Below are 44,257 nucleotides of genomic sequence, written 5' to 3' on the forward strand. Positions count from 1 at the left end.
GTGAATTCGAATGCAAACACGGCGATACCGTCTTCATCACACCAGATGATGCCAAAATCCACAGGTTCGATGACAAGGGCATCGCGATATGACGCCTTAAGTTCAGGCCTCGTCGATCCTGACACCGTTTCGATCAAAAACATGAAGCCGTTCCTGCGGGAAACCGACCCGCAGGGACTTGCCCGGCTGCAACAGCGCCCGATCAGACGAGAACAGCTTGAAGGGCAATCCATGCACGGTCAGGTGCAGGATGATGCCGAGACCCGTCGGCTCGACGAGATCGACGGTCGCCTCGACAGCACCATCCGCAGGCGAGACGGTGACATGTTCCGGCCGGATACCGAGTGTGACCGGCTCACCATCGGCAAGCTTCACGTCGCGGCCGAGTTCGAGGCGTGTGCCATCGCCGAGCACGACGAAACTACCGCCATTCTCCCGCCCGAGCCGTCCTTCCAGAAAATTCATGCCCGGCGAACCGATAAAACCAGCGACGAACAGATTGGCTGGGCGATCGTAGAGATCGAGCGGTGCGCCGATCTGCTGCACATGGCCGGCATTCATCGCGACGATACGGGATGCTAGCGTCATCGCCTCAATCTGGTCATGGGTGACATAAACCGAGGTAGCGCCGAGATCAGCATGCATGCGCTTGATTTCGGCCCGCATCTGCTCGCGAAGCCGTGCATCGAGGTTGGAGAGTGGCTCATCGAACAGAAATGCCTTAGGCTGGCGCACGATGGCCCGGCCCATGGCGACGCGCTGGCGCTGGCCGCCGGAAAGCGCCTTCGGACGGCGTGCCAGATAGGGATCGAGACCGAGTTTCGCCGAAGCACCGGCCACGGCCGCCGCGATTGTTTCCTTGGTGCTGCGGCGCAGGCGCAGGCTGTAGCTCATATTGTCGGCGACGCTCATATGCGGATAAAGCGCATAGGACTGGAACACCATGGCGATATCCCGGTCCTTGGGCTTGCGATCATTGACGCGCTCACCGTCGATGGTCAATTCGCCTGCTGAAATCTCCTCCAGACCGGCAATCATTCGCAGCAGTGTCGATTTCCCGCAGCCGGATGGGCCGACGAGGACGATGAATTCACCGTCCTCGATCTTCAGATCGACCCCGTGCAGGACCGCAAGGTCGCCATAGGTCTTGCCGACATTCTTCAGCTCGATGGAAGCCATGGGATTATCCTTTCACCGCGCCGGCCGTCAGGCCCTGCACGAGATAACGTTGAATGAGCAGGAAGAAGAGACAGGCCGGAATGAGCGCCAGCACACCCGCCGCCATCATCTGCCCGAAATCGACGGAAAATTTTGAAACGAAGGTCAACAGCCCGACCGGGAATGTGGCGCTCTGGTTGCCCGAAATCAGCATCAGCGCAAACAGCAACTCGCTCCACGCGGCGGTGAAGACGAAGCCCAGCGTCGCAGCGATGCCCGGCAATGTCAGCGGCAGGATGATCTGGCGGAATGCCGTGAAGCGGCTTGCCCCGTCGATCATCGCCGCCTCTTCCAGATCCTTCGGAATACCGTCGAAGAATGACTGCATGAGGAAAGTGGCAAACGGCACGTTGAAGGCGGTGTAGACGATGACGAGACCCGTCAGGCTGTTGGTGAGGCCGAGCGGCGACAGCATCTTGAAGATCGGCGCGACCAGCATGACCAGCGGAAACATCTGGGTAATCAGCATCAGCGCCACGATCCAGTATTTGCCCTTGAAGCGGAACCGCGACAGCGCATAACCGGACAGTGACGAGAGTACCGTAACGGCAAGTGCCGTGGAGCCGGCAACGATGACGCTGTTCTTAAAAAATGTCGGGAAGGCGCTGTTTTCTATGACATATCGATAATGATCGAGCGTCGCGTGCGACGGCCACATTCGCACGCCTTCGCTATAAAGCAGGTCATTCGGCGTGACCGAGACCTTGAGCAGCCAGAACAGCGGAAACAGCGCAAAGACGATATAGGCGAGGATCGCCAGGCGATGGGCAAGGGTGAGGAATATCCTTGATGTCATCGGTCAGTCCTTCTCGATAAGGCGTTGGCGCAGGAGCACGATGAGCATGGAATAGGCCAGAAGCAGCACCAGAAGTACCAGCGCGATGGCCGAGGCATAACCGAAATCGAGCCGCCGGAAGGCCTGCGTAAAGATGTAGCTCGCAACGATCTGGGTGCGGTCTGCCGGTCCGCCATTGGTCATGACGATGATGAGATCGGCAAAATTGGCGATCCAGACGGTGCGCAGCAAAACGGTGATGGCGATGGTGGGTGCGAGAAATGGGAGGGTGATGGAGGTGAAGCGCTGCAACGGGTTTGCCCCATCGATGGAAGCGGCCTCGTAAAGATCACGCGGGATCGCCTGAAGTGCGGCAAGCAATGTGATGGCGAAGAAAGGAATGCCCCACCAGACATTGGCGATGATCGGCCCCCACATGGCAAGCTGCGGATCGGCAAGAATATTGTTGGGCGCGGAGAGAAGCCCGAGCGAGACCATCCAGTGCGGCAGCGGTCCTATGACCGGATTGAACAGCCACGCCCAGTTGAGACCGGCAAGAAAGGTTGGCACGGCCCATGGAAGAAACACCAGCGCCTGGGCCAGCCCCCTGCCCGCGAACGGCTTGTCCAGCAGCAGCGCCAGAATGAGACCAAAGAAAAACTGCAGGAATACCGAAGCCCCCGTCCACCACAGCGTATTTTTCAGCGCCCGGTAAAAGGCCGCATCCTGCGACAGTGCCTCCAGATGTTTCAAGCCAACGAAACCGCCGGAAAAAGGATTGAGCAGCTGCACGTCGCGAAACGCATAGGACAGGCCGAGCACCAGCGGCACCAGCATGACGGCAACAATGAGCACGAGAACCGGCGCACTATAGAGCCAGGGTTCGGCCCAGTCGGCAAAACGCTGCATTGCCGGCTTGCCGGCGCGGTTGCGCGCGGCCACGGGTCCGGCGCCATGGGCATAGGACATGATTGATCGCTCCTGATCGGACGGCGGGGCGGACAGGTTTTTCTAACGCTTCTGGCCAGCCGGTCCGCACGTTTTGAAATGGGGCCTGCCGTTTGGGACAGCCCGCAAGAAAGGCCGCGCGGGTTCAAACCTCGCGCGGCCAACCGTGTGGTTTATTTGGAGGCGAGGAACTTCTGCTGCGCCTTCGTCATGTAGTCAGCCCATTGCTTGGCGAGGTCTTCCGGTGAGATATCACCAAGAAGCGCTTCCTGCGATGTCTTGATAACCAGTGAATCCTTGAAGAATGCGAATTCCTCAAGATAGGTCGGCATCTTCGTCGGCACGGCGTTCTTGTCCGCCAGTTCGTCGAACCAGCCCTTGAACTGCTCGCTGGCGTAGAAGGGGTCCTTCTCCGCCGACTTGTGCACCGGCAGCGCACCCGTCTTCTTGTTCCACTCGATATTGCCTTCCGGCCCTTCCAGCGTCTCGACCAGTTTCCAGGAGAGGTCCTTGTTGGCGGATGCCGACATGATCGACCAGCCGGCGAAACCGATGGTCGGGAAGGTCTTGCCGTCAGGTCCCTTCGGCATGGTCATGACGCCGAAATCTTCCGGCTTCATGCGCTGGGCAATGGCGATAAGGGCGTCCGGATCCTGATCGAGGAAGGCGCAGGTGCCGGAATAAAAGCCCGCGACGATCTCGTTGAAGCCCCAGTTGACGCTGTCTTTCGGTGCCAACCCGTTCTTGTAGAGATCGATCACATAGGTCAGGCCTTTCACCCAGCCAGGGCTGTCGAAGGTGGAGGTGCCGTCCTTGGTGAAGAACTCGTTCGATCCCGCCATGGACGCGCCGAACATGACCCAGCCGTTAAGTCCGCCCGGCCCGCCACGCAGGCAATAACCGTATTTGCCGGGAAGTGCTGCAACCTTCTTGGAGGCATCGGCGAATTCGTCGAGCGTCTTCGGCGGCTCCTTCACGCCAGCCTGTTCCAGCAGTTTCTTGTTGTAGAACATGGCCCGGAGATAAAAGCCGTAGGGAAGCATATAGGCCGTGTTCTTCACATCACGGCCGAGTTCCAGCGTGCGTTCACTCAGACCCTTGGTGTATTCCCATTTGGCGAGGTAGGGTTCGAGACTTTCGAGCATGCCGTTATTGGCATAAAGCGAAAGCCAGGTGTCAGGCATTTCCATGACATCAGGCACATCGCCGGCGGAGACCATCGTGGCGAATTTCTGGAAGGCCTCGCTCCAGGGCAGCGAGATGATCTCCACCTTGGTGCCGGGATTGGCGCTTTCGAACTTCGAGACGATGCCCTTCAGCGTTTCCGTCCGTTCGGGACTTGTAATGACCTCGACCAGTTTCAAGGTCGTATCCGCCAGCGCCGTTCCGGTCATCAGGGCGGTAAAGATTGCTGCTGCTACCAGTTTTTTCATGTCGTTCTCCCCTTTTTGTCGTCAGTTTTGAGACGCGTCAGACGGCCGAGGCCGCCTTGATCGCGGGTTCGAGATCGTTCCAGAGCGCTTCTGTGCCCTCCAGTCCGACATGCAGGCGCACGGAACGCGCGCTGATGCCGAACGTGTGGGCGGAGTTTGGCTGCGCCTTCTGTTCAAGCACCACTTCACCCGGGACGATCAGGCTTTCATGCCCACCCCAGGAAACACCCAGTTTGAAAAGTTTGAGGCGGTCGGCAAAAGCGCGCACATCCACCCCTTCCTTGAAAATGAAGGAAAACAGGCCAGACGTACCGTTGAGGCCGGGCGGCAGGCGGTTCGCCAATCCCGGATGGCAAACCTTTTCCACCACATCGAGCGCCTGCAGGCGGCTGGCAATATCCAACGCCGATGCCTGATGCGCCCTCATGCGCAGCGGCAGGGTGCGCAAGCCGCGGATGAGCAGCCACGCATCGAAGGGCGACATCTTGCCACCGAGATAGGGATAGGTCTCTGCACGAATGCGGTCGATCATTGCCTTTGAACCGGCAACCACGCCGGAGACCACATCGCTGTGCCCGCCGAGATATTTCGACGCCGAATGCACGACGAGATCGACACCGAGCGAGATCGGCTGCTGGAAGACAGGGCTTGCCCAGGAATTATCGATGACGGTGACGGCGCCATGGCGCTTGCCGATCGCGGCGAGCGCACCGACATCATGGGCCTCCATCACCCAGCTGGTCGGGCTTTCCATGTAGAAGAGCTTCGCGCCGGGCATAGCCTTTTCAACCGCCGCCTCGTCGCGGCCGTCGACATAGACCACCTCGACATTCATGCGCTTCATGAAGGTGCCAAACAGGCGAAACGCATCGGGATAGACATGGCGCACCGCGACGATGCGGTCACCCGGCGAAACGAAGGAGAGAACGGTGGAGGAAATGGCCGACATGCCGCTGGCGAAGCCAAGCGCATCTTCCGCGCCCTCAAGCTTTGCCAGCATTTCCTCAAACATCCTGACGGTCGGGTTGAGCCCTCGCGTATAGACCGGCCGCACCTTTTCGCCGCGATAGGTTGAAACCATTTCGTCGTAGCTGGAAAAGGTGAAAAGCGAAGTCTGCACAAGCGGCGGGACCACAGCTTCGAAAGCGTGGGTCTCGTCATGGGCGACGATCAGAGAGGCGGGATCGAAGAGATCGTTGCCTTGGTTCATTTCGACATGTCCTTGATATCCTCCTCGACGACAGCGAGGATTTTCAGTGTTTCTTCACGGGCGGTCTCCGCATCGCCGGCGGCGATGGCGTTGAACAGCGTGCGGTGAAAGGGGAAGGAGCGGCTTGCAAAGTCCGGCCGGTCGAAAGGCTTCAGCCAGAAACGTTCGAAACCTTCGCGCATCTGCTCGAGCAGCTGCTTGAACAGCGAATTATGCGTGGCGTCATAGATGGAGAGGTGGAAGGCAAGGTCGGCCTTGCCGGACGTGCCTTCAGCCAGATGCACCCGCTCCATCTCATCGAGCCGCGCTTCCATCGTGGCGATATCCTCCACCGTGCGCCGGCGCGCCGCAGCCATCGAGGCCTCAACCTCGATGCCACGCCGGACTTCCAACGTCATCAACAACGCATCGCGCAGGCTTTCGGCATCGATGGAGATAGGCATATGCACGGTTGCGGCGGAAATCGGCTTAAGCAGATAATTGCCGCTGCCCTTGCGGCTGTCGATAACGCCCAGCGCCTGAAACTTACGGATGACCTCGCGAATGGTGGAACGGCCGACACCCAGTGCCACCATCAGCTCTCGCTCGGCCGGCAACCGATCTCCAGCCTTCAGTCCCGCCCTCTCGACGTAATCGGAGAGTGCCGCCTCGACCTGGCGCACACGGTCGCTGGGTGGAATAGGCTGCATCAGTTCGCGGCTGGATCTATCCAAGACTTACCCTTTGAATTGGTCTGACATCTTACCATTTCAAACGGTCGATCGATTGTCAACGGGGAACGCAAGCAGCCTAAAACAGGGAGATCACATCCCTGTTGAAACGCGTATTCGGGAAAAAATAGAAGGAAATTAGAGATTTGGGCGTTGGTAACGCTGGAGAACGCTTACCGGCTGGGCAAAATTTAAGAGACGGCACAATCGACCGTGGGGCCTAGGACAGAAGGAAAAAACTTCTCCTCCGTCGTGCTCGGGCCTATCGCGAGCATCTGCCAGCTATTGATTTTACGATACGTGACTGGATCCCCGGAACGGGCCCGAGGATGACATCGAGTGTGGGGATACGTTAGTCAGGTGTCTGAGGGTGGCTGGTGCCACCCTCGCCCGTTTTGTTTTCTTACTGGCTAAGCACGGCCGCCTTGATGGTATCGATGTTGTGGTTGACCATATCGATATAGGTTGCGGCCGGGCCGTCGGCTGTCGAGAGCGCGTCGGAATAAAGCGTTCCGCCAACTTTCAGGCCGGTTTCCTTGGCAATCTGGTCCATCAACCGCTTGTCGGTGATGTTTTCGACGAAGATCGCCGAGGCCTTGTCGTGCTTGATCTGATCCACCAGCTTGGCGACGTCGGCGGCAGACGCTTCGGAATCTGTCGAGATACCTTCCGGCGCCAGGAATTCGAGACCATAGGCATGCTCGAAATAACCGAAGGCATCATGTGAGGTGATGATGTTGCGTTTTTCCGGCGGAATGGCGGCGATCTCGGTCTTCACCTTCTCGTTCAAAGCCGCGAGCTTGGCGATATAGGCCTGTGAATTGGCGGTGTAAGTTGCGCAACCGGCCTTGTCGACCTCGCAAAATGCGCCAGCGATGTTCTTCACGTATATTTCCGCATTCTTGATTGACTGCCAGGCATGCGGATCGAATTCACCGTGATTGTGTCCCTCATGGTCATGCGCTTCCTCTGCCTCGTGGTCGTGACCCGCCTCTTCCTCGGCTTCCGGATGTGCGTGACCGGCTGGCTCGTCGGAAATCCTGAGGGGTTTCACGCCCTTGGTCAGCTCCACGACCGGCGCCTTTGTGCCGCTGGTATCGATCAGCCGCTTCAGGAAGCCTTCAAATGCAAGGCCGTTCACCAGCACAACATCCGCCTTGCTGACGGCAACGGCATCGGCCGGGCGCGGCTCGTAGACATGCGCGTCGCCGTCAGGTCCGACGATCGTGGTGATTTCGACGCGGTTGCCGCCGACATTCTTCGCGAAGTCGGCAATGATCGAGAAGCTGGCCACGACCTTGAGTTCAGCCGCAGAAGCCTGCGCCATCAGGACCGGGGAAAGGGAGAGAAGGCTTACGCAGGTAGCAAGACGTAGGGTTTGGAACATGAAGGGTTCTCCTTTTTTCAAACGCTGTTTCAGGCCGTTCTGTGACGACCGGAACCGAGAAGATCGCGAAGCACACCGCGTGTGCCGACGACGATGGACAGGACATAGATGACGCCTGCGGACAGGATGATCGCCGGACCTGATGGCAGCGACGCGTGATAGGACAGAAGCAGGCCTGCAAAACACGAGACCATGCCGATGCCGATCGAGATGAAGCACATTGGCGCGACGCGATTGGACCAGAAGCGGCTGGCGGCAGCGGGCAGCATCATCAGGCCAACCGAAAGCAGGGTTCCGAGCGCCTGAAACCCGCCGACCAGATTGAGGACGACGATGGCGAGGAAGAGGAAGTGCACGGGGCTCCCCCAGTTGCTGACCGAGCGCAGAAACAGGGGATCGAGGCATTCCGCCAGCAGCGCGCGCCAGAAAACCATCATCACCGTCAGCGTTACGACGCAGATACCGCCGATCAGGCCGAGCGCTTCATTGTTCAGTGCCAGCACCGTGCCGAAAAGCACATGCATGAGATCGACACTGGAGCCGCGCCAGGAGACGAGCAGCACGCCGAGCGCCAGAGAAATGAGGTAAAAGGCTGCAAGCGAGGCATCCTCCTTCTGGATCGTGAAGCGCGAAACCGCACCGGCACCCAGTGCCACCAGAAGACCGACGACCAGCCCGCCGATGGTCATCGGCAAAATCTCCAACCCGTAAAACAGAAAGCCCACCGCCGCCCCCGGCAAAATGGCGTGCGACATGGCATCACCCGTCAGACTCATGCGGCGCAGCATCAGAAACACCCCGACCGGCCCGCAACTGACAGCAAGGATCAAGGCACCGGCAAGCGCACGCTGCATGAAGACATACTGGATGAATGGCTCGATGAAGAAATCAGACATGGATATGCGAATGCGCCTGCGAGTGTTTGGGGAAATCCTGCGGCTTTTCCGCCAGGTCGGCGTTCACCGTCGCTGCTGCGGGTTCGCACCATGGGGCGTCGCCGTCCCATGCCTCGTGAAACCGTCGTGCCTGCTGCATCATTTCGGGCCTTAAAACCTCCCGTGTCGGGCCAAAGCCCACCAACCGTCTGGCAAGCAGAAGCGTTTGCGGAAAATGCTGACGCACCAGCTCGTAGTCATGAAGAACGGCCAGAACCGTGCGCCCCTCGGCAACCCATGCTTTGATCAGCACCATGAGGTCGGCGACGGTGCGCTCATCGACAGCGTTGAAGGGCTCATCCAGCAAAATCAGCTGCGCATCCTGCAACATGGCGCGGGCAAAAAGGGCGCGCTGCATCTGGCCGCCGGAGAGTGAATCGATATTGCGTTTTTCAAAGCCAGAAAGTCCGACCGCTTCCAGCACATGGGCCATGGCCGCCCGGTCCGACTGGCGATGGCGAGCGAGCAGGCCGCGTTTGGGCCAGAGACCAAGCGCGACCAGATCGCGCACCTGTGCCGGAAAGGAACGGTCGAGTTCAGACTGCTGCGGTAGATAGGCGACGGAAACGCCTGGAGTAACCCGGCATTCACCGCCAAGTGGCTTCAAAATGCCGGCGATGCCCTTCATCAGCGTCGATTTTCCCGACCCATTGGCGCCGATCACCGCCGTGAGCGACCCTTTGGCAATATCGCCATCCAGATGATGCACCGCCGCGCGGCCGGCATATCCGAGTGTCAGATTTTTAAAGGCAAGGCACGGATCGTTCATCGATCCCTCCGGGGCATGATGTCATTTGATGACCCTCTCATATGTAATGTTATTACATTCGTCAAACGAATATGTAATGAAATAACGTTAACTATCGGAAAGGTAGGTTCCATCTCACATTGGACAAAACCTCCAGGATCACCTCGGGGGTATGGTCGTGCCAGGTTCTGGATTCCCGGGACAAGCCGAAGGAAGCATCCGGCAAGCAATTTTTCTAAAGCCAGTTGACACGCTGCGCTTATGTAATGTTATTACGTTACAAGCAACAAGCGATGTGACCACTAGCCCCGTCGTTCTCTACCGCAAGTCGTGACGACGATGACTCCCACGCTACCACCGCTAATAAAACGAGGCCCGCATGTCGAAAAAACTTCCCGTCACTGTCCTCTCCGGCTTTCTTGGTGCCGGAAAAACAACGCTTCTCAACCATATTCTCGCCAACCGCGACGGTCTGCGGGTCGCGTTGATCGTTAACGACATGAGCGAGATCAATATCGATGCGGCACTTGTGCGAGATGGCGGCGCCAATCTTTCGCGCACCGAGGAACAGCTTGTGGAAATGACCAATGGCTGCATCTGTTGCACGCTGCGCGACGACCTTCTGAATGAGGTACGCGCGCTCGCCGAGCAGGGCCGGTTCGATTATCTGCTGATCGAATCCACCGGCATTGCCGAGCCGCTGCCGGTGGCCGCCACTTTCGATTTTCGCGATGAAAACGGTCGCAGCCTTTCCGATGTCGCGCATCTGGACACGATGGTGACGGTGGTGGATGCCGCCAATCTTCTCAACGACTACGGTTCCTCTGACTTTCTTGCCGACCGTGGTGAGACGGCGGGCGAAGGTGACAACCGAACCATCGTAGACCTCTTGGTCGAGCAGATCGAATTTGCCGATGTCGTCGTCCTCAACAAGATCGGCACTGCCACGCCGGATGAGCGGGACGCCGCCCGCAAGATCATCGTCGGGCTGAACCCGGATGCGAAACTCATCGAGGCCGATTTCGGCAAGGTGGAACTGAAGGAGGTGCTGGGCACCGGCCGCTTCGATTTCGCCAAGGCCGAAGAACACCCGCTGTGGTTCAAGGAGTTGCACGGTTTCAAGGACCACATTCCCGAGACCGAGGAATATGGCATCCGCTCCTTCGTTTACCGCGCCAGGAAGCCGTTCGATCCCGTGCTGTTCCAACGTTTTATCGACCGCGCCTGGCCCGGTGTGGTGCGCGCCAAAGGCTTCTTCTGGCTGGCCACGCGGCCAGCTTATGTCGGCGAGATAAGCCAGGCCGGCGCACTGGTGCGCACCGGCAAGATGGGCCTTTGGTGGTCCGCCGTGCCGAGCGAGCAATGGCCGCGCGAGCAGCAGTTCCTCGACATGATGAAGCCCTATCTCGACCCGGTCTTTGGCGACCGCCGGCAGGAAATCGTCTTCATCGGTTCCGATCCCATGAGCGAAGCGCGCATCCGCGCGCAGCTCGATACGTGCCTGATCGACACAGATGCCTTCACCCCGGACGCATGGCGACACCTGCCCGACCCCTTCGCCAGCTGGGACAGGCAGGCGGCTTGATTGGTTCTCAACTCAAACCTTTTTGACGAGCGGATGCCTCTTTCGCCTTCTCCCCACTGGGGAGAAGGTATCGGCAACGCAATTCAAAGAAAATTCAGCGTCACCAGCGTCAGCACAAGATAACGCCCAACCTTCGCAATGGTAACAAGCAAAAGAAAGACCGGCAGCGGCTCCTTCATGATGCCGGCCGCAACCGTCAGCGGATCGCCGATCAGCGGCGCCCAGCTGAGCAGCAGCGACCACTTGCCGTAACGCCTGTACCAGTTCTGGGCACGTTGCAGCGCGGCTTCCCCCACAGGAAACCACCGCCGATGCCGGAAGCGTTCGATGCCACGGCCGAGCAGCCAGTTGGCGAGGGATCCGGCGACATTGCCGGCGCTGGCAACAGTAACCAACAGCCAGACCGGCTGGGACTTCAAAAGGATCAGGCCGGCAAGTGCGGCCTCCGACTGCATGGGCAGGATGGTTGCCGCGACAAAAGCCGTCAGAAACAAACCCGCATATACCGCCAGATCGGCCATTCCGTACCCTTCACATTTAGCGAATCCCGCTGCTCCTGAAGTGCCGGATGACGACACCTGCCGTCAAGCGCCATGGCGTTCGATACAGATGGCCTTACGGCGGATTGGCGGCGACGGATCTGACGATATCATCACGCTCTATATCCAGCAGCGCCTGGTGAATTGAGAATTGCCGGGTTTCGCCGGATGCGGACAAAACGAGGATTACGGTTTCCTTCGGTGGGCAATCCGGCTGTACGCAGGCAATCTCGTTGACGGAAACGATCTCGTCTTCGCGGAGGGCAAGCAGCTCCCGCGTCCAGTGTTTCACAAGACGGGCCTTAGAGACTATAGCAGAGCCGCTGCGTGCAAGCGGATTTGCTCTTGCCGTCATCGGGAAACCTTTCTTGCTGCCTGCGAGGCCAATGCCTCGAAAAGATCGCGGATCGGCTGCTGCGGCATATCCATGCCGATGAGGACAACACGGGTTGCACGGTTGCCATCCGGCCAGCTTTCCAGACGGCTCAGCGGATAAAGCCGGTGCTGCACGGCATGGGCGACCACTGGACGGTCCGGATCATCCGTCGCACCGAAAACTCCCTTGAGCCGCAGAAGACCGGAATGCACATTGCTGGTGACGAGTTCGAGAAAGGTAACGATCGCCTGCGGATCGAAAGCCCCATCGAACGTCAAATCGAACGCCTCGACCCCCGCACCATGACGATTGATATCGTGCCCGTGCGCCGCATGCAGGCTCAGCCTGTCGGCGGCAAGCCAGCCCGTCACGTCTTCCGGCTTGTTACGCAAGGAATAATCCGCCGGCGAAAACAGCGACATCAGATTGAAGTCGCGCGCATTGCGGTCATGCAGACGCGCGGCAGGATTGAGATCGGAGAGGCTCTCACAGCCCATCTCCGCGCCGTCAGTGAGATCGGTTTTGGTCAAAACAATGTGATCGGCAAAGGCAAGCTGTTTCCAGCCCTCGATGAAACTGTCGAGCATCGCCTGGCCGGAGGTAATGTCGAAAACAGTAACGACACCGGAGAGATGAAAGTGGCGGGCGACGATATGGTCGCGCAGGCCGGCGGCAGGCGTACTGCCGGGAATCAGGCTGTTGATGATCGGCGCAGGATCGGCAAGGCCAGTGGTTTCGATGACGACACGCAATATTTCCGGCACCACCCCTTCCAGAAAGGCCTGATGCAACTCGTAAAGCGAGGTGCGGATATCGCTGGTGGCGGTGCAGCAGATGCAGCCGGTCGTGGTCCTGAAATAACGCTCCGAACCGGTGCGGACCAAGCCGTGATCGATGGGCACCGAACCGAATTCGTTGACGATGACGGCGGCACCACGCATTTCCGGTTCGCTCAAAAGCTCGTTCAGAAGCGTGGTCTTGCCCGCCCCCAGAAAGCCGGTAAGCAGTGTGACAGGCACCGTTCCGGTGGATGGGGTGACGGACGAGACGTCTTCTGGTGCAACCGCCTTCTTCCGCTTCATTCCGAACACATCCGCACTTTCAAGCAGCAAATCTTGGAGAGACTTAATACGTAATGTAATAACATATCAATACCCCTTGTTAGAAGTTCCTCTTGAACATGGCCTCCGCAGACCGCTTCCGGTATCCCGTCCCGAGCCTTGCCCGCAAGCACACGAAAAAACCAAAGCGGACCCAAAATGGAATAATAAAACCGTTTCGTTCACTTTCGTTTTTTTCGTTCCACCGTCTATTGCATTTTCATTAGAGTTCGCTTTAAATCAGGCCGCTAATACAGAAAAGCTCGCCCGCAGCTATATCGAGGAGGATAGGCTGCAATAAGGGGCTGTATCTTTTACTGTTTTTAAAATGGGAGGAATCGCCTTGAAAAAACTCAGCTACCGTCTTGCTGCGGCATCTGCGCTTTCGTTTTTTGTCACATCGAACGCGTTCGCCGCGACGGAAATTCAGTGGTGGCATGCCATGACCGGCGCCAATAACGAGGTCGTGGACGCGCTCGCGAAAGAGTTCAACGATAGCCAGACAAACTACAAGATCATGCCCGTCTTCAAGGGCACGTATCCGGAAACCCTGAATGCAGGCATTGCGGCCTTCCGCGCCAAGCAGCCGCCGGCGATCATTCAGGTCTTCGACGCCGGTTCCGGCGTGATGATGGGTGCTGCCGGTGCAATCAAACCGGTGGCGGAAGTACTGAAGGAAGGTGGCTACACCTTCAACAAGGACGAATATCTGGCCGGCATCGTCGCCTATTATTCCAAGCCTGACGGCACCATGCTGTCCTTCCCCTATAATTCGTCCTCACCGATCCTGTATTACAACAAGGACACCTTCCAGAAGGCAGGCCTTGACCCGGCAAATCCGCCGAAGACCTGGCCGGAAGTTTTCGAATCTGCCAAGAAGATCAAGACAAGCGGCGCTGCCCAATGCGGCTTCACCTCAACATGGTTGACCTGGATCCAGACCGAAAACTTTGCCGCATGGAACAACGTCTCCTATGGCAGCAATGAAAACGGGCTGGGCGGCACCGATGTGAAGCTTGCCGTCAACGCGCCGCTCTTCGTCGAACACTTCCAGGCCATTGCCGACCTCGCGAAAGACGGCACCTTCCGTTACGGCGGGCGCACTTCGGAAGCCAAGCAGCTGTTCATGTCCGGCGAATGCGGCATCCTTACCGAATCCTCCGGCGGCCTTGGCGATATCATCAAGACCGGCATGAATTACGGTATCGGCCAGCTTCCCTATTACGAGGGTCATGGTCCGCAGAACACCATTCCCGGCGGCGCGAGCCTCTGGGTCTTCGGCGGCAAGAGCGATGCCGAATATAAAGGTGTGGCCGAGTTCTTCCATTTCCTTTCCCAGACCAAGATCCAGTCTCGTCTGCATCAGGTCTCCGGATACATGCCGGTAACGATCGCGGCCTATGAGGAAACCAAGAAATCCGGCTTCTATGACAAGAATCCCGGCCGCGAAACGCCACTTCTGCAGATGATGGGCAAGCCACCGACAGAAAACTCCAAGGGCGTGCGCCTCGTGAACCTGCCGCAGGTCCGCGACATCATGAACGAAGAGTTCGAGGCGATGCTGGCCGGCAAGCAGGACGCGAAATCCGCACTCGACAAGATTGTCACGCGCGGTGATGCGGCCATCAAGCAGGCAACCGGCAACTAAACGATCCCTGCCCCCGCCCGCATCCTTACCCGGTGCGGGCGGTATTCCCATTTCATCAGGAGATCGCCGTGCAAAGCGTCGTATTCCCCAACAAGATCCTGCCCTATCTGCTGGTCGCGCCACAGATCATCCTGACGGTGATCTTTTTCTTCTGGCCCGCAAGTCAGGCGCTCTACCAGTCGACCATGCGCGAGGATGCCTTCGGGCTGAACAGCAATTTCGTCGGGCTGGCCAATTTTTCCGCCGTACTTTCGGATGAAAGCTATCTGAACGCGTTGCACGTCACGGTTATTTTCAGCGTCCTGACCGCACTCGTCTCGATGGGGCTGGCATTGCTTCTGGCAACGGCGGCAGACCGCGTGGTGCGCGGCAAGGGTTTTTACCGCACCATGATGATCATGCCCTATGCTGTGGCACCCGCCGTCGCTGGCATGCTGTGGCTGTTCATGTTCAATCCGGCCATGGGAACCTTCTCCTATATCCTGCGCCGCAACGGCATCATGTGGGACCCGCTGCTCAACGGCAATCAGGCCATGCTGCTGGTGGTCGCAGCCGCCGCATGGAAGCAGATCAGCTACAATTTCCTGTTTTTTGTCGCAGGCTTGCAGGCAATTCCGAAATCATTGCTGGAGGCGGCCTCCATTGACGGCGCACGTGGTTCGCGGCGCTTCTGGACCATCGTTTTCCCGCTGCTGGCGCCGACAACATTCTTCCTGCTGGTCGTCAACACCGTCTATGCCTTCTTCGATACGTTCGGCATCATCCACGCAGTTACTGGCGGCGGCCCTGCCAAGGCGACGGAAACACTGGTCTACAAGGTTTACAATGATGGCTTCGTTAACCTGAACCTCGGCTCTTCCGCCGCGCAATCCGTCATCCTGATGGTGATCGTCATTGCGTTGACCGCCTTCCAGTTCCGCTTCGTCGAGAAGCGCGTGCACTACGGCTGAGGATTTCCTGATGATTGAAAATCGCCCGGTCGCCCGCGTGATCGCCCATCTGATGCTGGTTCTCGGCATCATCATCGTGGCCTTCCCGATCTACTACACCTTCATCGCGTCATCCATGACGTCGAATGACATCATTCGCCCACCGATGTCGCTGCTGCCCGGCGACCATCTTGGTGAAAACTATACAGACGCCATGGTCGGCGGCGTCGAAAGAGTGGTCGGCGTCAGCCTTGAACGGCTGCTGTTCAACAGCTTCGTGGTGGCGCTCGCCATTGCCATCGGCAAGATCGTCATTTCTTTCCTGTCGGCTTTCGCAATCGTGTTTTTCCGTTTTCCCTTCCGCATGGGCTTCTTCTGGATGATCTTCATCACGCTCATGCTGCCGGTCGAGGTGCGTATCCTGCCCACATACAAGGTCATCGTCGACCTCGGGCTTATCGATACCTATGCGGGACTGACGCTTCCGCTGATGGCGTCCGCGACGGCGACGTTCCTGTTCCGGCAGTTTTTCCTGACCATTCCCGGCGAAATGGTCGAGGCGGCTCGTATCGACAATGCAGGGCCGTTCCGCTTCATGCGCGATATTCTGCTGCCGCTGTCGAAAACCAATATCGCCGCTCTCTTCGTGATCCTGTTCATCTATGGCTGGACCCAGTATCTCTGGCCGCTGCTCGTGACCAACGATGCCAAGATGAACACGATCATCATCGGCCTCAAGCGCATGGTGGATTTCACCGACGCTTCGACGCCCTGGAATTATGTGATGGTGACGGCGATCCTCGCCATCATCCCCCCGATTATCGTTGTGGTGCTGATGCAGCGCTGGTTCGTCAAAGGTTTGGTGGAGACCGAGAAGTAATGGCAAAAATTGCGCTGAAAGACGTCCGCAAGGTTTACGGCGGCAATGTCGACGCCATCAAGGGCGTATCGATGGATATAGCCGATGGCGAGATGATCGTATTGGTCGGCCCCTCTGGCTGCGGAAAATCGACATTGCTGCGCATGATCGCCGGGCTGGAAAGCATATCGGGCGGTGAGATCGTCATCGGCGACCGCGTCGTCAACGATCTCGAACCGTCAGACCGTGATATTGCCATGGTGTTCCAGAACTACGCGCTATACCCGCATATGACAGTGCGGCAGAACCTCGCCTATGGCCTCAAGAACCGCAACACGCCGAAGGACGAGATCGACCGGCGTATCACCGAGGCAGCCAAGGCGCTGGAAATCGAACAATATCTGGAGCGCAGGCCGCGCCAGCTCTCGGGTGGCCAGCGCCAGCGCGTGGCAATGGGCCGTGCCATCGTGCGCAAGCCCGCCGCATTCCTGTTCGATGAGCCGCTGTCCAACCTCGATGCCAAGCTGCGCGTGCAGATGCGCGTCGAAATCCGCCGCCTGCAACGCTCTCTCGCCACCACCAGCGTCTACGTAACCCATGATCAGATGGAAGCCATGACGCTGGCCGACCGCCTCGTGGTGCTGAATGCCGGCCGCATCGAGCAGATCGGCACTCCGATCGAGCTTTACGAAAAACCGGCCACCACCTTCGTCGCCACCTTCATCGGTTCGCCCTCCATGAACCTCCTGCCCTACGGCACCCCATCGGCTAACGGCGCATCCGGGTGGTCGGTGAATGGATCAGGCGCGCTGCCGCAAACCACCGCAACACTGGGCATCCGGCCGGAAGACATCACGCTCGCGGAAACAGAAGCTGCCGATGCCGCTTTCACTGGCACCGTGCGGGTGGACGCTGTGGAACTGGTGGGCGCGGAAAGCTACGTGCACGGCTCCTTCACCGACGGCACCACCATCGTCTTCCGCGTTCCCGGCCGCTCGCAGCTTGGCATCGGCGAGAACCTGCGGATTGCCGCCCAGACGAAGGACTTCCATCTGTTCGATGCGGCGGGGAAGCGGATTTAGGGTCTGTGTGTCGGCATTGCCGTTACCTGCGGCAATGCCCGGCCTATTTTACGCCGATGAGACCACCTCATGAGCAGACTGGCGGGACGCCAACTTCTTTCCGAACTTCTGGGACGGCAATTCAATGAAGTTATAGCTCAAATAAGCCATGACCACCGTTAGAACCCAAGCCAATACGATCATGACATGAACCGGATAGGGAGCCAGTTGTCTGTACGGAAGAATGTATTCCACGACAGGCTGGGCTACGGGCCCAAGTAGATAGACAGAATAGCTTATCGCGCCAAGCCAGACAAATATCGGATGCGTGATACGAAGTTTTGTCGTGAACAGAGCAAAAAGTGCCATTCCTGAATAATAGGCGATGGTATAGCGATACCAAGTCTCACCAAAGCCCATATCAACATTATAGCTCAGAAAACTGACGAGTGGCACCGTAAAGACCACAAGAAGGGAAGTGAATATGATAAGCCGCCGCATATACACATCAGCCTGATCAACGGCTCCGTGACGCCACAACAAACCCCAAAACATCACAGTAAGCCCAAGCGGAATAGCGACCGGTAACTTGATGCCCGAAGCATAACGCGCAGCACCCATGGCAACCGCGCACAGCAGGAAGAACACCACCGCGCCGACCGCACCCTCTGGCTTATGGAGGAGTCTAACATAAAACAGCATTGCGCTGACGACATAAAAAACGATTTCTATCTGTAGCGTCCAGTAAACACCGAGAATATTTTGCTGTCCCAGAAATTGCTGCAGCATCGTTACATTGGCGAGGATTTGGGTTATCGTAAAAAGATCTCCTCGCACGAGTGGAATGATTGCCACGGCAAGGGCTATCGACACCCAATATGCGGGATAAAGCCTGAAAAATCGGGAAAATGCGAAGCTGCGCAAGGGCGCTTTACTCGCCTTCAGAAGAGAAAATGGGATAACAAAACCGGAAACAGCGAAGAACATGACAACGGCAATTTTTCCGATATCAAAGTATTCACTAAAAATATTAAACAAAAAATACTCAACCGCATTATTTGTGTAGTTATTTTTGTAAGCTACTTCTGCAATGTGAAAATACACCACTGCCAAAGCCGCTATACCGCGAATAGAATCGACATATAGCCAACGACCAGGAACACGATCTTCGCTCATAAATACCTCATTTAGAAAATATATAAAATATAATAAATGTATATTTACAACATACTACAATGCGCTCGAAACGCAAATAGCGGGCAGTCGTTTCTTTCATCTACTTCAGCGAATGACGACGTGCAGGCACTATCAAAGTCCACTCTCCACGGGCACAATGACATCAGCGACGCGAGTGTAGCACCTGTTAAATGCATCCCGGCCCACGACCGGAATGCAGTGCTATCCATGTTGGCCCAGCCTGTGAGGCATCACAACAGCCTATGCCCGTTTCCCTACCAGACCAGCTCAACCTGTGGCCTACCGTTGGAGGTTTTCTCCACCGTGCGTCCGGACGTATCGATATTGCAGTGGATACGCTGCCGGAAAGCCGAGAAGCTTTCGAAGGTCACCACATCCACGGGATCGTCGAGATGCAGGGTCAGCCGGTAGCGTTCCGGGTCGCCGCCTAGCGTTTGCACGCCCAGAACGGAGGCTACGAAGGGCTGGCCTAGATAGAGGCCTTCCACCCGCGAACCAAGAAGATAGGGATTGAATGCGGGACGGTTTCCCGCCGTGGCATGCAGGGTGTTCCAGTCGCGGAAGCCATATTGCGCGGCAATGAGTTCCAGCGCCTTTGAATGGGTGATTGCCTGCCCCTGCCCTTCCAGGGCGGCGCGCAGCCGTTTTGCCTGCTCTTTCAGTCCCTCAAGCGCGGGAAGCGGTTTGGACACGTTCATAACGGTTCTCCAAGATGCGCATGCCGTATTTTTCCGAAGGGGTCCGCGTTGCCATCGACGACATGCAAAGCATGGGGATGACCGTTATTCCAAAAAGAGCTTCACCAAGGGCGTAAACGCCTGCGGACGGCCGGGGCTCTTCTGCCCGTGGCCGTCCATATAGCTCAGAAAGCGCCGCCCGTCAAAGGCAGCGACGGCGCGAGGCCAAGGGGTCAGAAGCGATAGGTGATACCCGCACCGATCAACCAGGGATCGAGTTTCGCTTTGCCGCTGATTGGCGTGCCGCCAAGTTCTGCGGTCCAGTCGGTCTTCAGGAAAATCTTCTTCACGTCGAAGTTCACGCCCCAATGTTCGTTCAGCATATAGTCGAAACCCACCTGCACGGCCGCGCCGAACTTGTTCTTGACATCAAGATTGCTGAAGCCGGGTTTTTCGGACTGGTTGTAGAACATCGAGTAGTTCACGCCCGCGCCGATATAGGGCTTGAAGGCGCCGAAATCAGTAAAGTGATATTGCAGGGTCAGCGTCGGCGGCAGCAACCATGTCTTGCCCACCGGCGTGCCGGCCAGCACACCCTCGCCGTTGATCTTGGCGTATGTGGTGCCAAGGATGAGTTCGGCAGCGATATTCGGGGTGAAGAAATAGCTGATGTCGAGTTCAGGAATAACCGTATCCGAATATGAGAGACCCGCACCCGACACACCGTCAACGCTGCCGCTGTCATGGGTAATGACCCCGAGACCACGCACGCGCAGCATCCATGGGCTCGCCGCCGCAATCGCCTCTTCAGCGGTGGGGGCTGGTGCCGGCGGGGCCAGATCTGCCGCCATCGCGTTGGCCGACATCAGCATCGCCGCGACGCTCACCGTCACACTGGCAAGCAAGGCGGTTTTTTTGTTCCTGTTCCTCATTCCATCTCTCCTATCGCGCGCCGCAGCCGGGCAAGCCCGGGAAACCGGCTGATGGCGGCGGGCCTTCGCGAATCTTCGCTTGCCGCAGCCGCTACGGCCACTATCGCCAAGGGAGAGGTGAGCGGATTGAGATGGATCAAACCGAAAAGGCGAACGATAAGCCAGGGCAGCTAGCCGGTGCTTGGTGTGACAAATACGCAACGGATAGCCATGACAACGGTCAAAATTGCGGGCCCGGCAGTCGGAAGTTGGCCTGTTTCACAAGCTCTCTTTTGCAATCTCAGGCGGCCTGCGGTGCCAAAGTCGCGGAACCCGGCTTTTTGAGAAGCAGCACCGAGACAGCAGCGATCATGCACATCACGCCGGCAATCTGCAGTGCGGGCATGTATGTGTCGAAGTCGCTCTTGAAGAAACCTGCGCCAAAGGCAGCGGTGGCGGCCCCCAACTGATGCCCCGCAAACACCCAGCCGAAAACCAGGCCCGCTTTTTCGCGGCCGAAACTCTCAGCGGCAAGCTTCACCGTTGGCGGCACGGTTGCCACCCAGTCCAGCCCGTAAAATACTGCGAAGACCGAAAGCTCCACGAAGCTGAAGCCCGAGAAGGAGAGATAGATCAGGGACAACCCGCGCAGACCGTAAAACCAGAAGAGCAGGAAGCGGTTGTCGAAACGGTCGGAAAGCCAGCCGGCGAAGATGGTGCCGAAGAAATCGAAAATGCCGATCACCGCCAGCGTGCCGGCCGCCGTGACCGCCGCCATGCCGAAATCACCGCAGATGGAAATCCAGTGTGTCTGAATAAGGCCGTTGGTGGAAAGTCCACAGACGAAGAACGTGCCGAAAAGCACCCAGAAAACCGGGTTTCCGGACACGCTCTTCAACGTCAGTATCGGGGATGCCAGTGTTGCAAGAAACTTGTGGTCCTGCTTCGGCGGTTTTACCACCACCGTCTCGCCATAGGCTGGCAGGCCGACATCGGCGGGATGGTCACGCATCAAGAGCAGCACGAGAATCATGGCGATAGCAATCACCGCAACGGACAGCGTCAGCGCGGTGCGCCAGCCATAGGCGTCCGTCAGTGCCGCTAGCAAAGGCAGAAAAACCAGCTGGCCGGTGGCGTTACTGGCCGTCATCAGGCCGATCACCAGTCCCCGGCGCTTTGAAAACCAGCGAGATGCCACGGTCGCGCCCAGCACCAGTGCCGTCATGCCGGTGCCAACACCGATCACCACGCCCCATAACAGTAACAGCTGCCACACCTCAGTCATGAAGAACGAGGCGACGATGCCGCCCATGATCAGCGCAAGGGCCGTCGACACGACTTGGCGAATACCGAAATGGTTCATGAAGGCAGCGGCAAAGGGCCCTAGGAGGCCGAAGAGCACCAGCCTGACCGCCATGGCAGATGAAATATCGGCAATATCCCAGCCGAACTCCTGATGCAGCGGCTGGATCATCACCCCGGCCGATCCCATCGCGCCGGCGGTTGCCAGCATCGTCAAAAAGGTGGTTGCGGCAACAAGCCAGCCATAATGTATGTTTCTGTCGGCCATCCAGCTGGCAAGGCGTGTGGAGAGCATGTTCAAAATCCCTTTCCAGCGGCCAGCGGCCGAAATTTTACGGGTATATACCCTATATTGCGGGCAGATACCCGTTTTATCATCAAAAAAATTACAGGGCTGCGAGTAGTTCCTGCAATTGAGCGGTCTTTTCCGGGCCAAGCCGGGCCTCGATTTCGTCCTGTACTCCGTCCCAGAGGGGCGCACCTGTTTTCAGTACCTCCTGCCCCTGCTCCGTCACAGTCAGCATCGCTTCGCGCTGATCCTCGCCATGGCCGATGGCCACCAGCCCCATGCGGGCTAGCACCTTGGTATTACGGCCAACGGTCGAGCGGTCCAGTTCCACCCGCGCGGCGAGATCGGTGAGCGACACCGGCGCCATGCGGTTAATGTTCCGCAACAGGCTGAACTGGCCGATATTGACGCCAAGCGGCGCCAGCGCCTCATCGTAATAGGACGAGACCTTACGAGATGCTTTGCGCAGCAGGATGCAGTGACAACTATCGTTTGGCATTTGTCTCGGGTATATACCCGCAAATTTTACTGCGCAAGAGATGTTCGGAAATTATTGTACGGAGTCACGGATTCTAACCCGGAGTCACCAAATGACCTCAGCAAGTTTTATTTATCTAAAAATGGTCTTTACAATTTGCAGAAAAGAAATGGATGTCGCGAATAAATAACGAATATTTTTTTCTTTAATATATTAAATTAAGGAATCAAAATTATAACGTCCATTTAAAAAATGGTGCATGCTCGGAATTTTAATTAATACCATTTATCACGATGATATTTTTATCTTATGCTTTTGTGATTTTTCAATTATTAGCACTTGCCGCTATTTTCGGCGTAATGCGTCACTGTTGCATCATATTTCGCGTTCGACTTGTTTGTTCGTAAGCCTCTCCTTGGTCGACGAAACCCTCCGTCATCTGCTCCGCCAGAGCGCTCGAGTGAATCCGGGTAACTTCCACTACTACATCCAGTGGCGGGAGGCGGGTGCAGCAAGAAATCGCGAGAGTGAGCGCGCGATTAGTGAAGCGAATTTCGAGGTCTATAATCTCATCACGCTCTTCCTTGATGACCCCGAGATTAGCGCGCTCGGCCGACTGAGAGCTGGCTCGGGAAATCTGTACAGGGGGGATAAGTGGAATTTCTGCCTGACTTCGGCTTAGATGCCGGGAACAGGAGATACCATGACGAGACGACCGCGCCGGAACCACAGCCCGGCTTTCAAGGCAAAGGTGGCACTCGCCGCCATCCGAGGCGGACAGACGCTGGTGGAACTTTCCCAGCAGTTCGATGTGCATGCCAACCAGATCAAACAATGGAAAGACCAGCTCCTTGAGGGGGCGACAGGTGTTTTTGGCGATGAAGCGAAGACGGAACCGGCGGGTCCAACCGTCGATGTCAAAACGCTGCACGCCAAGATCGGCGAACTGACACTGGAGAACGATTTTTTATCCGGTGCGCTCGGCAAGGCGGGATTGCTGGGCGGAAAGAAATGATCAACCGCCAGCATAAGCTATCCGTCGTGCGCCAGGCCAAGCTTCTCGGCTTCAGCCGTGGTAGTGTCTATTATCTGCCTCGCCCAGTGTCTGACGGCGATCTTGCCCTAATGCGCCGGATCGACCAACTGCATGTCGACTACCCGTTTGCCGGAAGTCGAATGTTGCAAGGGCTCTTGAGGGGAGAAGGGCTGGAAGCTGGGCGGTTGCACATTGCCACGCTGATGAAGAAGATGGGCATCGAAGCGATCTACCGCCGCCCGAACACATCCAAACCGGCCCCAGGTCACAAAATCTATCCCTACCTCCTGCGAAAGCTGGCGGTCACCAGGCCCAACCAAGTCTGGGCGATGGACCTGACCTATGTTCCGATGGCTCGCGGATTTGTCTATCTCTGCGCCGTTGTGGACTGGTTCAGCCGAAGGGTTCTGTCGTGGCGGCTGTCGATCACGATGGAAGCAGCCTTCTGCATCGAAGCAGTCGAGGAAGCGCTGGCACGTTACGGCAAACCCGACATATTCAATACCGACCAAGGCTCGCAATTTACCTCGGTGGACTTCACGGCGGTGCTGAAGAGGGCGGAAATCGCCATCTCGATGGATGGCAAGGGTGCGTGGCGGGACAACGTGTTCGTCGAACGGCTCTGGCGTTCAATCAAATACGAGGAAGTCTACCTCCATGTTTACAAGACCGTGTCCGAAGCCCGCGTCGGCATTGGCCGATATCTGACCTTCTATAATAGCCGACGCCCACATTCATCCCTTGACCGGCAGACGCCGGATCAGGCCTACTTCAACGCGCTGACACCAATGATGGTGGCGGCATAGTCGAGGCGGAAATCCACTTAACGAAACGCCCGAAACTGTTCAGACAAACCGAACCACCTCTGACGACGAGATTGTCGCAACCTGGGTGGAGAGCATCAAGGCACTCACGCTGCCAGACGAGGACGGAATTGCGGCCGACAAGATGTTCAAAGACAAAGCCAAAAGGAGCTCGACGCGAAAGCACGTCGCTCTTTCTCCCTCCATGCTGCTGCGGCTGCCTTAAACGGCTTTGAGTACCAAATCCATTTGATTAAGAATAAGGAAAGCAAACGGATTGGCGATCAGCTCGCGACTATCGAGAGCAGGCTTAATGCGCTGAGATGCGAGATCGCCGACGAAGCTCGTTTTCGGCGGATCACCGCCAAGTTCGTCTGGCGGGACGAAGCCCGGCGAGTAGGCATGTTGGATCAGTATGACTACTTATATCGTCTGACCAGTCGGCTACTCCATTCCAGCCCGATGAATATCATCACGGAGAAGGAACTCAGCCAAGCCGAGCAAACTCTCCTTCTCGAGTATATGTTCGTGGCCGCCAGCGACGTGCTTGATATTATGGATCGCTTCGATTTTCCGAACCGGACGTCGATCGCGATGTTGGAGATGCAAGATGCGGAAGGCGACATTACTTCCGCACTTGGGCTAGATGAGCCCACGGAGCCTCAAGGAGACCTGCAGGATGTGAGACATGACTGCCATCGGCCCCACCTACCCTGAAGATATGTGCTAAAGTCTCGGAATGAAAGCCGCTAGAAAATACGATTTTCGCAAAGTGACGATGGGCGATCTGCCCATGCTATTAGAGTGGCAGGCGCAGCCACATGTCCGCAAGTGGTGGGATTCAGACGAACCGTATGATCAGGACGAAGTAAGCGATCCTCGTGTGTCGCGTTGCATCGTCTCGGTTGATGGACGTCCATTTGCCTTCATGCAGGATTACTCCGTCCACGGGTGGGAGGAGCATCACTTTGCATATCTTCCAAAGGGCGCGCGAGGGATCGATCAATATATCGGCGATCCCAAGATGATCGAAGTTGGGCATGGGACGGCTTTCATCGGCGCGAGAATGGAGATTCTGTTTGACGGCGGTGCGCCGGTCATCGCGACCGACCCTCACCCGGACAATGAACGGGCGATTGCAGTTTACAAGAAGCTAGGATTTGAACCGTCAGGGCATCCTCAAGAGACGCAATGGGGCCGCATACTGCCGATGCTGGCCAGGCCTTAAACGCGAAGCTACGAATGGCAGCAATTGGCGCTTCTGGCGCGAAGCGGTCGCTGCGACCTTTAATCAGAAGCAATCGCTCGCACTGTTATTGTGCAGGGGTTGATATGGCGCTTAGCGGCATATTGCGGGCTAGTTGCATTTCACCGTTCTCGATCCATAGAGGCTGCCCAATGCACTCTAATTCGCCATTGGTCACCACCAGCCCATCACCGTCATTACATGCGATGATGGGCCGTTCCGTATATCGGCTGTAACGAACCAAATCAGGAAGAAACGCGGGACGTGAACCAAGGTGAGGGAAAAACTCGAATGGTACAAGATCGAGCGCAGCTTCCTCCATGAAGTCTTCCGGGGCGTTTCCCACAAACAGCGCGTCTGTGGCTATTGTCGGGGTCAGAATAATGGCTCCCGCACTTGTTCCAATCAGCAATCCGCCATCGGTTGCCCAATTCTTGAGGTGTGAACTCAATCCACTTCGTTTCAGACGAGCAAGAAATCCGCCGGTGTGGCCTCCAGATAGATGGATTGCGTCACACTGGAACAACTTGGCTTCGTCGCCTCGGGTGTGCGCCTCATCCAAATCGTAGAAGATGCAAAGCTCAAGTCCATAACGCGCATAGTAGGCTATTCGCTCGCGGAAAAACCGTCTATCCGGCTCCGGCCCTGAAGGGATGTACCCGATCCTCCGCCCAAGGCCATTTGATGCCATGGTCGCCAGAAGCCTTTCGTCAACCGCCTCGTTCTTTGGAACGATCTGATCACTATAGAACGCAAGGTTGATCATAACACTCTTCAAGCCAGTAGCACGGCAAGAGATTTGCACTCAAAGCTGTCACTGGCAATGATAGATATTGGCCCTTAATGTCATGACCGAAATCGGCCCGATCTTTGCGCTGACCATCGCTCGCGTATCGTCGTCGATTACCTACGGTTCGGTAGCTGGCGCTCAGGCCTTTCAGCTCGCAAAAACGGTAAGCGGAGACAGCAACACCCGCTCGTGCTGCAACCTGCACAACATTAACTCACATGGCACTGGGTCCTCTTGACCTCAACTTCAGTTGAGGTTGTACGAATTCAAGGCGGTCGTCGCCTATGAAGGCCACCACCACCAGACAGGGTTTCAAATCGAGACGACCGCAAGTTTTCATTTACCACAGGGTGGATTGCCGAGTTCCATGCCGCGTATTTGTCATCTTTACCGCTATACCCGCCGATAACAACAACCGATGAGGTGACATGATGTCAATCAACTCGGGTCATGCTCGATATTTCCCGCGACCCACACCAGCTAATGTCAGCCCATTGGAACGGGCTATCCAGCAGCTAGAGAAAATGATCCATGCGCAACGGTTGAGTGCGCTGCCGGCACCGTTTGCACTTCACAAAGCCAAACGCATTCTCGAACGCTGCCACCAGGGGAAGCCGTCGATTGACGTTGACGACAGCATTGGCAGCTTCGGTTTCGACGGCGGTCGCAAATGCAGTTGATGGTCAGGGTGGAGGTTTAAACCAGTTCAACTCGTCCTGAGCCGCGCCAATGGATGCATAACTGCTTAGGATAGCGCGTTCGGGGTCGAGCCGATCTCCAGGCTTTTGCCGATTGCCCCATCAACCTACTACGAGAACATCGCCAAGCGCTTGGATGTGGACCGCCTGTCGGTTCGCGCCCGCAGCGATATCGACCTGAAGATCGAGATACGCCGGATGCTCGAGCAGAATTTCCGCGTCTATGGCGTTCGCAAGGCCTAGCGGCGATTGAAGCGTGAAGGCTTCGATGTCGCCCGCTGCACTGTCACTCGGCTTATGAGGTCGATGAGCCTGCAGGGGATCATTCGGGGAAAGCCGGTCCGCACGACGTTCTCGGACAAGGCGGCCCCGAACCCGCTTGACCGGGTGAATCGCCAGTTCAAAGCCCCTGCACCAAACAGGCTGTGGGTTTCGAATTCCACCTATGTCGCCACTTGGCAGAGTTTCGTCTACGTGGCCTTTGTCATCGACGTTTTCGATCGGCGCATCGATGGTTGGCGAGCGAGCGGGACGGCACATGCAAGCTTTGTCTGTAACAGTTCGGGATTGGAGTCACGCCGCCAATCGACACGCGAGACCCCCGTCGCCTACGAGTAGATCGCGACCGCGAAGACATGGCGTCCCACAACGGTGACACGTATGTCGGCGTCTTTGATTATCTCGCGTTGATAGATGGCGGGACATAGGGAAATCGCCGACGCGTCTTCGGACAGAACTCCCGCCGGCGGCACTCAACACCGGCGACCTGGTCGCACTTAGGGACACTTGCAGGTGAATGCCTTTAAAATTCACGGGCTAGCGCGGCACTTGGATTTCTGAATCACAATTACTTACGGTTGACCAAACGACACCAGCAATCAACACTTACCAAATCACTTCCACATTGTCCCGACGGAGACCCGGGCATGTTTCTGTTAGACACAAGTGTTTTGAGTCAAGCCCAGTATAAAAAAGCACATCCCTCCGTCGCTGGTTGGCTCGCCGAACAGCAAGATTTGGCGATACCGTTTCCAGTGCTTTTAGAAATCCAACAGGGAATCGTCGAAATTGGCGCAAGCCAGCCGGCTCTCGCTGCGGAGATCATGGCTTGGTTCGATGATCTGCTCGAATGGGATTTTTTATATCCCGGAATCAACCACGAAGTCGCCAAAACTCTCGCTAAACTCCATTGCTGCGAGCCACTAAGGCATCTTTGGTATACAAATCCGGAAAACACGAAGAGGCGAAAACCTGGACAGGACCTGTTTATCGCCGCCGTTTCGATCGCACACGATCTGCCGACAGCGACGCTGAATGCCAAAGACTTCTCCTTGATAGATCAGTATTATGCGCTACCGGGGGTTTACAATCCTGGCTTCTCGATGTGGGTCGTTCAACGGGCCGGATGCCGAGAGACAATGCGCCACGACGACAGGCAGATTGCTTAACGCTCTTTTGGGCCACCAGCAGAAAGAAACGTCCCGGCCGCCCCTTTTCTCTTGGTCTTGAACGTAACCTCAAACAAACCTTCACCATCACGTACAAACTGGGGAACGCCATCTTTCGCTAATTGGAAGACTTCCGAAATCCGAGCCTCGGCCTCGGCGCGTTCCCAGATGTGTACCGATCCCTGCAAGTGCTACCCACTCCGTTATTCGTGAATGATAACCGATTCACGATTGGCGGGAAACTTCATTGACTTGAAAAAGCAAGACCCGACGCCGCATAGATGCGAGAGAGAACCGTCGATACCGCCTAGCGGACATTGCTCCGGTCGAGAATTATCACATATACTGAGTTTAGTCTGAACTCACTTTCCCGTCGGCAACGTATTTCAAGACTTCACCTACTTTACGGGCTGCTCTGATCGGAAGCGGGAATTTCTGATTCATCTGGGTGGAATTCCAGTTAATTTTCGTCATCGACAAGACCTCCTTGGCGATCTGCGCTACGGCGCTGTCGCTCGTCTTGTGCGGACACAGCAGCAAGGACCGAGGATCGTGCATCCCGGGATAGGGAAAAGGACGTTCGCCTCGACGAAATGGTCCTGCGAATGGCTGGGGAAAGAACCGCATCGATCGGTCACAGCGCGCTCGACGCCTGGCTAACAAAGCGCGGCTGGACCTTCAAAAAAAGACCGCACATGCACTGGAGCAGGAACGCCACGCCCTCCTGAAACGTCACCAAGACTGGTTCGACGAACAGCTCGATCTCGATCCGGCGTGCCTCGTCTTCATTGATGAAACCGGCTTGAGCACGAAAATGTCTCGGCTTCGCGGACAAGTCCCATGCGAGATCGCTGCCGCTCATCGATCCCGCACGGCTATTGGAAGACAACGACGTTTACCGGTGCTCTAAGACTATCCGGCATGACCGCACACAAGGCGGAGGGAGTGCGTCACGCAATCGGGGGTGCGGGATTCCGATGTCCGCAATCTGTAGCAACGAAGCTAGATTCAGCTTCACCGACAGATTTCGGATATCGGCGTTAAAACCGCGGCAAATTGAGAGGGTAGAAATACCCCTCTCCCAGAGATTTCGACAATCAGTCAGATGAACCGTCGGCGACGGGAAGCGAACGTGTTTCCCACTCGCTCTTAGGGATTTCACCGCCCAGCGAGAATTCAAAGGCGACTACCTTTTCCAAATCCTGGGTTACCACACATCGAAACTTCATGTCGTACCAATGCCGTTTGCTTCGGACCGCTGCGCCGTCTGCTTGAAGTGTAAGACCGGAAAGCTTTGTGTCGGCCGTGGCATACGCGACAACGAAATCCGGCTGGAGCTCGGATTTCCATATATGGACCTGCTCCATGGCCTCGACGTTGCAGAGCTGGGTGATGCGATCATCCGTGCCGAGTTGCCTCAGTGCAGCCAAAGCTTGCTTGCTTCGCGGGTGTGCCAGCACTTTCGCCGAATATAACTCTTTCGCTCGAACCATCCCGTCCCCTTGAGGGGAGGACTCGCTGGTCAGCGCGGATTCCGCATTTTGCTCAGGTGCGTGGTCAATCGCTGGGGGTAAGGCGCTGGGTTCACTTTCTCTTTGAACACCCGCGGGCTGTGCGATTACCGCCTGGGGTTCATATAAAATTTCGACCACGATGCTTTGCTCGGTGGGCGGAGGCAGCGATTTCCTTGTAGCCAAGAGGCCAACGGCCAAGGCGGCGATCATGTGCAGCATCACTGAAATTGCGAGGCTGGGCACTCTAACGTTAGGAGCATGCCGACCATTTTCTCCCTTCATCGGCAAGACTACAGCTCCAACGCTTGTTGGCTTGGGCCGGACTGCAGACGCAGCAGCAACTCGCCATCAGTGTTTTGTAGATCGCGGATGCAGGGCGATATTGACGTTGTTTCGTCAATAAGAAGTGATGGCTCGAAAGGATGATCGAATGGCCACCGCCACGCCAATCGTGGTCACTTGCCTTTTCTAGGATTCGTAGGGAGAAGGCCTTCACGCTGCATCTGCTTACGGGCGAGCTTCCTTTGACGCCCGATTGCTTCTGCTTTTTCCCGCGCTTTCTTGATGGATGGCTTCTCAAAGGCTTCACGCAGCCGCATTTCGCGGAAAACGCCCTCGCGCTGAAGCTTTTTCTTGAGAATGCGCAGTGCCTGATCGACGTTGTTATCGCGTACTAAAACCTGCATATGGGCCTCTTGAGGTCGTAAAAAATGGTGCGCCACCATACGCAATTTGACGTCGAATCCAAGATTGCCCATCTCTTTGTGGCGGGATTTTTTTCAGAAGGCCAAGTGACCGTGCGACGTCATAGCCAACCCCACATCGTGCAATTGTCACGGCGTTCCTCTGGATAACACGGAAGTTTCGGCCATCTCATGGAACGACGTCTTATTTACAAATAGACGCTTGCGTCTCGCCTCTTCTCGGCCGGATGCACGTCACGCCTTTCGGCGAGTAGCCGTCGCAGCTTCAATGCCTGGAACTAAGCGGCTGTCGAACCAGGCGATCATTTCCTGAAGTTTTCCTTGGGCAGGCGTGACCTCACCCGCATTCACCAGTTCAGCCGCAGCTTGAGACATCGCCAGCAGAATGCGCGCGGTTTCTGGCACGTATGGTAGATCGGGGCCCGTTTCGTGGCGTTCGCGGATAATCTGATAACGAAGGTTCTCCGGATAAGTCCACGCGCTCACGAGCATGTCTTGGACGCTAACCTGTTGGCCTCCGATATTGATCGTGGCATCGCGATCGGTCTCAACATACCCTGATGCCTCGATACGCTCGCAGGCATCGATTGCTGCATTCATCATGCCTCTGATCACATTCCAGTCTGTTTTCATGGCATCCTCCTTACCGACTGCGCAGGATGGTCGACCGTATGTCGGTAGCTCATCGGATGCAATGTCCACAGTTGGCTCGAAGCGGACTATCTTCATCTACCCTGATATTGCAATTCTCTGGAAAGTATCCCCATCATCAAGTCGTCATGCCAGACGCCGTCTACGAATGCAGTTTCTCGCTCCCGTCCCTCAACGGTGAAGCCGCACTTTTGGTAGGCCCTGATAGCTCGCTCATTATAGGCTAGGACCCGTATGCCAATCCGGTGGAGTTTCAGTTCCGTGAAGGCGTGGTGCAAAAGCAGTCGGATTGCTTCGCTTCCAAATCCCTTTCCTAGCTGCTGGGGATCGTAGATCGCAATTGCCATCGACGCTCTTCGGTCCTGAGCGTTAACGCTGTGAAGTTTGATTTCACCAATCAGCCGCCCAGCAACTTCAATGATCCAGACGTATGGGTTGGCCGCGTGGGCACGAGCCCACGCTTCTGCTGCATCCATTGTCATAGGTTTGGTATCAGCATCGCTGACACCGAACATCCGCACAATTTCGTGGTTGTGTCCCAACGAAAAGCGGGCTGCGGCATCATCCGCTGTCGCGGGCCGTAGGCGCAAGCTTGGCCCTTCTATGCAGGTCATTATCGCCTCGATCGGAGTGTCTGGTGAAGGTAGTCTATGCGAAACCAGGGTTCGCACAATGACTACAGTTGGCGCAAAAAGGGAAGACACCTCTTGGCCCAAAAGGGACATTCGCCGACGCCGAAATCGGTCGTGAACTCTGATTTTTGCGGCAGAGTTTCGCAACGAAAATTCTCAATCCCTGTGGAAAGCCGAGTGCGTCGCAGCACGCATGCGACGACCGACCGTTAAACCTGCCCGATAGCGGTCTCGTGTTCAACCGGCAGAGCACGTAGTCCCGGCACTGGCGAAAGCAGGATAATCAGAAACTGGATCAAGAATCCTCCTGTTGCCAAGAATAGACATGCTGCAACGCCGAAGTAGCCAGCGACTAGAGCGCCGAGCGCAGCCCCGAGCGGCCTTGCCCCATAGGTGGCGGTCATTATTAGCGCCGAAACTCGACCAAGCATGACGTTTGGCGTAACCGCCTGACGCAGTGTCATCGTCGTGATGCTCCAAAGGATTGGCCCGACGCCGAACACGAAGAAACTGATACATACCAGCCAGAACGAAGGAAACCACAGCGTCAACAACATGAGGAAAGCTCCAAAAAATCCTCCGAGCGGCCCCAGAACAATCATGGTTCCAACCGAAAAGCGCCGCGCGAGGACTGGCACGATCATGGCTCCTACAATCATGCCGACACCATCAACTCCCAACGCAATGCCGACCTGGGTTGCACTCATGCCGAGGTTCTGGACGGCGTAGGCAACAAAGACCGCCATCAAAATCACCCACGCCGTATTGAAGAAAATCGCAGTAAACAGGATTGGAAGCAGGAGTTCATGATGTGCAACGAATGTCGCTCCTGCCTTCAGGTCTCGTAGCGGGTTGCTAGAGGGGCGTGATGTCACATAATCTTTCGGAATGCTTGCTAGGTACAGCGCGGCCAGAATGGAAAGCACGGTTGCAAGTACATAGGCCGTAGAAGCGCCGGTCCAACCGACCAACGCACCGCCAAGAGCGGGGCCAGCGGCAAAAGCAGCGCTACGCACCAATTCAAGCCAGCGGTTCGCATCGCCAAGTCGTGCACGGGGTACAATTGAGGGAATAATCGCAGGAGCCGCCACGCTGTAACAAACCGTCCCAACAGCCCCGATGAAGCCGAGGACCGCGAGTAGCGGCACATTCAGCAGCCCAAATGCCAAAAGCAGCACAATAACGATAAGGGAAAAGCTGCGCAGGACCTCCGATCCCACCATCAATGTTTTGCGCGAGGCCCGATCAACGGCAAGTCCGGCCGGAATGGACAGGAGCAAAAACGGAAGGGTTTGAGCCATTTGCAGCCAGCCCGTTTCAACCGGCCCCGCACCAAGCAACAAAACCGCCGCCAATGGAGCCGCTGCCAATGCAATCTGCTCGGAAAATTGCGCGAAGAGGTTCGACCAGCCTATGCGTTTAAACGCCGAGGGTAGTGGAGCAGATTGGATGGAATTCAACATCGTTTGTCCTCATGTTCAATACATGAGGACAGATGGCCTGATCTACAGAGCCACGGGCCACCCGTTTCTTGCGGCTAAAATTTCATTGTCGCGAAAGATGGGGTAATCGGCCGGCCGTGCCCCGCTCTCAGGTTTTTGGGTGCTGCGCCTCAGGCTGATGGTAAAACGGGGTCTACGTAACATAGCCCCAAACATCAGATGGAGAAGCGCAGCATGGAATATTTTGCTGGATTGGACGTCTCGGTCAAGGAAACAAGTGTTTGCATCATTGATGGAACTGGCAAGGTCGTTCGGGAGACCAAGGTTGCGAGCGAGCCCGAGGACTTGGTTGCGGTTCTCTGTAACCCTGCGTACCCACTAAAGCGGGTGGGCCTGGAAGCTGGTCCTCTTTGCACTTGGCTCTGGAATGGGTTGACCGAGGCAGGCTTGCCTACGATCTGCGTAGAAACCCGTCAGATGCGCGCTATGATCAGGGCACAATCGCCTGTGAACAAGACCGATCGCAACGATGCACGTGGCATCGCAGCAATGATGCGCGTCGGATTATACCGCCCTGTGCATGTCAAAACGGTCCGGAGCCAAAAGATCAGGATGCTTCTGACCCATCGGAAGATCTTGCAGGCAAAAGCTATCGATATCGAAAACGATCTGCGCGGAACACTACGCAACTTCGGCCTGAAAATTGGGATCGCGCGCGGAGCTAGTTTTGAGCCTCGGGTGAAGGAATTGGTCGAGCGGATGCCGGACCTCGCCGCCTCTATCGAGCCACTGCTTACTGTCCGGAGGGTTTTGCGGGAGCAACTAACCGTTTTGCATCGGCAGGTCCTGGCTCTTGCACGTGATAACGAGCTTGTCCGGCGCCTCATGACTGTTCCCGGCGTAGGTCCAATCGTTGCTCTCGCATTTATCGCCTGCATTGATACGCCCGCCCGCTTTGCCAAATCAAAATCTGTCGGCGCCGCACTCGGATTGACCCCCTCGCAATATCAGTCGGGCGAGGTTCAGCGGCAGGGAAAGATATCGTGTTGCGGAGACGATATGATGCGAACACTGCTCTATGAGGCTGCGCAGTCCATGCTGTTCCGGTCGCAGAAATGGTCGTGGTTGAAAGCTTGGGCGATGAAGATCGCGAAGCATCGCGGCGTGAGAAAAGCCATAGTGGCCCTGGCGAGGCGCCTAGCTGTCGTCCTGCACCGGATGTGGGTAAGCGGTACCAACTTCCAGTTCTCACGGAGAGATGTGGCCACCTCGGTATAAAGGCTTAATAGTCATAAAATTTGAAAGGTTCTAGATTCGCCGATGGCGAATGATGTCCCTCGCGGGACGACGGGTGGGGTAAGCACGAAATTGGGATTGCCTTAGAATGGCGAGCAAAAGATTGTGCTACCCCATCCTCCTGACCCCAACATGAGAGTGCCAACGTGCCGATCTCGGAGAGAAGCAAGGGTCCGCGAGCGACATCCAAACAGCTTAAAAACAGGTTGAAGGGCTTGACTCGTGGAGGCCGATTAGAGAAACCCCAATTAAATCGACATTTGTTTTCCTGACTTTTGCGACGTCGCGGAATAGGGAGTTTTGCGGCAGGCACAATGTCCGGTGTTGGCGTTATCCTGCCAAGGCGACTGTTGGCGTGATACGGTCGAATCGGCCTAGCCCAAATCAGACAAACAACTATGTCCTGGTAGAGAAGCGGAACGCCAGTTCGCTTCCCAAATCGACCCTCTCGATCTCCGAAATGTCCGAGGCAGCCAACATTCGCTCCCAAAATGCCTTTCCGGATTCGTTGCTCGACATGACGCTAAGCTCCCAGATACCGGAGCGGTCATGAAGGAGGCAGGAGAATGCCTGTTTTCCGACCCCGGCGCTACGAAACACGGGCAGCACATAAAACTCGGCGATTGCAAAGTCGGTGCCTTTTCCAGACGGCGACCAGGTGTTCACCAGAGCGAACCCGACGGTCCCTCCGTCTTTGACAATCAGGTAGGGCCAACGGTCGTCGTCAGTCCAGTAACAGTCAAAATAGGGATATTCTCGGTCGACATCCCCGTACTGACTTAACTCTGCCAGATAACCAGAAAGCATATCCCGCAGTTCCGATTTCTTTGCCTCGTCGGCCGCTATAAGTGTGATCGTCATGATTCCCTGGCTCTTCGCGGTCATAGTGAATTGGTCTGGAGATAGCGGAGGCGAAGTGGTGTTCGGACGATCCGCTTCTGAGCCATAAAGATCACGAAGCCGACGGCATCAGTCGATCTACATTTGCTGTGCAGTACCATACTCTTTACGGTGAAGCGAAAGCGATCTCTTTTAGCAGTTCGATGAACGCACTGGTGCGAACCCCTTCGGGTTCTGGTTTAAATCTACGGTCTGCACCACCACTAGCCGCTTTGACGGCACGACGGCGATAATCTGTCCACCGTAACCAGAAGCGTAGAATGCATTCGGACCCCAAGTATCTTCTGGAAGCGTCCACCACATGTAGCCGTAACCCTGCCGTATCCGCTTCGCCCACGAATAGGCAGTCGTCGATTTCCGGACCCACGACGCTGGGATGATCTGCTTGATGCCCCACTTTCCGTCATTAAGGAAAAGCTGGCCAAACCGGGCTGCATCGCGGGCGCTGAGCTGGATTGGATAGGCGGGATGCTCGGACAGCTTTTCGAGATCGTATCGGCCATCCTTGATCGAGAAATCCTCCATTCCGATCGGTCGAGCAATCCGCTTCTCGAATCCCGCGAAGATGTCCTCGCCAGTCTGTTGTCGATAGATAGTCCCTAGAACGTTAAAGATGGGGTAATCGGCCGGCCGTGCCCCGCTCTCAGGTTTTTGGGTGCTGCGCCTCAGGCTGATGGTAAAACGGGGTCTACGTAACATAGCCCCAAACATCAGATGGAGAAGCGCAGCATGGAATATTTTGCTGGATTGGACGTCTCGGTCAAGGAAACAAGTGTTTGCATCATTGATGGAACTGGCAAGGTCGTTCGGGAGACCAAGGTTGCGAGCGAGCCCGAGGACTTGGTTGCGGTTCTCTGTAACCCTGCGTACCCACTAAAGCGGGTGGGCCTGGAAGCTGGTCCTCTTTGCACTTGGCTCTGGAATGGGTTGACCGAGGCAGGCTTGCCTACGATCTGCGTAGAAACCCGTCAGATGCGCGCTATGATCAGGGCACAATCGCCTGTGAACAAGACCGATCGCAACGATGCACGTGGCATCGCAGCAATGATGCGCGTCGGATTATACCGCCCTGTGCATGTCAAAACGGTCCGGAGCCAAAAGATCAGGATGCTTCTGACCCATCGGAAGATCTTGCAGGCAAAAGCTATCGATATCGAAAACGATCTGCGCGGAACACTACGCAACTTCGGCCTGAAAATTGGGATCGCGCGCGGAGCTAGTTTTGAGCCTCGGGTGAAGGAATTGGTCGAGCGGATGCCGGACCTCGCCGCCTCTATCGAGCCACTGCTTACTGTCCGGAGGGTTTTGCGGGAGCAACTAACCGTTTTGCATCGGCAGGTCCTGGCTCTTGCACGTGATAACGAGCTTGTCCGGCGCCTCATGACTGTTCCCGGCGTAGGTCCAATCGTTGCTCTCGCATTTATCGCCTGCATTGATACGCCCGCCCGCTTTGCCAAATCAAAATCTGTCGGCGCCGCACTCGGATTGACCCCCTCGCAATATCAGTCGGGCGAGGTTCAGCGGCAGGGAAAGATATCGTGTTGCGGAGACGATATGATGCGAACACTGCTCTATGAGGCTGCGCAGTCCATGCTGTTCCGGTCGCAGAAATGGTCGTGGTTGAAAGCTTGGGCGATGAAGATCGCGAAGCATCGCGGCGTGAGAAAAGCCATAGTGGCCCTGGCGAGGCGCCTAGCTGTCGTCCTGCACCGGATGTGGGTAAGCGGTACCAACTTCCAGTTCTCACGGAGAGATGTGGCCACCTCGGTATAAAGGCTTAATAGTCATAAAATTTGAAAGGTTCTAGATTCGCCGATGGCGAATGATGTCCCTCGCGGGACGACGGGTGGGGTAAGCACGAAATTGGGATTGCCTTAGAATGGCGAGCAAAAGATTGTGCTACCCCATCCTCCTGACCCCAACATGAGAGTGCCAACGTGCCGATCTCGGAGAGAAGCAAGGGTCCGCGAGCGACATCCAAACAGCTTAAAAACAGGTTGAAGGGCTTGACTCGTGGAGGCCGATTAGAGAAGTCCCAATTGTTATAGAACCAGAACGACCCGGGCGGGTGACTTCCGCGCGCAGGGCGCTTGCGCTTTATGTCGGCGGTCTCGTAGGCGGCTGGATGATAGACACCCGACCGCGACATGAGCAGATCGCGAATCGTCGCGGTTTTCTCCTCAGCCGAAAGGCTGGGAGTATTGTCATCAATGCCAAGTCCGGAAAGACGGGCTGAAAGTTTGATCCGCCCCTCGGCAACCGCAATGCCGTAAAGAGCGCTGAGCACGCTCTTGCGAACGGATGCCATATTTACTTTGCGAGAGGTGTCACCCCAACGAGCGATCACCCGTCCATCCTGGATGATCATTACTGCGGTAGATTTGAGAGATTCCGACTGCAGACGCGCCGCCTCGAGCCGCTCCGTGGACCAGCCGGCGGTCCTCGGATCGATGTCCTCCCATGTCTGGGCGCGGGCTGTACCCGCAATGAAAATCCCAAGAAAAAAAAGGAATGCGAATCGTCGAATGAACATAACGTCTCCCTCTCCGACGAAGGAATGAACATCCAATAATGGCGGCTTTCCGGCACATCAATACGGGCGATAACCATCGGCGCGATTTCCGCGCAATCCATCGAAATTGGCGCACAGAAAGCCTCGATTGCTACCCGCCGGCATACAGATGCTGGGTGCCGCGAGCTGCTCGCGGCGCTCGGACGATACAGAAGTGGCAAATAATCCGAAACCAGGTCGAATGGCGCTTCTCAGATATTTCCGCGCTGAACGATGGGTCGACATCGTTAAAATGCTCAGAGTCCGCTTGTCCGACGCGAAGCCCATGACGAGAGACGACGAACAGAATATCGGAGCGAGGGCAATAGTGACGCGGAAGCGCCTAGTGCCGTCATCAGCGCGAGGCGGTTGGAAGGTCAAAGTGCAATAGCCCAGCCCGTCCAGGTGGAAGTTGAGCTGCGACTTGGCCGCCAGGATTGATGACTGCGGTCGGTCCCCACGAAACATGGCCGTCACGCTCCCCGAAAATGTCTGAAGAGGCCAGCCACAGGCCATGTTCTTTGCATCTGTCGCTCCGGACCGCGTTATGGATGTGCCGATACTGTTCTGCCCTCTCGCGAGGCATCATGTTATTTGCAGGACAGACGATCAATACGCCGCCTTGCTCAGCAATTCGCCTGGTGTTCTCCGAGAAATTTGTATCAAAACAAATGCTTATGCCAAACTTCAGACTATCGACGGAAAACACTGGCACCTCCGTGCCGGGCGTGAAAAAGGCTTCTGATTTGAGAAGATGCGCTTTCCGGTAACGCCCCTGCAAGGCACCGTTCTGGACGATCACGGCACTATTGAAAAGGCGTCCATCGTGCTTTTCAATAATGCCGAATACAACAGCCATGTCTGTAACTGGAAGCCGACCGAGAATGGATCGGAACTCAGATGAGGCCAAATCTATCGCGGACTGCTGCGCTTTGTTTTCATCGAGAAGATAACCTTGCAAAAAGCACTCCGGGAAGCACAGTAGGCGGGAACCGTGAGCCGATGCCTCGGCGATGATGTCGGCCGCGTATGCCAGGGAGGCATCGACATCCTGCCTGAATTCAGGTGTTTGCGCAGCGGCAATCTGAACAGTGTTCACGGCTTCTGTCCTATCTCTATGATAATCACCTATGCCAGTTCGCATATCATAACGTCCCTGCAAGGACGACAATGGGCCACGTGTTGCCTAACTCTGAACATCCGCCACTCATAGTCACTCCTAGCATCGCGGAATTTCGAGGCGCGCTGACATTACGGGAAGCTGACGGTCGCATGGAGCCAGACAGCCCAACGATTCAAACTAATCATGCCTATTGACCTCAGGGCCTGTTCAGGTTGCAAATTTAATTTGCGTGGAGGTCGATGATGACAAAAATATTGTACGACGGTGATCTACTGGACAGCTCATTCATGAACGTTGCGATTGAGGCGGTAGAGAATATTCTTCGCGCCCGCGCTCATGGCCAGGCGATATCGCCACCCCGACACCATGTCTCGTTCCCCGGGCGGGGCGATCTGATCTTTACCGTTGGAGGCACCCTTGGCGAAAAACCTCTCGCTGGCTTTCGGGTATACGGAACATTTGAGGGCGCGGAACACTCACAGATCGTTGCCGTTTGGTCTGCCGACGACGGGCGGCTGAAAGGGCTTATTCTCGGGGAACGCCTCGGCGCGATCAGAACCGGTGCGATAGGGGGCGTCGCAATTCGGCACCTCAGTTCACCTGACGCCAGCGTCGCGGGCGTACTGGGTAGCGGGCTTCAGGCGCGAAGCCAGCTTGAAGCTGCAGTTGCCGTGCGGAAAATCACTTCTGCCCGCGTTTACAGCCGCGACAAAACCCGGCGAAGCCTTTTCGCACGGGAAATGGAAGCGGACCTGGGAATTGAGATAAGGCCAGCGGACAGCGTTTTTGAGGCCGTGAACGACGCTGATATCGTCATCTGCGCCACGTCCAGCAACGAGCCCGTTGTGCATGCGTCCGATCTGAAGCGCGGTGTGCATGTCAACACGGTTGGCCCTAAAACGCTTGAGGGATACGAACTCGGACTCGATATCGCGGATATGGCAAGCACTATAGCGACAGATTCTTCCGAACAGACGCGAGCCTACACCTCCCCCTTCTTCCTGAACGGTTCAGGCAATGAGAATCGGATGGTGGAGCTTTCTGATATTGTTGCAGGAAAGGTGCCCGGCCGGACGTCAGCGGATCGAATGACCCTGTTCTGCTCTGTCGGGTTGGCGGGTACTGAAGTCGCGGTCGCCTCGGCGATCTTCGACAATTTGTAATCCCGCCGTTCGCTACGCCCGAGCTACTACCGTTTATTTTCGGCTCCCGACTGGCGAAACATGGCAGCTCGATACCTTGTTCGATAACTCCACGGCTTGGCTCTGTCTATGGTCTTTAGCCGTCACGGATCATCGCTCGATCAATCGGGATTTGAGGCCGTTCGGGTAAAGCTTTGGTCCCCCCTCAACGTCGAGTTCTCGTAGATCATACCAAGAAGCCTCCATTACGGTACCATCGTCCTCTTGGAATCGGATACGATCTTGTGCCTCGAACGCCCCCTGAGGAAATACCAAATCAAAAATGAATAGGATTTCGTGCCGAGGTTGCCCCTCGTGGACGAAGACGTTCTCAAGAACAATAGGCCCGCCGATAACGTAAACGTCGGTATCAATTTCCTCTTTGAACTCTCTTACAACCGCGGCTTTCGCTGTTTCGCCAAATTCTACGCTACCGCCAAGCGGCCGCACTCCCTTGAGGTGGCCTTCCCTATCGTAAACCTCAAACGCCAGGAGCCGAGAGCCTCGCCAATGTAGGCCGAGGGCCTTGATACGGATAACAGTTGATTTGGAAATTGCCGTCATCCGTCACGGCTACAGTAGAGGCCAGTTGTTGGCAACGGTTCAAATGTGGTCACCCCACCCCGACTTCAAGATGAAGTGGCTGTAGCATTGCTGCGCTTTGTCCCGATCCGTAGAAACTTTTCACATCCCCAAACTTGCCTCACAGCATGGAATTCGAACTCGACTGATAATACAGAGCGATATCCATCCCCGTGCCAAATACCGTCGTGGCGAGATGTGTCTTAGCGGTGATCGAAGTGCGACGGGTGGTGTAAGCTCAACGAAACGGGAGGGGTGAATGCTGATTATTTTTGGTGGGCTACCTGGCTCGGGCAAGAGCACTGTTGCACAGGCTTTGGCCCTTCGAACCGGCGCGTGTTACCTGCGCGTTGATACCATTGAACAAGCCATCAGCTCGTCAGCACCACTCGCAGACCGACACGATGTCGGACCTGCGGGATATGTTACGCTTTATCGGGTGGCCGAGGACAACTTGCGTCTGGGCCGGACCGTCATCGCCGACTCCGTCAATGCTATCGATCTTACCCGGGCTGCATTCAGAAAAGTCGCGACCGAAACCGGCAGCGGCTTCATTGAGGTTGAAGTTGTCTGTTCGGACGTCACAACACATCGCCATCGTGCCGAAACGCGATCACCTGCCATTGAAGGTCGATCAAACCCAACGTGGGCCCAGATACAGGAACTTAACTTCGAGCCGTGGTCCCCTGATCTGCGTGTGGATACGTTCCACATGTCCGTCGAAAAATGCGTTTCGGAGATCATAAATCAGCTCTGACTTAGTTGCCGCGCTCAAGACCAGTTCACTCAATATCAAATCATTCCAACAACATCGGCAACACGCTGAACAGTTTTGTGCGTGACCTCCATCCGGTAAGAAGGCCATGCCGACATACGACAACGCGACCACCGGAGATGAAAGTTATGATGAATTCGCCGCCGATCAGAATTCTAACTCCGCGTCTCGTGCTGCGGGCTGCACGTACCGAAGATGCCAGGATAGCCCACTAGACTTCGTTCCGGCCGATATCAATTGGCCGAACGACTACCGGGATGGCGTTGTTTCTTATCGGTCGTTTTTCGAAAAATGCCTCTCCAACGATGTTCAGCTAAACGAACGAGCCAGAATTCCGATCGAGTCGTCGCCTGCCGACTTGATCCTTGTCGCTGGTGGAGACGACGCGCTTTGGCCATCAGGAGATTTTGCGGGACAGATACTCCAGTCGAGGCAGGCCCATGGCAGGCAGGCTACGCTGATCTTCGATAAAGATGCTGGGCATCGCGTTCTCCTGCCCGGCGAGACGACACGATCGAAACTCCATGCCCGTGGCGGAATCGACGAGGCGGATGCGAAGCTCGGGCGGAACGCATGGCGAGCGATTAGGGAATTGCTGTGAGGGCGTCAGCCGGCAATGTACACGTCCTTCAAAAGGACAATGCGTGTTTATCGAACGCGGGGAACTACGGGATTTTCCAGAAAGCGCCGTCGGAAAATTCCCGCAACAACCACACCCAGTCCAAATCCGGCAATCGATCTTGCTAGCAAAAGTTCAGGCAAGGAATACGACACAAGCCAGTAAAAGGCCCCAAATGCCAGGAATAATGTTGCGATAAGACTAAGCTGGCCGTCCGTGACCGCCCGACGAAAAGCCACAAAATGAAAGCCGACGACGCTCCCCACCAAGCATGGTACAAACTGACCGACAATTATAGTTGGCTTTGCCGTGAGCGCATCCAGGAGACAAAAGACGAACGGCAGGAATCCACTACCGAGCAACTGCAAAACAACGGCTCCAATAAGACGTGTTCCGCAGGGATATTTGGGTTTCGAATAGCGAAAATACCTCACCACGACATCCTCCCTGAAGGCGCGTCGCCTTCGATGCTATGCGACCGCCTTAAAATTGGTACAACCTCAAGTTCAGTTGGGGTCAAGGGAGGAAGTGGTGTGATTTTCCGTAGGTTGCGACCAGGGCGCAGAAGCGTCTTTAGAGGAAAACCACTGACGTTGCACAAATAGTCAAGGCGACGATTCAATACGACGGAATCGGAAGGAGTTAACATGCCCGACCTGCATTATGAACATCCGGCTCTCGCGGCGCTTTACGATCTCGACAGCGGCTGGTCTATTGATCGTGATTTCTATCTTGGCTTGGCCTCGGGCGGACAAAAACGCATTCTGGATATCGGATGCGGTACCGGTTTACTATGCGACGCATATGCCTCCCTTGGCCATCAGGTCACAGGTGTTGACCCAGCACACGCCATGTTGGACGTCGCGAGGACAAAGCCATATGGTTCTTACGTGGAATGGATCGAGAGCACGGCTCAGTCATTCCGCTCAGACAAGCGATTTGATCTCATCATTATGACCGGAAACGCCTTCCAGGTTTTCCTCGAAGACCAAGAAGTTCTTGCGGTGTTCGAAACCATGCGCCGCCATCTGGCACAAGACGGCGTTATTGCCTTTGAAACACGCAATCCAGCTGTCGACTGGCCGGCACGGTGGGACAAAGACGCTACCCATACACTTGGCGAACAAACGATCCATCAATCCCGCAAGGTGTCGAAGAAAGAGGGTGACCGCATCTCGTTTGAAACGCGGTTCGGGTTTCCCGACAAACAACTGGTATCTTTCAGCGAGTTGCGTTTCCTATCCAAGTCTCAGATCGAGGACCTGCTGCTCAAGGGCGGCCTGAGGCCCGAAGCGGTCTATGGGGGCTGGGACAAGCAACCCTTCGATGCAGCGAATTCCGACGACATAGTTTTCCTGATTGAGGCGGTGTAGAGGTCTGCCTGACCATGACTATCTTCGAAAACGTCGCGTGCACAATAACTGGAGAGCGGCAACATGGTGACGTTTCGGATTGATCCGTTCCCGCGCCAGGACGAGCTGAATATGCTTTGGTTAGAAGCCTGGGCAGCGAAGGGCCAAAAGACTTCTCCGGCATCTTGTCACGCAGCCTTGCCCATATTGCGGCTTATGAAGATGATCGCCTTGTCGGCTTCGTGAACGTGACGTGGGACGCAGGTGTCCACGCCTTCATCCTGGACACCTGCGTTATTCCCCGGATGCGACGAAGAGGTATCGCTGCCCGCATGGTGGCAGAAGCCAAAAATGTAGCGCGAGAGCGCGGAGCGAATTGGTTACATGTCGACTCCTAACCGCATCTGAGTTCATTCTATCGGAGTTGCGGATTTCGGCCGACCAAGGCAGGCCTCATCAAGCTCAAGTGACTTAAATCGGTCGCTCTCTGTCGGGTTGTCAGCAATGCGCCGATATCGTTGAAAAACTCGATGGATTATCCGCTCAGACGCCCTCCGTGGTCTTTCGGACGCTGAACTATGCCGTGATCTGCCCCGCGC

The 44,257-nt window shown here is 56.1% G+C and carries 44 protein-coding genes and 3 pseudogenes; 19 read left to right on the top strand and 28 right to left on the bottom strand.

Annotated features, from left to right (window positions below):
* Nucleotides 1-102: 102 nt before the first annotated feature.
* From FB593_RS25575 to aztA, 9 genes are all read right to left on the bottom strand, one after another.
* Entirely contained in the window at nucleotides 103-1,179 is a 1,077-nt protein-coding gene (locus FB593_RS25575; RefSeq protein WP_003510617.1) for an ABC transporter ATP-binding protein, read from the bottom strand.
* A gap of 4 nt (nucleotides 1,180-1,183) precedes the next feature.
* Nucleotides 1,184-2,014, bottom strand: a complete 831-nt coding sequence (locus FB593_RS25580; protein ID WP_003510396.1) for a carbohydrate ABC transporter permease — start codon at nucleotides 2,012-2,014, stop codon at nucleotides 1,184-1,186.
* Nucleotides 2,015-2,017: 3 nt separating this feature from the next.
* Entirely contained in the window at nucleotides 2,018-2,962 is a 945-nt protein-coding gene (locus FB593_RS25585; RefSeq protein ID WP_003510618.1) for a carbohydrate ABC transporter permease, read from the bottom strand.
* Nucleotides 2,963-3,114: 152 nt separating this feature from the next.
* Nucleotides 3,115-4,374 carry an ABC transporter substrate-binding protein gene (locus FB593_RS25590; RefSeq protein ID WP_019564577.1) on the bottom strand — a complete coding sequence of 420 codons (1,260 nt, stop codon included), beginning with the start codon at nucleotides 4,372-4,374 and terminating at the stop codon, nucleotides 3,115-3,117.
* A 37-nt stretch (nucleotides 4,375-4,411) separates the two neighbouring features.
* On the bottom strand, nucleotides 4,412-5,584 hold the full coding sequence (locus FB593_RS25595) for a PLP-dependent transferase (RefSeq protein ID WP_003510623.1): 1,173 nt from the start codon (nucleotides 5,582-5,584) through the stop codon (nucleotides 4,412-4,414).
* Nucleotides 5,581-6,273, bottom strand: coding sequence for a FadR/GntR family transcriptional regulator (locus FB593_RS25600; protein WP_003510624.1), 693 nt, complete (start codon nucleotides 6,271-6,273; stop codon nucleotides 5,581-5,583). The genes FB593_RS25595 and FB593_RS25600 overlap by 4 nt, the downstream gene beginning before the upstream one ends.
* Nucleotides 6,274-6,697: 424 nt before the next feature.
* Nucleotides 6,698-7,681: a zinc ABC transporter substrate-binding protein AztC gene (aztC, locus tag FB593_RS25605; RefSeq protein WP_145167310.1), complete on the bottom strand. Its 984-nt coding sequence runs from the start codon at nucleotides 7,679-7,681 to the stop codon at nucleotides 6,698-6,700.
* Nucleotides 7,682-7,710: 29 nt separating this feature from the next.
* Nucleotides 7,711-8,577 (bottom strand): zinc ABC transporter permease AztB, encoded by an 867-nt coding sequence (gene aztB, locus FB593_RS25610; RefSeq protein ID WP_003510628.1) that lies wholly within the window; start codon nucleotides 8,575-8,577, stop codon nucleotides 7,711-7,713.
* Nucleotides 8,570-9,385 (bottom strand): zinc ABC transporter ATP-binding protein AztA, encoded by an 816-nt coding sequence (aztA, locus tag FB593_RS25615; protein WP_025595908.1) that lies wholly within the window; start codon nucleotides 9,383-9,385, stop codon nucleotides 8,570-8,572. The genes aztB and aztA overlap by 8 nt, the downstream gene beginning before the upstream one ends.
* Nucleotides 9,386-9,743: 358 nt before the next feature.
* Between aztA and zigA the strand changes: the two genes are divergently transcribed.
* The gene (gene zigA / locus FB593_RS25620) at nucleotides 9,744-10,949 is read left to right on the top strand and encodes a zinc metallochaperone GTPase ZigA (RefSeq protein WP_111802557.1); all 1,206 of its coding nucleotides are present in this window, start codon (nucleotides 9,744-9,746) and stop codon (nucleotides 10,947-10,949) included.
* Nucleotides 10,950-11,032: 83 nt separating this feature from the next.
* Here the strand turns inward: zigA and FB593_RS25625 are convergent, their stop codons facing one another.
* The 3 genes from FB593_RS25625 to FB593_RS25635 all read right to left on the bottom strand — a co-directional run bounded on the left by FB593_RS25625 (nucleotide 11,033) and on the right by FB593_RS25635 (nucleotide 12,946).
* Nucleotides 11,033-11,470 carry a YqaA family protein gene (locus tag FB593_RS25625; RefSeq protein WP_003510639.1) on the bottom strand — a complete coding sequence of 146 codons (438 nt, stop codon included), beginning with the start codon at nucleotides 11,468-11,470 and terminating at the stop codon, nucleotides 11,033-11,035.
* Between the two features lie 94 nt (nucleotides 11,471-11,564).
* On the bottom strand, nucleotides 11,565-11,843 hold the full coding sequence (locus tag FB593_RS25630) for a hypothetical protein (protein ID WP_013761449.1): 279 nt from the start codon (nucleotides 11,841-11,843) through the stop codon (nucleotides 11,565-11,567).
* Nucleotides 11,840-12,946, bottom strand: coding sequence for a CobW family GTP-binding protein (locus FB593_RS25635; protein WP_186447984.1), 1,107 nt, complete (start codon nucleotides 12,944-12,946; stop codon nucleotides 11,840-11,842). Before FB593_RS25635 ends, FB593_RS25630 begins: the two co-directional genes overlap by 4 nt.
* Nucleotides 12,947-13,301: 355 nt before the next feature.
* On the opposite strand from FB593_RS25635, the gene ugpB reads away from it, so the two are divergent.
* From ugpB to FB593_RS25655, 4 genes are all read left to right on the top strand, one after another.
* Complete coding sequence (gene ugpB, locus FB593_RS25640; protein ID WP_186447986.1) at nucleotides 13,302-14,612, top strand: sn-glycerol-3-phosphate ABC transporter substrate-binding protein UgpB; 1,311 nt, start codon at nucleotides 13,302-13,304, stop codon at nucleotides 14,610-14,612.
* Nucleotides 14,613-14,680: 68 nt separating this feature from the next.
* Nucleotides 14,681-15,562 carry a sn-glycerol-3-phosphate ABC transporter permease UgpA gene (ugpA, locus tag FB593_RS25645; RefSeq protein WP_003510646.1) on the top strand — a complete coding sequence of 294 codons (882 nt, stop codon included), beginning with the start codon at nucleotides 14,681-14,683 and terminating at the stop codon, nucleotides 15,560-15,562.
* A 10-nt stretch (nucleotides 15,563-15,572) separates the two neighbouring features.
* The gene (gene ugpE / locus FB593_RS25650) at nucleotides 15,573-16,421 is read left to right on the top strand and encodes a sn-glycerol-3-phosphate ABC transporter permease UgpE (protein ID WP_003510648.1); all 849 of its coding nucleotides are present in this window, start codon (nucleotides 15,573-15,575) and stop codon (nucleotides 16,419-16,421) included.
* Nucleotides 16,421-17,482, top strand: coding sequence for a sn-glycerol-3-phosphate import ATP-binding protein UgpC (locus FB593_RS25655; protein WP_080850041.1), 1,062 nt, complete (start codon nucleotides 16,421-16,423; stop codon nucleotides 17,480-17,482). Before ugpE ends, FB593_RS25655 begins: the two co-directional genes overlap by 1 nt.
* 48 nt (nucleotides 17,483-17,530) lie before the next feature.
* On the opposite strand, the gene FB593_RS25660 is transcribed toward FB593_RS25655, so the two are convergent.
* From FB593_RS25660 to FB593_RS25680, 5 genes are all read right to left on the bottom strand, one after another.
* Nucleotides 17,531-18,637 (bottom strand): acyltransferase family protein, encoded by a 1,107-nt coding sequence (locus tag FB593_RS25660; RefSeq protein ID WP_111802559.1) that lies wholly within the window; start codon nucleotides 18,635-18,637, stop codon nucleotides 17,531-17,533.
* A 275-nt stretch (nucleotides 18,638-18,912) separates the two neighbouring features.
* Complete coding sequence (locus FB593_RS25665; protein WP_003510652.1) at nucleotides 18,913-19,356, bottom strand: glyoxalase superfamily protein; 444 nt, start codon at nucleotides 19,354-19,356, stop codon at nucleotides 18,913-18,915.
* Between the two features lie 212 nt (nucleotides 19,357-19,568).
* The gene (locus FB593_RS25670; protein WP_112199123.1) at nucleotides 19,569-20,267 is read right to left on the bottom strand and encodes an OmpW/AlkL family protein; all 699 of its coding nucleotides are present in this window, start codon (nucleotides 20,265-20,267) and stop codon (nucleotides 19,569-19,571) included.
* Nucleotides 20,268-20,547: 280 nt separating this feature from the next.
* Nucleotides 20,548-21,843: an MFS transporter gene (locus FB593_RS25675; RefSeq protein WP_112199122.1), complete on the bottom strand. Its 1,296-nt coding sequence runs from the start codon at nucleotides 21,841-21,843 to the stop codon at nucleotides 20,548-20,550.
* Nucleotides 21,844-21,934: 91 nt separating this feature from the next.
* Complete coding sequence (locus FB593_RS25680; RefSeq protein WP_112199121.1) at nucleotides 21,935-22,336, bottom strand: MarR family winged helix-turn-helix transcriptional regulator; 402 nt, start codon at nucleotides 22,334-22,336, stop codon at nucleotides 21,935-21,937.
* A gap of 682 nt (nucleotides 22,337-23,018) precedes the next feature.
* Between FB593_RS25680 and FB593_RS25690 the strand changes: the two genes are divergently transcribed.
* From FB593_RS25690 to FB593_RS25705, 3 genes are all read left to right on the top strand, one after another.
* Nucleotides 23,019-24,157 (top strand): IS3 family transposase gene (locus FB593_RS25690; RefSeq protein ID WP_186447985.1). Its coding sequence is split into 2 segments (ribosomal slippage): nucleotides 23,019-23,277 and nucleotides 23,277-24,157, totalling 1,140 coding nucleotides; the frame shifts between segments, so codons are not numbered across the junction.
* A 246-nt stretch (nucleotides 24,158-24,403) separates the two neighbouring features.
* A complete protein-coding gene (locus FB593_RS25700) occupies nucleotides 24,404-24,871 on the top strand; it encodes a hypothetical protein (protein WP_112199118.1) in 468 nt (155 codons plus the stop codon).
* Nucleotides 24,872-24,893: 22 nt separating this feature from the next.
* A complete protein-coding gene (locus FB593_RS25705; RefSeq protein ID WP_145167313.1) occupies nucleotides 24,894-25,382 on the top strand; it encodes a GNAT family N-acetyltransferase in 489 nt (162 codons plus the stop codon).
* Nucleotides 25,383-25,467: 85 nt separating this feature from the next.
* Here the strand turns inward: FB593_RS25705 and FB593_RS25710 are convergent, their stop codons facing one another.
* Nucleotides 25,468-26,166 (bottom strand): Type 1 glutamine amidotransferase-like domain-containing protein, encoded by a 699-nt coding sequence (locus FB593_RS25710; protein WP_145167314.1) that lies wholly within the window; start codon nucleotides 26,164-26,166, stop codon nucleotides 25,468-25,470.
* Nucleotides 26,167-26,618: 452 nt separating this feature from the next.
* On the opposite strand from FB593_RS25710, the gene FB593_RS25715 reads away from it, so the two are divergent.
* From FB593_RS25715 to FB593_RS25735, 4 genes and pseudogenes are all read left to right on the top strand, one after another.
* The gene (locus FB593_RS25715) at nucleotides 26,619-26,870 is read left to right on the top strand and encodes a hypothetical protein (protein ID WP_145167315.1); all 252 of its coding nucleotides are present in this window, start codon (nucleotides 26,619-26,621) and stop codon (nucleotides 26,868-26,870) included.
* A gap of 72 nt (nucleotides 26,871-26,942) precedes the next feature.
* Nucleotides 26,943-27,470, top strand: a pseudogene (locus FB593_RS25720) (IS3 family transposase); the annotation flags it as partial.
* 344 nt (nucleotides 27,471-27,814) lie between these two features.
* Nucleotides 27,815-28,336, top strand: a complete 522-nt coding sequence (locus tag FB593_RS25725) for a PIN domain-containing protein (RefSeq protein WP_112199116.1) — start codon at nucleotides 27,815-27,817, stop codon at nucleotides 28,334-28,336.
* Between the two features lie 563 nt (nucleotides 28,337-28,899).
* A pseudogene (locus FB593_RS25735) lies at nucleotides 28,900-29,266 on the top strand (IS630 family transposase); the annotation flags it as partial.
* Nucleotides 29,267-29,433: 167 nt separating this feature from the next.
* On the opposite strand, the gene FB593_RS27975 reads toward FB593_RS25735, so the two are convergent.
* The 5 genes from FB593_RS27975 to FB593_RS25760 form a co-directional block, all read right to left on the bottom strand.
* Nucleotides 29,434-30,060: a DUF930 domain-containing protein gene (locus FB593_RS27975; RefSeq protein WP_321186332.1), complete on the bottom strand. Its 627-nt coding sequence runs from the start codon at nucleotides 30,058-30,060 to the stop codon at nucleotides 29,434-29,436.
* A gap of 245 nt (nucleotides 30,061-30,305) precedes the next feature.
* On the bottom strand, nucleotides 30,306-30,536 hold the full coding sequence (gene rpsU / locus FB593_RS25745) for a 30S ribosomal protein S21 (protein WP_112199138.1): 231 nt from the start codon (nucleotides 30,534-30,536) through the stop codon (nucleotides 30,306-30,308).
* A gap of 252 nt (nucleotides 30,537-30,788) precedes the next feature.
* Nucleotides 30,789-31,187 carry a hypothetical protein gene (locus FB593_RS25750; RefSeq protein WP_107676549.1) on the bottom strand — a complete coding sequence of 133 codons (399 nt, stop codon included), beginning with the start codon at nucleotides 31,185-31,187 and terminating at the stop codon, nucleotides 30,789-30,791.
* A 92-nt stretch (nucleotides 31,188-31,279) separates the two neighbouring features.
* Nucleotides 31,280-31,819: a GNAT family N-acetyltransferase gene (locus FB593_RS25755; protein ID WP_145167316.1), complete on the bottom strand. Its 540-nt coding sequence runs from the start codon at nucleotides 31,817-31,819 to the stop codon at nucleotides 31,280-31,282.
* Nucleotides 31,820-32,046: 227 nt separating this feature from the next.
* Complete coding sequence (locus FB593_RS25760) at nucleotides 32,047-33,300, bottom strand: MFS transporter (RefSeq protein ID WP_145167317.1); 1,254 nt, start codon at nucleotides 33,298-33,300, stop codon at nucleotides 32,047-32,049.
* Nucleotides 33,301-33,513: 213 nt separating this feature from the next.
* Between FB593_RS25760 and FB593_RS25765 the strand changes: the two genes are divergently transcribed.
* Nucleotides 33,514-34,557, top strand: coding sequence for an IS110 family transposase (locus FB593_RS25765; protein ID WP_145167318.1), 1,044 nt, complete (start codon nucleotides 33,514-33,516; stop codon nucleotides 34,555-34,557).
* A gap of 414 nt (nucleotides 34,558-34,971) precedes the next feature.
* Here the strand turns inward: FB593_RS25765 and FB593_RS25770 are convergent, their stop codons facing one another.
* Nucleotides 34,972-35,436 carry a GNAT family N-acetyltransferase gene (locus FB593_RS25770; protein WP_112199136.1) on the bottom strand — a complete coding sequence of 155 codons (465 nt, stop codon included), beginning with the start codon at nucleotides 35,434-35,436 and terminating at the stop codon, nucleotides 34,972-34,974.
* A gap of 171 nt (nucleotides 35,437-35,607) precedes the next feature.
* A complete protein-coding gene (locus tag FB593_RS25775; RefSeq protein ID WP_321186333.1) occupies nucleotides 35,608-36,186 on the bottom strand; it encodes a serine hydrolase domain-containing protein in 579 nt (192 codons plus the stop codon).
* Nucleotides 36,187-36,204: 18 nt separating this feature from the next.
* On the opposite strand from FB593_RS25775, the gene FB593_RS25780 reads away from it, so the two are divergent.
* A complete protein-coding gene (locus FB593_RS25780) occupies nucleotides 36,205-37,248 on the top strand; it encodes an IS110 family transposase (RefSeq protein WP_145167318.1) in 1,044 nt (347 codons plus the stop codon).
* Between the two features lie 4 nt (nucleotides 37,249-37,252).
* Here FB593_RS25780 and FB593_RS25785 read toward each other — a convergent pair whose 3' ends face one another.
* Both FB593_RS25785 and FB593_RS25790 read right to left on the bottom strand, forming a co-directional pair.
* Nucleotides 37,253-38,008 (bottom strand): serine hydrolase, encoded by a 756-nt coding sequence (locus FB593_RS25785; protein ID WP_145167319.1) that lies wholly within the window; start codon nucleotides 38,006-38,008, stop codon nucleotides 37,253-37,255.
* A gap of 373 nt (nucleotides 38,009-38,381) precedes the next feature.
* Nucleotides 38,382-39,125: a carbon-nitrogen hydrolase family protein gene (locus FB593_RS25790; protein WP_145167320.1), complete on the bottom strand. Its 744-nt coding sequence runs from the start codon at nucleotides 39,123-39,125 to the stop codon at nucleotides 38,382-38,384.
* Between the two features lie 266 nt (nucleotides 39,126-39,391).
* Here FB593_RS25790 and FB593_RS25795 point away from each other — a divergent pair, with 266 nt between their 5' ends.
* The gene (locus tag FB593_RS25795) at nucleotides 39,392-40,312 is read left to right on the top strand and encodes an ornithine cyclodeaminase family protein (protein WP_112199114.1); all 921 of its coding nucleotides are present in this window, start codon (nucleotides 39,392-39,394) and stop codon (nucleotides 40,310-40,312) included.
* A 129-nt stretch (nucleotides 40,313-40,441) separates the two neighbouring features.
* Here the strand turns inward: FB593_RS25795 and FB593_RS25800 are convergent, their stop codons facing one another.
* A complete protein-coding gene (locus FB593_RS25800; protein WP_112199113.1) occupies nucleotides 40,442-40,894 on the bottom strand; it encodes an NUDIX hydrolase in 453 nt (150 codons plus the stop codon).
* Nucleotides 40,895-41,171: 277 nt separating this feature from the next.
* Here FB593_RS25800 and FB593_RS25805 point away from each other — a divergent pair, with 277 nt between their 5' ends.
* The 4 genes and pseudogenes from FB593_RS25805 to FB593_RS25825 all read left to right on the top strand — a co-directional run bounded on the left by FB593_RS25805 (nucleotide 41,172) and on the right by FB593_RS25825 (nucleotide 44,128).
* Nucleotides 41,172-41,669, top strand: coding sequence for an AAA family ATPase (locus tag FB593_RS25805; protein ID WP_112199112.1), 498 nt, complete (start codon nucleotides 41,172-41,174; stop codon nucleotides 41,667-41,669).
* A 106-nt stretch (nucleotides 41,670-41,775) separates the two neighbouring features.
* On the top strand, nucleotides 41,776-42,288 hold the full coding sequence (locus FB593_RS25810) for an acyl-CoA thioester hydrolase/BAAT C-terminal domain-containing protein (protein ID WP_321186334.1): 513 nt from the start codon (nucleotides 41,776-41,778) through the stop codon (nucleotides 42,286-42,288).
* Between the two features lie 665 nt (nucleotides 42,289-42,953).
* On the top strand, nucleotides 42,954-43,679 hold the full coding sequence (locus tag FB593_RS25820) for a class I SAM-dependent DNA methyltransferase (protein ID WP_145167321.1): 726 nt from the start codon (nucleotides 42,954-42,956) through the stop codon (nucleotides 43,677-43,679).
* Between the two features lie 63 nt (nucleotides 43,680-43,742).
* Nucleotides 43,743-44,128 (top strand): annotated as a pseudogene (locus FB593_RS25825) (GNAT family N-acetyltransferase).
* Nucleotides 44,129-44,257: the final 129 nt, after the last annotated feature.

This window comes from Rhizobium sp. SJZ105 (assembly GCF_007828365.1).
Lineage (GTDB): Bacteria > Pseudomonadota > Alphaproteobacteria > Rhizobiales > Rhizobiaceae > Agrobacterium > Agrobacterium tumefaciens.

Excerpts from the sequence above, each read along its gene's own strand:
- FB593_RS25575 (WP_003510617.1), bottom strand. The coding sequence starts at position 1,179 with ATGGCTTCCATCGAGCTGAAGAATGTCGGCAAGACCTATGGCGACCTT.
- FB593_RS25580 (WP_003510396.1), bottom strand. The coding sequence starts at position 2,014 with ATGACATCAAGGATATTCCTCACCCTTGCCCATCGCCTGGCGATCCTC.
- FB593_RS25585 (WP_003510618.1), bottom strand. The coding sequence starts at position 2,962 with ATGTCCTATGCCCATGGCGCCGGACCCGTGGCCGCGCGCAACCGCGCC.
- FB593_RS25590 (WP_019564577.1), bottom strand. The coding sequence starts at position 4,374 with ATGAAAAAACTGGTAGCAGCAGCAATCTTTACCGCCCTGATGACCGGA.
- FB593_RS25595 (WP_003510623.1), bottom strand. The coding sequence starts at position 5,584 with ATGAACCAAGGCAACGATCTCTTCGATCCCGCCTCTCTGATCGTCGCC.
- FB593_RS25600 (WP_003510624.1), bottom strand. The coding sequence starts at position 6,273 with ATGCAGCCTATTCCACCCAGCGACCGTGTGCGCCAGGTCGAGGCGGCA.
- aztC (WP_145167310.1), bottom strand. The coding sequence starts at position 7,681 with ATGTTCCAAACCCTACGTCTTGCTACCTGCGTAAGCCTTCTCTCCCTT.
- aztB (WP_003510628.1), bottom strand. The coding sequence starts at position 8,577 with ATGTCTGATTTCTTCATCGAGCCATTCATCCAGTATGTCTTCATGCAG.
- aztA (WP_025595908.1), bottom strand. The coding sequence starts at position 9,385 with ATGAACGATCCGTGCCTTGCCTTTAAAAATCTGACACTCGGATATGCC.
- zigA (WP_111802557.1), top strand. The coding sequence starts at position 9,744 with ATGTCGAAAAAACTTCCCGTCACTGTCCTCTCCGGCTTTCTTGGTGCC.
- FB593_RS25625 (WP_003510639.1), bottom strand. The coding sequence starts at position 11,470 with ATGGCCGATCTGGCGGTATATGCGGGTTTGTTTCTGACGGCTTTTGTC.
- FB593_RS25630 (WP_013761449.1), bottom strand. The coding sequence starts at position 11,843 with ATGACGGCAAGAGCAAATCCGCTTGCACGCAGCGGCTCTGCTATAGTC.
- FB593_RS25635 (WP_186447984.1), bottom strand. The coding sequence starts at position 12,946 with ATGAAGCGGAAGAAGGCGGTTGCACCAGAAGACGTCTCGTCCGTCACC.
- ugpE (WP_003510648.1), top strand. The coding sequence starts at position 15,573 with ATGATTGAAAATCGCCCGGTCGCCCGCGTGATCGCCCATCTGATGCTG.
- FB593_RS25655 (WP_080850041.1), top strand. The coding sequence starts at position 16,421 with ATGGCAAAAATTGCGCTGAAAGACGTCCGCAAGGTTTACGGCGGCAAT.
- FB593_RS25660 (WP_111802559.1), bottom strand. The coding sequence starts at position 18,637 with ATGAGCGAAGATCGTGTTCCTGGTCGTTGGCTATATGTCGATTCTATT.
- FB593_RS25665 (WP_003510652.1), bottom strand. The coding sequence starts at position 19,356 with ATGAACGTGTCCAAACCGCTTCCCGCGCTTGAGGGACTGAAAGAGCAG.
- FB593_RS25670 (WP_112199123.1), bottom strand. The coding sequence starts at position 20,267 with ATGAGGAACAGGAACAAAAAAACCGCCTTGCTTGCCAGTGTGACGGTG.
- FB593_RS25675 (WP_112199122.1), bottom strand. The coding sequence starts at position 21,843 with ATGCTCTCCACACGCCTTGCCAGCTGGATGGCCGACAGAAACATACAT.
- FB593_RS25680 (WP_112199121.1), bottom strand. The coding sequence starts at position 22,336 with ATGCCAAACGATAGTTGTCACTGCATCCTGCTGCGCAAAGCATCTCGT.
- FB593_RS25705 (WP_145167313.1), top strand. The coding sequence starts at position 24,894 with ATGAAAGCCGCTAGAAAATACGATTTTCGCAAAGTGACGATGGGCGAT.
- FB593_RS25710 (WP_145167314.1), bottom strand. The coding sequence starts at position 26,166 with ATGATCAACCTTGCGTTCTATAGTGATCAGATCGTTCCAAAGAACGAG.
- FB593_RS25715 (WP_145167315.1), top strand. The coding sequence starts at position 26,619 with ATGATGTCAATCAACTCGGGTCATGCTCGATATTTCCCGCGACCCACA.
- FB593_RS25725 (WP_112199116.1), top strand. The coding sequence starts at position 27,815 with ATGTTTCTGTTAGACACAAGTGTTTTGAGTCAAGCCCAGTATAAAAAA.
- FB593_RS27975 (WP_321186332.1), bottom strand. The coding sequence starts at position 30,060 with ATGATCGCCGCCTTGGCCGTTGGCCTCTTGGCTACAAGGAAATCGCTG.
- rpsU (WP_112199138.1), bottom strand. The coding sequence starts at position 30,536 with ATGCAGGTTTTAGTACGCGATAACAACGTCGATCAGGCACTGCGCATT.
- FB593_RS25750 (WP_107676549.1), bottom strand. The coding sequence starts at position 31,187 with ATGAAAACAGACTGGAATGTGATCAGAGGCATGATGAATGCAGCAATC.
- FB593_RS25755 (WP_145167316.1), bottom strand. The coding sequence starts at position 31,819 with ATGACCTGCATAGAAGGGCCAAGCTTGCGCCTACGGCCCGCGACAGCG.
- FB593_RS25760 (WP_145167317.1), bottom strand. The coding sequence starts at position 33,300 with ATGTTGAATTCCATCCAATCTGCTCCACTACCCTCGGCGTTTAAACGC.
- FB593_RS25765 (WP_145167318.1), top strand. The coding sequence starts at position 33,514 with ATGGAATATTTTGCTGGATTGGACGTCTCGGTCAAGGAAACAAGTGTT.
- FB593_RS25770 (WP_112199136.1), bottom strand. The coding sequence starts at position 35,436 with ATGACGATCACACTTATAGCGGCCGACGAGGCAAAGAAATCGGAACTG.
- FB593_RS25775 (WP_321186333.1), bottom strand. The coding sequence starts at position 36,186 with ATGTTTGGGGCTATGTTACGTAGACCCCGTTTTACCATCAGCCTGAGG.
- FB593_RS25780 (WP_145167318.1), top strand. The coding sequence starts at position 36,205 with ATGGAATATTTTGCTGGATTGGACGTCTCGGTCAAGGAAACAAGTGTT.
- FB593_RS25785 (WP_145167319.1), bottom strand. The coding sequence starts at position 38,008 with ATGTTCATTCGACGATTCGCATTCCTTTTTTTTCTTGGGATTTTCATT.
- FB593_RS25795 (WP_112199114.1), top strand. The coding sequence starts at position 39,392 with ATGACAAAAATATTGTACGACGGTGATCTACTGGACAGCTCATTCATG.
- FB593_RS25800 (WP_112199113.1), bottom strand. The coding sequence starts at position 40,894 with ATGACGGCAATTTCCAAATCAACTGTTATCCGTATCAAGGCCCTCGGC.
- FB593_RS25805 (WP_112199112.1), top strand. The coding sequence starts at position 41,172 with ATGCTGATTATTTTTGGTGGGCTACCTGGCTCGGGCAAGAGCACTGTT.
- FB593_RS25810 (WP_321186334.1), top strand. The coding sequence starts at position 41,776 with ATGCCGACATACGACAACGCGACCACCGGAGATGAAAGTTATGATGAA.
- FB593_RS25820 (WP_145167321.1), top strand. The coding sequence starts at position 42,954 with ATGCCCGACCTGCATTATGAACATCCGGCTCTCGCGGCGCTTTACGAT.